Below are 56,414 nucleotides of genomic sequence, written 5' to 3'. Positions count from 1 at the left end.
CGGCCTCGAACCGTGGATGCCGGCGGTCGCCGCCGCCGCGGTCCTCGTCGTCGCGTTCGCCCTGCGCGCGCCGAAGGCGCTCGGCATCCGGCTCGTGCCCTGGTCGTTGCTGGTCTTCGCCGGCGGGTTGTTCCTCGCCGTCGGAGCCCTCGAGGCGCTCGGTATCGGTCGGATCACCTCGGTGCTCGCCGGGACCGGCGACGACCTTGCGTCGCTGTGGCAGCTCGCCGGGGTGGGCGCTCTCGTCGCGAACGGGATCAACAACCTGCCCGCCTACCTCGCGCTGGAATCGGTCGCGGGGTCTCCGGTGCGCCTGGCTGCGCTGTTGATCGGCGTCAATGCCGGGCCGATCGTCGCACCGTGGGCGTCGCTGGCGACGCTGCTGTGGCACGAGCGTCTCGTGGCCGCGGGCATCGAGATGCGCTGGAGCAGGTTCATCGTGCTCGGCGCCGTGATCGCGCCGCTCATCCTGCTGCTCGCGGTCCTCCCGCTCGCCCTGTGAGTCGTCAGTCCTCGTAGGTACGCGACCACGCTTTTGCGCGGTTCGACGAACCACACGGCGAGGCCCGCGCGCATGCCGTACGGCGCGCCCGTGTACAGCGTCGAGATGCGGTCGACGTAGGGAAGGGCGTCGTCGCCGTCGATGCGCTCCACGGCCTCGCCGCGCACGAACGCCATCGAATACGGGTTGTCGGCACCCGTGACCGAGATCGCGACGCGCGGGTCGCGGCGGAGGTTGCGATCCTTGAGGGTGTCGACCTCGGTGAAGATCATGAGCCGATCGCCGTCGACCCCCACCCACAGCGGGATGGCGTGCGGCGAACCGTCTTCCATGAGGGTGGACAGGTGTGCGACGGCGGTGGTCTCGAAGAAGGGCTTGGCAGCGGTCCAGGCGGTCATGACGGGGTCAACCTCCGCACCACCGTGAGGAATTCCCGCGCTCAGGAGGGCGAGGGCGCGCGAACCTGCTCGTTCGGCACCTCGCGGAAGACCATCTCCGCGCGGGGGGTGTTCTCGCGCGGCGTGAACTCGTCGGGCTCGGGGATGACGTACAGACCACGTCCGGAGTTGGCGTTGTAGGTCAGCGCGTGCAGCCAGGCCGGGCTCAACTGCGGGGTTCGACTGCCGTGGTACTTGAACACGAGCGAGACGTTCGGGTGGATGTACACCGTCGTGCGCCCTCCCCCGGTGCTGATGTCGTCCTTCCAGGTGAAGGGGAACGACTCCCCTCGGCGCACCTTCGCCATGATCACAGCTTGGAGATGCGCGAGAAGGCGGTCCTCGAAGTCGACTTTGACGTCGCCGTCGTAAATGAACTTGCCCATCATGACCCCCGGGCGATCGTCGCCCCGGTGCGCGTATCTCCACGTGAGAATCCGAACGCGAATGGCCGGGGGTCCGTCGCTGTCTCTGCGTGCACTGTCTCCCACGCGGCCCCCGTACGCAAACCCCCTTGCCGCCCCGTCGCTACCGGGATAGCCGATCGCGTGATCCGGCCTTCGACCGGGGATGCCGACGGATCAGTCCCCGCGCGATATACGCAGGATCACCCGGTCGCCGGGTTTGCGCTGGAGGCGTCGCACGAGCGCTTCGAGGCCGAGGATCGCACGGAACTGCAGCCCGTATTTGCGTCGGAGGGCCGCATGGGCGCGAGCGTCGTCTGTCGCCGGCCCCGCGACGCGGGCGCGGGCGTCGACCGTGATCGCATCCGGATCGACCGCGCCCATGCGACTGCAGGGGCGCAGGGTGACCCGGGGATCGTTGCGCAGACGCTTGACCTTGCCCGTCGAGCGTTCGCTCGTGACGACGAGTTCGTCGCCGTCTCGGGCGATCCATACCGGTACGGCTACCAGGGCGCCGTTCTTGCGGTAGGTGCCGAGGGAGACGAAGGGCGATGAGGCGATCTCGCGCCAGTGGGTGTCAGGGACCGTCATGGCTTCACGCTAGCGCCGTCCGGCCGACCTCCTCGGGGGTTGCGGGCGCACCTGGGGTGGAGGCCGGTTTACGAAGACTCCGTATGGGAGCGCTTCCATACGCGCTCCGCGGACCCGTACGCTCGCGGTCATGGGGAGCTATGACGTCCCACAGGTGGGGCCTGTGGTCGTGTCGCTGGAGACGTACCGGTTCGGGTTGACCAACGAATCGTTGACGACCTTGACGTCGGTCCGTCGGGCCGATGGCAGGGCGTTGGACGTCGTCGACGAGGAGCGCGTGGCGCAGTACCTCGAAAGCATCGACGTGATCTGAGGCTTCCGGTTGTGCGCGGCCTATGCCGAACCTCAACGTCGGCGCAAGGAAAGCGCAACAGTGCCACAAGAGCGGCGGATTCGTGTCCCCCTTTCGGTGGACATGGGTTAGCGTCGTCTCGTTCCCGCCGCCAGGCACTCCGCAGCCCCCCTTACTGGCGGCGGGAACAACCACTCCCTCGGTTCTTCTCGTGAACCCGGCGATGCGGGGATCAGTTCGTCGACGAGGACGCGCCCACGCCGCGCCGCCACCCGCCTTCGCGTATCGGGCCCGCTTCATCGCCGGTGTCTCGTGATCGGCCCCGGTCTCCGCGTGCTCGCGCCGGTCTCCGCGTGCTCGCGCCGGGACGTCGCCGCGGCGAGAAGGGGCCGAGCTGCACGTGTTCAATGGCGCAGGGTTGTCTCGCGCCGGCCGCCCCTCCCCCGCGTTCGATCGCCGGGGAGCCCGGTGTCGAACCACTCGGGACCCCGCTGTCGATCCCGGCCGGACCGGCCTGGCGGGTTGATCGCCACGCGCGAGCGCGATTTCAGCCGACGGGCGCGTCTGCGCTGACGCATCGGACGACCGCCATCGAGGCGCGCCGCCCGGGCATACGAAAAAACCCCCGGCGAGCCGGGGGTTTCATTCGGTGCGCGATACTGGGATCGAACCAGTGACCTCTTCCGTGTCAGGGAAGCGCGCTACCGCTGCGCCAATCGCGCCTATACAGGCTGTTCTATTGTGAGGCGAGGTGGCGACGGGATTCGAACCCGTGTAAACGGCTTTGCAGGCCGGTGCCTAGCCGCTCGGCCACGCCACCGTGATGTGGTTCGACCCACGTGTCGTGATCTGTCTGCCAGCCATGCTGACGACAGTTCCCTCCACTCGAGCGGATGACGAGACTCGAACTCGCGACCCCAACCTTGGCAAGGTTGTGCGCTACCAACTGCGCTACATCCGCATTTCGTTCCCGGGGCTTGCCCCGAGCACTCGTAAGACATTACCCGATCTGGGCGCGGGCGCAAAACGAGGTGCGCCCCGCGCGTGTCTTTCGGATTGGTCGGAAGCACCGTCCGGCATCCGGTACGATCGTTGAGTCCCGTTCGGGATGCGGGCGATTGGCGCAGTTGGTAGCGCGCTTCCTTCACACGGAAGAGGTCATCAGTTCGAGTCTGGTATCGCCCACCACAGAAGGCCCTCGGTTCGCCGGGGGCCTTCGTCGTTCCCGGTGCCACGGTGTTGCGTTCGCAGCCGCCCGCCGAGGAGGCGCCTCCACCTGGTGGCGCCCGCATGGTCTCGACGTCACCCTCGATGGGGAACGTTCTCGGTTCTCCCCGCGCTCAGCAACACGATCAGGCCAGCAGGCACACAAACGATCGCGTCGAGCTCGCGGTAGCCGCGGGCGGCGCAACGACGGATGCCATGTCCGACACGTCGCGTTCGGGCGTCGGTGCCGCGGTGTGTCGGGGCGCCTACCCGCCGTCGCGCCCGACCCGGCGCGACGTGCGCCGGCCTGTCGCCGTCGGCACCCGTCGGGGCTGCGGCCCAGGCCGCACCTGCCCACGCCGTGAGCACAACGGCGGATGCCGCGTCCGACGCGCCGTGTTCGAGCGTGGGTGCTGTGGCGTGTCACTGTGACGACCCGCCGTTGTGCGCGATCCAGTCGACCCGCCGCGGACCAGGTCTATCTGAGGTGTCGAATCGTCACCGCTCGAGGATGCGACCACCCTCGATGAGGTCGCGGGGCGATGGGATCCGGAAAGGCACAGGGCCTCCGAGACAACCGGGTTCGCGCCGCGGTGTCGCGCACGGACGCCGACCACGCGGTCCTTCGATCGGGCCGTCGGTCAGCCGCGGGTCCACCCGTACCGGGCCGAGAGTGCCGCCGCCACGGCATCGAACCGCTTGCGATCCAGAGCCGCGGCCTCGCGCCGCATACCCGCGTCGTGCACCAGGTACACCTGTTCCACATCCACCCACGAGGGTCGACGCTGCGGGTCCCACTCCCCCGTGCCGAGAGGCAGGTACTGCCGGTCGCCGTCGTGCGGCTTGCTGGTCAGGCGCACGGCGTAGGAGCGGGTGGCATCCGCTCGACCGACGATGAGCACGGGACGGTCCTTCCCTCGCCCGTCGCGCTCCTCGTACGGGACCCACGTCCAGACGATCTCACCCCCGTCGGGTGCATCGTCGCGCTCGGGGGCGTACGACAACGTCAGACGCCGCGGAGGATCGACCTCGACGGTCTCGGTCACCGACGGCGCGTCAGGGCGCGAGGTGGGCCGTGTGGGCGCCGGAGAGGGGCGCGAGGGGCGGGTGGAGGGCGTCGTGGCCGCACCGGAGCGGAAGAGGCCCAGCAACGCCGACAGCACGCGAGAGGTCGTTCCCATACGGCCCACCCTAGACACGCGGAACGGGGCGCCACCGACGAATCGGCGACGCCCCGTTCGGGGTGAGCGGTGTCAGCCGCGCACGTCGGAGAGCACGTAGCCCTCCTCGCCGTGCACGACGGTGTCGATACCGGCGATCTCGTCCTCGTTCTTCACGCGGAAGCCGATCGTCTTCTCGATCGCGAAACCGATGACGAAGGCCAGCACGAACGAGTACACCAGCACCGCGAGGGCGGCGATCGCCTGGACGATCAGCTGGTTGAACGAGCCGCTCTCGATGAGACCGGTGCCCCGGGCGAAGATGCCCAGATACAGCGTTCCCAGCAGACCGCCGACCAGGTGGATGCCGACCACGTCGAGCGAGTCGTCGAAGCCGAGCTTGAACTTCAGCTCGATCGCGAGGGCGCAGACGGCACCGGCGAGGAGGCCGAGCACGATGGCCCAGATCGGGTCCAGAGCGGCGCAGGCGGGGGTGATCGCGACCAGACCCGCGACGGCACCGGAGGCGGCGCCGACCGAGGTGGGCTTGCCGTCCTTGATCTTCTCGACGATCAGCCAGGCCAGGAGGGCTGCGGCGGGAGCGGCGATGGTGTTGACGAAGGCGAGAGCCGCGGTGCCGTCGGCAGCGAGCTCCGAACCGGCGTTGAAGCCGAACCAGCCGAACCACAGCAGACCCGCGCCGAGGAGCACGAACGGCGGGTTGTGGGGGACGTGAGCGCCCTTCTGGAACCCGACGCGCTTGCCGAGCACGAGCGCGAGGGCGAGGGCGGCGGCACCGGCGTTGATGTGCACCGCGGTTCCACCGGCGAAGTCGATCGCCCCGACGCCGAAGACGTCCTGCATACCGTGGGTGATCCAGCCGCCGTACGAGAACGAGGCGTCATCGGCCAGGCCGAAGTTGAAGACCCAGCTGGCGACCGGGAAGTAGACCACGGTGGCCCAGATGCCGGCGAAGATCATCCATGCGCCGAACTTGGCGCGGTCGGCGATGGCACCCGAGACCAGGGCGACGGTGATGATGGCGAAGGTGGCCTGGAAGGCGACGAACGCGAGCGGCGGGTACGCCGCGCCTTCGGGCGTTTCGAGGACGCCGGCGAGGCTGAAGTTGCTGGGGTCGATCGCCCACGGGAACTGGGTGGTTCCCTCTTCGGTGGTCGGGAACGCGATCGAGTAGCCGTAGAGCACCCACAGGACCCCCATGAGGCCCATGGCGCCGAAGCTCATCATCATCATGCTGATGACGCTCTTGGCCTTGACGAGACCGCCGTAGAAGAACGCGAGTCCTGGCGTCATGAGCAGCACGAGTGCCGCTGCTATCAGGATGAATGCGGTGTTGCCTTGATCCATCTCGGAGGGAACCTCTCTGCAGGGACGCAGGTGTAGCGTCGGGTCCCCTCAGTGTTCACAGTCGCGGTTACCATCGCCGTTCGTCCCGTGTTTCGCGAAGGTTACAGCCTCGGCTCTCCGGTAAACATCGCGTTTCGTGCCCATGAGAGGCACTGATGAACCGGCCTCAGGAGTGAGTCAGCGCGACCAGGCGCGAGACCGCGCGAAGGTACTTCTTGCGGTATCCGCCCGCCAGCATCTCGTCGCTGAAGACGGTGTTCAGTGCCACGCCCGTGGCGCGGATCGGGATCTGCGCGTCGTACGCGCGGTCGACGAAGGCGACCAGGCGAAGGGCGGCCGACTGATCGTGCAGCACCTGCACGTCGCGCAGCCCGATGACCCCCACACCGTCGATGAGGCGGATGAAGCGCGACGGATGCACACGGGCCAGGTGCCCGACGAGGTCGGCGAACGCGTCATCGGATGCCACGCTCCCCGCCGAGGCGGTCTCCAGCGCTGCGCGGTAGTCGTCGTCGGAGAGCACCTTGGCCTCTCCGTCGATCGCGCGCTGGCGGAAGTCGGTGCCGTCGATGCGGATGGTGCGGAAGCTGTCGGCCATCGACTGGATCTCGCGGAGGAAGTCCTGCGCCGCGAAGCGTCCCTCCCCCAGGGCGTTCGGCGGAGTGTTCGAGGTCGCTGCGAGTCGGGTTCCGGATGCCACGAGCTCGCCGAGCAGTCGCGTCATGACCATCGTGTCGCCGGGGTCGTCGAGCTCGAATTCGTCGATGCACAGCAGATCGGATCCGCGGAACAGCTCGACGGCCTTGGCGTAGCCGAGCACGCCCACCAGGGCGGTGTACTCGATGAACGAGCCGAAGTACTTCCGACGTGCGGGCATGGCGTGGTAGATCGCGGCGAGCAGGTGGGTCTTGCCGACGCCGAAGCCGCCGTCCAGGTACACGCCCGGCTTGACCGGCGGGGTCTTCTCGGCGCGGCGGAAGAAGCCGCCCTTCTTCGCGGGGGCGGACTGCTTCGCGGCGAAGGCCTGCAGCAGCTCTTTCGCCTCCTGCTGCGAGGGGTAGGCGTCATCCGCCCGGTACGACTCGAAGGTCGCACCGTCGAACTGCGGCGGGGGCACCAGCGCGCTGACCATCTCGGCGCCCGAGACCGCGGGCTCGCGATCGGTGAGGTGGATGAGGCCGGTCGTCGCGGGGGTAGAGGTCATGGCCGTCCTGAGTCCAAGTCTTACGGGGAGGGTGCGTGCCCCTTGCCGCGGATCTAGGGTCGAAGGTGCGGTGTCCACCCTATGCCGCCGCATCCGCCGTACCGACCGAGGAGACACCGTGACCGTCGAGATCGACACCACCTCCCCCAAATTCGCCGAGTACTCCGAGCCCGGACGGCTCGTCACCGGCGAGTGGCTGCAGGAGCGCCTCGGGGCGCCGGGGCTCGTCGTGGTGGAATCCGACGAAGACGTGCTGCTGTACGAGACCGGCCACATCCCGGGAGCGGTCAAGGTCGACTGGCACACCGAGCTCAACGACCCCGTCGTGCGCGACTACGTCGACGGTGCGGGCTTCGCGAAGCTCCTGAGCGCCAAGGGCATCTCGCGCGACGACACGGTCGTCATCTACGGCGACAAGAACAACTGGTGGGCCGCGTACGCCCTCTGGGTGTTCTCGCTGTTCGGCCACGAGGACGTGCGCCTGCTCGACGGCGGCCGCGACAAGTGGATCTCCGAGGGACGCCCGCTCACGACCGACAAGACCGTCGTCGAGCCCACCGACTACCCCGTCGTCGAGCGTGACGACTCCGTGCTGCGCGCCTACAAGGACGACGTGCTCGCGCACCTCGGCAACCCCCTCATCGACGTGCGCTCCCCCGAGGAGTACTCCGGCGAGCGCACCACCGCCCCGGCCTACCCCGAAGAGGGGGCGCTGCGCGCAGGCCACATCCCGAGCGCGCAGAGCGTGCCGTGGGGCAAGGCGGTCGCGGAGGACGGCGGCTTCAAGTCGCGTGCCGAATTGGAGGCCATCTACCGCGACGGCGCGGGCCTCGCCGACGGCGACAAGATCGTCGCGTACTGCCGCATCGGCGAGCGTTCGAGCCACACGTGGTTCGTGCTGAAGCATCTGCTCGGCTTCGACGACGTGCGCAACTACGACGGGTCGTGGACCGAGTGGGGCAGCGCGGTGCGCGTTCCGATCGTCGCCGGGGCGGAGCCGGGAGAGGTCCCCGGACGCTGAGCCCGGCCGCGGTGGGCGTGGGAGGATGACGGAGATGTCCGATAACGCCCTCCCCGCCCGCCTCGCCGAGATCCGCGAGGAATTCCTGGAGCTCGACGAGCCCGACCGTCTGCAGCTGCTGCTGGAGTTCTCGCAGGAGCTGCCCGAGGTGCCCGCGGAGTACGCGGACCACCCCGAGCTCGCCGAGCGCGTCGCGGAGTGCCAGTCGCCGGTGTACATCATCGTCACCGTCGACGACGACGACCGTGTCGCGATGCACGCGACGGCGCCCGCCGAGGCGCCGACCACCCGCGGTTTCGCCAGCATCCTGGCGCAGGGACTGACCGGGTTGAGCGCCGACGAGATGCTCGCCGTCCCTGACGACTTCCCGCAGAGCATCGGGCTCACCCGCGCGGTGAGCCCGCTGCGCATCGCCGGTATGACCGGCATGCTCATGCGCGCGAAGCGTCAGGTGCGCGCCAAGCGCGGCGCCTGATCCGCGGGGTCACCGCAGCCGGTCCCGGCCATCGCGCCGGGTTGCCGGCATCCGGGATCACTCCTCGCGGGTGAGACCCCGCTCGCGCAGCCAGTCCGCGATGGCGTCGGACCAGCGCGTCTCGTCGTAGTTCCACAGCTTGGTGTGGCGGGCGGTGGTGAAGGTCTCCATCGTCACGAGGTCGGGCCGCGCTGCCGCGAGCGCGTACGAGGCGTCCGAGGGGACGAAACCGTCGTCGTCGCTGTGGAGGATGAGCACGGGATGCCGCAGGTCGCGCGCGCGGGCGACGACGTCGAGCCGGTCGAGGGGGATCGGTTCGTCGGCACCGAGCACGGCGGCTCCCCAGTTGGAGCGGATCGTGCTCTGCGCCAGCGCGATCACCGGTTCGGGAAGCCGCATCATGCGTCCTTGGAACGCCAGAACCGTGCGCCAGTCCACGACCGGCGAGTCGAGCACGAGCCCGGCGATCACGTCGCCGTGCGGGGACTCGAGGGCCGCCTGCAGGGCGAGCGCTCCCCCCATCGACCAGCCCATGAGGACGATACGGCGCGCGCCGTGGCGTCGGGCGTAGCCGATCGCGGCATCCAGGTCGCGCCATTCCGTGGCGCCGAGGCCGTAGGTGCCCGACGGGCTCCGGGGAGCGTCGCCGTCGTTGCGGTACGACACGACGAGGCTCGTGATGCCGAGACCGTGGAAGACCGGAACGGCGCGCAGCGTCTCGGCGCGGGTCGTGCCTCGACCGTGCACCTGGACCACCCAGACGTCGGTGTCCTCCGACGCGGGGAACTCCCACGCGGGACACGCGCCCACCCCGGTCTCGATGTCGACCTCGTGGAACGGCAGGTGCAGCTGCCCGGGCTGGTCGAAGTACCAGCCGCTGAATGCGGCCTCGGGGGCGAGATCGCCGTCGGCGGCGACGTGGGTGAGCAGCTTGCGGGTGACGCTCGCCTCGTCGCTGCCCACGATGGCGCCGAGGCGCAGATACTCGGCCGAGCCGACGGTGAAGAGCCCGTAGCGGCCCGGCAGTGCGGTGTCGGGGGTCCGCGCGAGGGTGATGGTCTGCGCGGCGGCGTCGAGGCGCAGGATGCGGGTGTCGGGGCGGCGGCCGGCCGGGCGCACGACGGTGCGTGCGACGCGCAGCGAAACGGCACCCAGAGCGCCCGCCGAGGCGGTCAGGGCGAAGGCCAGGGAGGAGAGGGCGATGCGGAAAGCGGTGATGCGGCGCCGCGATGCGCGGGGACCCGCGGCGCGCCTGGGAGCGTTCATCGAGGCCTCACTCTAGTCTGCTGCCGTGAGGGAACATCGCCCGACGGAGGCCGCCGGACCGTTCGCGCGTGCCGCCGAGGAGGTGCGCGCCACGACGTTCCGCGACGACCTCGTGGTGCGGGAGATCCCTTCGCCCGCGGGCCTGGCGCCCTTCTCGCTCGCCCTTGCCGGCGACGTGCGCCCCGAGGAGCACGCCACCGACTCGCCCTTCGGCACCGGTCGCTTCATCCTCCTGCACGACCCCGAGGAGCCCGAGCCCTGGGGCGGGGCCTGGCGCATCGTGTGCTTCGCCCAGGCGCCGCTCGAGCCCGAGATCGGCGTCGACCCGCTGCTCGCCGAGGTCGCCTGGTCATGGCTCATCGATGCCCTGGACTCGCGCGGGGCCGACCGCCACTCCGAGTCGGGCACCGCCACCAAGACCCTCTCTACCGGTTTCGGCGCTCTCGCCGCGCAGGGCGAGGGGTCGCAAATCGAACTTCGCGCGTCATGGTCGCCGCGCGGTCCCTTCCGCCCGCACCTCGAGGCGTGGGCGGAGCTCGTGTGCATGCTCGCCGGTCTCCCCCCGGGGTCGGAGGGCGTTGCCGTGTTCGGAGCCCGGAGGCCCACGCGTGGTTGAGTACATCGTCATCGAGGATGCCGCGGGGTTCCACGCCGCGTGCGAGGCGCTGGCCGCCGGGACGGGGCCGGTCGCGGTCGACGTCGAGCGCGCCTCGGGGTTCCGCTATTCGCAGCGCGCCTACCTCATCCAGGTCTTCCGTCGTGAGGCCGGGGTCTTCCTCTTCGACCCCACGACCATCGAGGACTTCACGCCGCTGCAGACGGCGATCGGCGACGCCGAGTGGGTGTTCCACGCCGCCAGTCAGGACCTCCCGTCGCTCCGGGAGCGCGGGCTCGAGCCCCCGGTGATCTTCGACACCGAACTGGGCTCGCGCCTGCTCGGGCACGAGCGGGTGGGCTTGGGGGCCGTGGTCGAGCAGACTCTCGGCATCACCCTCGCAAAGGCGCACTCGGCGGCCGACTGGTCGACGCGTCCGCTGCCGGCATCCTGGCTCGAATACGCCGCCCTCGACGTCGAGCACCTCATCGACGTGCGCGACGTACTCGTCGCCGAGTTGGAGGAGCAGGAGAAGACGGAGTTCGCGCGGCAGGAATTCCAGGCGGTGCTCGACCGGCAGCCCAAGCCCGTGCGGGAGGACCCGTGGCGCCGCCTCAGCGGCCTGCACACGGTGCGCGGACGCCGCTCGCTCGCCGTCGCCCGGTCGCTGTGGCAGGCCCGTGAGGACTTCGCCCGTGAGCAGGATGTCGCCCCCGGTCGGCTGGTCCCCGACCGTGCCCTGGTGGCCGCGGTTCTCGCCGACCCGGCGAGCAAGCAGGCGCTGGCGGGGGTCAAGGAGTTCAACGGGCGCGCGAGTCGCTCGCAGTTGGACCGATGGTGGAACGCGATCGTCGAGGGCCGCGAGACCGCGGACCTCCCGGCCGACCGGGTCCCCAGCGACACGCTGCCACCGCCCCGCGCGTGGGCCGACCGCAACCCGGACGCCGACCGGCGTCTCAAGGCTGCGCGGCCCGCCGTCGAGGCGCGGGCGGAAGAGCTGCGGATGCCGACCGAGAACCTGCTCACCCCGGAGACGCTGCGTCGTCTGGCGTGGGCGCCGCCCGCCGAGGTCACCGTCCAGAGCGTCGGAGCAGCTCTCGCCGAACTCGGCGCGCGCCCCTGGCAGATTGATCAGACCGCACAGGTGATCGCGGATAGCTTTGTAGCTTCCCTCAACACGGCCGAGGACGCTCCCCCCACCGATTCGTAGGTTCGGACAACCGATTCTCCGCGGTCGGGGTGGCTTCCTAGGCTGGGGTCATCCCAAACTATGGAGGCAGAGTGGCCGAGATGACGGACGTCTTCTTCGTCGACGGAATGCGCACCCCCTTCGGGCGCGCCGGCGAGAAGGGCATGTACTGGAACACCCGCGCCGACGACCTGGTGGTCAGGGCGATCATCGGGTTGATGGAGCGCAACGGCGACGTGCCGAAGAACCGGATCGACGACGTGGCGATCGCCGCGACGTCGCAGACCGGTGATCAGGGACTCACGCTGGGCCGTACGGCGGCGATCCTGGCGGGACTCCCGATGACCGTGCCGGGCCTGGCGATCGAGCGCATGTGCGCCGGCGCCATGACGAGCGTCACGACCATGGGCGCCTCGATCGGCGTCGGCATGTACGACCTCGCCCTCGCGGGCGGTGTCGAGCACATGGGTCGCCACCCCATCGGCGGCAACGTCGACCCCAACCCCCGCTTCGTGGCCGAGAAGCTGGTCGACCCGGGCGCGCTGAACATGGGCGTCACCGCCGAGCGCATCCACGACCGCTTCCCCCACCTGACCAAGGGGCGCGCCGACCGCTTCGGCGCGGCCAGCCAGCACAAGGTGCAGGCCGCGTACGAGGCCGGCAAGATCCAGCCCGACCTGGTGCCCGTCGCGGTGAAGGATGCCGACGGCGCGTGGGGCCTCGCGACCGAGGACGAGGGGCGCCGCCCCGAGACCACCGTCGAGGGTCTCGCGACGCTCAAGACGCCGTTCCGTCCGCACGGCCGCGTCACCGCCGGTACCTCGTCGCCCCTCACGGACGGCGCGACCATCAGCCTGCTCGCCGGAGCCGACGCGGTGAAGGAGTTCGGCCTCGCTCCCAAGATGCGGATGGTCTCGTTCGCCTTCGCGGGCGTCGAGCCCGAGATCATGGGCATCGGCCCGATCCCCTCGACCGAGAAGGCGCTGAAGAAGGCCGGTCTCACGATCGACGACATCGGCCTGTTCGAGCTGAACGAGGCATTCGCGATCCAGGTGATCTCGCTGCTCGACCACTTCGGCATCGCCGACGACGACCCTCGCGTGAATCCCTGGGGCGGCGCGATCGCGCTGGGCCACCCGCTCGCGGCATCCGGAGTCCGCCTGATGATCCAGCTCGCGGCGCAGTTCGCCGAGCGTCCCGACGTGCGCTACGGCCTCACCGCCATGTGCGTGGGCCTCGGCCAGGGCGGCTCGGTCATCTGGGAGAACCCGTTCTTCGACGGAAAGAAGAAGCGCAAGTGACCGACTACGCATCCATCGACTTCTCGCCCCTCGACGCCCTCACCGGCGACGAGGTGGTGACCCACTCCCCCGTCCGCGACGTGCGCCTGCCCTCGGGCAACGTGCTCGCGCTGATCACGCTCGACAACGGCCGTGATCACACGCGTCCCAACACGCTGGGGCCGGCGACCCTCGCCGAGCTCGGGCGCACGCTCGAGACGCTGAAGGAGCGTGCCGCGAAGGGCGAGATCCACGCGGTCGCGATCACCGGCAAGCAGTACATCCTCGCCGCCGGCGCCGACCTGTCCGACGTCGCGAAGCTGCCCTCGAAGGACGTCGCCCGCCTCATCGCGCAGCGCGGCCACCAGGTGATCGGGTCGCTTTCCGACCTCGGCGTCCCGTCGTTCGCGTTCGTCAACGGCCTCGCCCTGGGCGGCGGTCTCGAGATCGCGCTGAACTCGACCTACCGGACGGTCGACGCCTCGGCCGCGGCCGTCGCGCTGCCCGAGGTGTTCCTCGGCATCATCCCCGGCTGGGGCGGGGCCTACCTGCTGCCGAACCTCATCGGCATCGAGAACGCCCTCGAGGTCGTCATCTCGAACCCGCTCAAGCAGAACCGCATGCTCAAGCCGCAGCAGGCCTTCGACCTCGGGATCATGGATGCCATCTTCCCGGCGGCCTCCTACCTCGAGGACTCGCTACGCTGGGCCGACGGCGTGCTCACCGGTCGGGTCCGCGTCGAGCGAAAGAACGAGCCGGGCAAGCTCGAGCGCCTGACCAAGTGGCCCATCGCGATCAAGATGGCCCGCGGCATGCTCGAGTCCAGGATCGGCACCGTGCCCCGCTCCCCCTACGTCGCACTCGACCTGCTCGACAAGGCCAAGAGCGGTACGAAGGCCGAGGGTTTCGCGCGCGAGGACGAGGCCCTGGCCGACCTCATCACGGGCGATCAGTTCGCGGCATCCATGTACGCCTTCGACCTCGTGCAGAAGCGCGCCAAGCGTCCGGTCGGGGCCCCCGACAAGGCGCTCGCGAAGAAGGTCACCAAGGTCGGCGTCATCGGTGCGGGCCTGATGGCGTCGCAGTTCGCCCTGCTGTTCGTGCGGAAGCTGCGCGTGCCCGTCATCATCACCGACCTCGACCAGGGCCGCGTCGACAAGGGTGTGGCATCCATCCGCGAGGAGATCGGCAAGCTCGAGACGAAGGGCCGCCTCGACGGCGACACCGCGAACCAGCTCCGCGCCCTCGTGCACGGAACGACGGACCGCGGCGAGTTCGCCGACTGCGACTTCGTCATCGAGGCCGTGTTCGAGGAAGTGGGCGTCAAGCAGGAGGTCTTCTCCGCCATGGAGAAGATCGTCGCCGACGACGCGATCCTCGCCACCAACACCTCGTCGCTCTCGGTCGCCGAGATCGGTTCGGTGCTGCAGAACCCCGAGCGCCTGGTGGGCTTCCACTTCTTCAACCCCGTCGCGGTCATGCCGCTCATCGAGGTCGTGAAGACGGATGCCACGAGCGACGCCGCGCTGTCGACGGCCTTCGTGGTCGCGAAGGGTCTCGGCAAGAACGCCGTGCTCACCGCCGACGCCCCCGGGTTCGTCGTCAACCGCCTCCTGGCCAAGGTCATGGGAGAGGCCGCGCGCGCGGTGTACGAGGGAACGCCGATCACCGTCGTCGAGAAGGCGTTCGCGCCCCTCGGGCTGCCGATGGGGCCGTTCCAGCTCATCGACCTCGTCGGCTGGAAGGTCGCCGCCCACGTGCAGGACACGATGGCGCACGCGTTCCCCGAGCGGTTCTTCTCGTCGGAGAACTTCCACGAGCTCGCAGCTATCCCCGAGGTCGTCGAGAAGGACAAGGGCGGTCGCGTGACCGGCTGGACTAAGGCCGCGCAGAAGGTGCTCGTCACCGGCAAGACCCCGGTCGCGCCCGAGACCATCCTCGCCCGCGTGCAGGACGGCCTCGCGCAGGAGATCAAGATCATGCTGGAGCGGGGCGTGGTCCCCGAGGTGCAGGACATCGACCTCTGCCTCATCCTCGGCGCCGGGTGGCCCTTCATCGACGGGGGCGCTTCGCCCTACCTCGATCGCGAGGGAGCCTCGCAGCGCGCCTTCGGCGACACGTTCCACCACCCGCCCATCCGCGGCATCGGGGCCTGAGGGTCCTCTCTCACGACGGCGCCGTCCCCGAGGGGGCGGCGCCGCCGTCGTCGATGCGGGGCTGGCGTCGCCCGGGCAGAGGAGATCGTTCGAGGGCAGGGCCGGGCTGGTCGGTGCGGGCCTGTTCCGGCGTGATCGCCTGTGGCGGCGCGGTGGGCGCGGTACGACGAAGGGGCCGGGATGACGGCATCCCGGCCCCTTCGTCCGTGCATCACGGTCGCGACTTCTCCCACTCCTCGATCGTGGGGATCGAGCCGGTGGGCGTCTGGCGGGCCATCGGCACGCGGGTGCCGAGCACCTGGGCCACGACGTCGTGGGCGATCTTGGACGCCGTGAGGCCGGCATCCTCGAGGATCTGCTCGCGGGTGGCGTGATCGATGAATTCATCGGGGATGCCGAGCTCGTCGACAGCCGTGTCGACACCGGCCTCGCGCAGCACCTGGCGCACGCGCGTTCCGACGCCCCCGACGCGGATGCCGTCTTCGATCGTGATCACGAGACGGTGCTCGCGAGCGAGATCGACGATCGACGGCTGCACGGGGATGGCCCAGCGCGGATCGATGACGGTGGCGCCGATCCCCTGGGCACGCAGGCGCTCGGCGACCTCGAGTGCGAGGTGAACCATCGGCCCGATACCGACGAGGAGGACGTCTTCGCTCGAGCCGCGGCTGAGCACGTCGACGCCGTCGTGCAGACGCTCGATCGCCTCGACGTCGTCGTTGACCTTGCCCTTGGGGTAGCGCACCACGGTCGGCGCGTCTTCGACGGCGGTGGCCTCGCGGAACACCTCGCGCAGGCGGGCCGCATCACGCGGAGCCGCGATCCGGATGCCGGGCACCAGCTGCAGCATCGCCAGGTCCCAGATGCCGTGGTGGCTCGGGCCGTCGGGACCGGTGACGCCGGCGCGGTCGAGGACGAAGGTCACGCCCGCCTTGTGCAGCGCGACATCCATCATCACCTGATCGAACGCGCGGTTCATGAACGTGGCGTAGATGGCGACGACGGGGTGCAACCCGCCGAAGGCGAGGCCCGCGGCCGAGGCGACGGCGTGCTGCTCGGCGATGCCGACGTCGTAGACGCGCTCCGGGAAGCGTTCGGCGAACTGCTGCAGACCGGTGGGACGCAGCATGGCGGCGGTCATGGCGATGACGTCGTCGCGCTCGGAGCCCACCTTCACGAGCTCCTCCGCGAAGACGTCGGTCCACTGCGGGCCACCGCCCGATCCGAGGGCCTCGCCCGTGATCGGGTCGATCTTGCCGACGGCGTGGAACTGGTCGGCCTCGTCGCTCATCGCGGGAGCGTATCCGCTGCCCTTGTCGGTGATCGCGTGCACGATGACCGGCGCCCCGTAGGACTTCGCCAGCTCGAGGGTCTCGATGAGCGACTCGAAGTCATGCCCGTCGATCGGCCCGAGGTACTTGATGTCGAGGTTGCTGTAGAGCGCCTCGTTGTTGGTGAAACGCGAGAGGAAGCCGTGGGTGCCACCGCGCACACCGCGGTACACGGCACGGGCCGCCGGGCCCAGCCGGCGGAACAGGGTGTCGGAGCCGCGGTGCAGGGTGCGGTAGGCCTCGTTCGTGCGCACGCGGTTGAGGTAGCGCGCCATGCCGCCGATGGTGGGGGCGTAGGAACGGCCGTTGTCGTTGACGACGATCACGAGGTTGCGGTCGTTGTCGTCGCTGATGTTGTTCAGCGCCTCCCACGTCATCCCGCCCGTGAGGGCACCGTCGCCCACGACGGCGACGACGTGGCGGTCGCGGCGACCGGTGCGGCTGAACGCGCGCGACACACCGTCGGCCCAGCTGAGGGAGCTCGAGGCGTGCGACGACTCCACGACGTCGTGCTCGCTCTCGGAACGCTGCGGGTAGCCGGCGAGGCCGCCGCGCGAGCGGAGCTTCTCGAAGTCCTGACGACCGGTGAGGATCTTGTGCACGTAGGACTGGTGCCCGGTGTCGAAGATGATGGGGTCGGCGGGGGAATCGAAGACCTTGTGGAGGGCGATCGTCAGCTCGACGACGCCGAGGTTCGGACCGAGGTGCCCGCCGGTGCGGGCGACGTTCTCGACGAGGAAGGACCGCACCTCGGCCGCGAGCTGACGCAGCTCGTCGGGGGTCAGGTCATCGAGATCACGGGGGCCGTGGATGCCGGGTAGGAGAGCCATGAGACTCCTCTCGTGCGGGGCGCGCAGGGGTCTGCGCGTCTGTCGATTCTAGTCTCCGGGGGTGCGGAGGGCCCGGCAACGGCTTGCCGATCGGAGCCGAGTAGTGTTCGCTCCCCCGCCCGCGGAGCGCTCGCGGGAGAGCCTCGGAAACGACAGGTGCCCCGGGAGCGCGAGGCTCCCGGGGCACCTGACGTCGGTCGCTCAGACGAGCGAACGCAGCACGTACTGCAGGATGCCGCCGTTGCGGTAGTAGTCGGCCTCACCGGGGGTGTCGATGCGGACCACGGCGTCGAACGTGATGGTCTGCTTGCCCTCGGGCGAGAATTCGCTCGGCTCGGCGGTGACCTTCACGGTCTTGGGCGTGACGCCCTCGTTGAGCTGCTCGATGCCCTCGATCGAGACGATCTCGGTGCCGTCCAGGCCCAGCGACTTCCAGCTCTCGCCGGCCGGGAACTGCAGCGGGACGACGCCCATGCCGATGAGGTTCGAGCGGTGGATGCGCTCGAAGCTCTCGGTGATGACCGCCTTCACGCCGAGGAGGTTCGTGCCCTTCGCCGCCCAGTCGCGCGACGAGCCCGAGCCGTACTCCTTGCCGCCGAAGATCACCAGCGGGGTGCCCTGCGCCTGGTAGTTCTGGCTCGCGTCGTAGATGAACGACTGCGGTCCGCCGGGCTGGGTGAAGTCACGGGTGTAGCCGCCCTCGACGACCGTGCCGTCGTTGACCGCCGCCGTGAGCTCGTTCTTCAGGCGGATGTTGGCGAACGTGCCGCGGATCATGACCTCGTGGTTTCCACGGCGCGAGCCGTAGGAGTTGAAGTCCTTCTGCGCGACGCCGTGCTCGGTCAGGTACTGCGCGGCGGGGGTGCCCGCCTTGATGTTGCCGGCCGGGCTGATGTGGTCGGTCGTGACCGAGTCGCCGAGGGTCGCCATCACGCGCGCACCGGTGATGTCGCTGACCGGCGAGGGCTCCATCGACATGCCGTCGAAGTAGGGCGCCTTGCGCACGTAGGTCGAGTCGGCATCCCATTCGAAGACGGGGCCGGTGGGCGTGGGCAGGTTCTTCCAGCGCTCGTCGCCCTCGAAGACGGTGGCGTACTGCTGGATGAACTGCTCGCGCGAGATGGACGCGTCGATGATGGTCTGCACCTGGTCGGGCGCGGGCCAGATGTCCTTCAGGAAGACGTCGTCGCCGTTCTGGTCCTTGCCGAGGGCGTCGGTCTCGAAGTCGAAGTTCATCGACCCGGCGAGGGCGTAGGCGACGACCAGCGGCGGGGAGGCCAGGTAGTTCATCTTCACGTCGGGGCTGATGCGGCCCTCGAAGTTGCGGTTTCCCGAGAGGACCGCCGTGACGGCGAGGTCGTTCTCGTTGATCGCCTCGGAGACCTCCTCGATGAGGGGGCCCGAGTTGCCGATGCAGATCGTGCAGCCGTAGCCGACGGTGTAGAAGTCGAGGCCCTCGAGCGCCTTGTCGAGACCGGACTTCTCGTAGTAGTCGGTGACGACCTTCGACCCGGGTCCGAGCGTCGTCTTGACCCACGGCTTGCGCTTCAGGCCCTTGTCGACGGCGTTCTTGGCGAGCAGACCCGCCGCGATCATGACCGAGGGGTTGGAGGTGTTGGTGCACGAGGTGATCGCCGCGAGGGTGACCGCGCCGTTGTCGAGCAGGTAGGACTGACCGTCGGGCGTGGTGACCTTGACGGGGTTCGACGCGTTCGCGGGGTGCCCCGACGAGATGAGCACCTCGGTCTCGGTGACCTCCTCGTGCTCCTCGCCGGGAACCGAGCCCGGGTCGGATGCCGGGAACGTGCCGTCGACCTCGAGGTCGACGATCGAGTCGGAGACCGACGAGCCGGCGTAGTTGAGGATGTCCTTCTCGAACTGGTTCTTGGCCTCGGACAGCAGAATGCGGTCCTGGGGACGCTTCGGACCGGCGATCGAGGGCACGACGGTCGAGAGGTCGAGCTCCATGAACTCGCTGAAGACGAGCTCGCGGGCCGGGTCGTGCCAGAGCTTCTGCTCCTTGGCGTACGCCTCGACGAGGGCGACGGTCTGCTCGTCACGGCCGGTCAGGCGCAGGTAGTCGAGCGTGACGTCGTCGATCGGGAACATCGCGGCGGTCGAGCCGAACTCGGGGCTCATGTTGCCGATGGTGGCGCGGTTGGCCAGGGGCACGGACGCGACGCCCTCGCCGTAGAACTCGACGAACTTGCCGACCACGCCGTGCTGGCGCAGCATGTCGGTGATCGTGAGCACCACGTCGGTCGCGGTGACGCCCGCGGGGATCTCGCCGCTGAGCTTGAAGCCGACCACGCGCGGGATGAGCATCGACACGGGCTGGCCGAGCATCGCGGCCTCGGCCTCGATGCCGCCGACGCCCCAGCCGAGCACGCCGAGGCCGTTGACCATGGTGGTGTGCGAGTCGGTGCCGACGCAGGTGTCGGGGTAGGCGCGGAGCACGCCGTCGACCGAGCGGTCGTAGATGACCTTGGCCAGGTGCTCGATGTTGACCTGGTGGACGATGCCCGTGCCCGGGGGCACGACCTTGAAGTCGTCGAACGCCGTCTGGCCCCAGCGGAGGAACTGGTACCGCTCGCCGTTGCGCTCGTACTCGATCTCGACGTTGCGCTCGAGGGCGTTCTCGCTGCCGAACAGATCGGCGATGACCGAGTGGTCGATGACCATCTCGGCGGGCGAGAGCGGGTTGATCTTGTTGGGGTCGCCGCCGAGGGCGGTCACGGCCTCGCGCATGGTGGCGAGGTCGACGATGCAGGGCACACCGGTGAAGTCCTGCATGACCACGCGGGCCGGGGTGAACTGGATCTCGGTGTCGGGGTCGGCCGTGGGGACCCACGAGCCGAGCGCCTCGATCTGCTCCTTGGTGACGTTGGCGCCGTCCTCCGTGCGGAGGAGGTTCTCGAGCAGCACCTTCAAGCTGAAGGGGAGCTTCTCGTGACCGGCGACCGTGTCGATCCGGAAGATCTCGTAGTCGGTGCTGCCGACCGTCAGGGTGCTCTTTGCACCGAAGCTGTCAACCGTGGACACGATCGTCTCCTTCGTCGGCGAATGCGCAGGCGTCGGCCCGCATTTCTCCATCTTCCCCGCGCTGCGCGGCCGATGCCAGGAAGGTCGGCCTAACCGATCGGGGGGACGGATTTATCTTGATGTCAAGATAATATCAGGACTCTCGGCGTGGGGAGAGAGAACGCACCACGAGCCACGTCACGGCCAGCATCGGTGCGAACAGGGGCAGGCCCATCACGATCTTCAGCGTGCCGAGCGCGGTGACGTCACCCGCGAAGTAGAGCGGGAGCTGGACGGCCAGGCGCGCCGCGAAGAGCCCCGCCCAGGCGACCGAGAGCCACGTGTATGCCCGCTTCTTGCGGCGATCCGCCCGCCAGCGCGTGCCCTCGCCCAGGAGATACCCCGCGGCCAGGCCGATCAGGGGCCAGCCCACGAGCGCCGAGACGAGGAACGCCGTGCCGTAGGCGCCGTTGGTGAAGAAGCCCAGCACGAAGTTGTCCTGGCCGCGGCCCGTGACCAGGGCCAGCACGGCGGCTCCGACCGTGGCCAGAAGGCCGCCGATGGCCGCGCTCGGGGGCGACTTCGCCACCAGTCGGGCGACGGTGAACACCACGGCGAGACCGACGGACACGCCGAGGCTCAGGAGCAGATTGCCCTGTCGCGTCTCGGGGTCGATCGTGACGGTGAAGAGCACGACGAACGCGAGCGACGGCAAAACCGACTCCAGGATGCCGCGCCACCCGCCCATCGCGGACCACACCGCGGCCCCCGTGCTGCCGTGCGCAGCGGGGTCGAGGCCGGCGCGGCGGGCGGCGTCGCCCAGGGCGGCTCCCACGCTCTCCGCCGCGGACGGCGGCTCCAACGGGACGCGGTCGGCGTCGGACGCCGGGCGGGAGGACTCCTCGCTCATGCCGTTCCGGGGCTCGACGGCATCCGGAGGGGGATGAGGTCGCGCGGCGGCATGGGCGACGAACCGCGGACGACCACGATCGAGCGGAAGAGGTCTTCGACGGCGGCGGCGGCCTCGACGTCGCTCGTCGCCGCTCCCCCGACCACGCCGCGCAGGAACCAGCGCGGTCCGTCGACGCCCACGAAGCGCGCGAGACGCTTTCCTGCGCCGTCCGGCCCCGCCATGACGGGGACTTCGGCGAGGAGCTCGGGACCCAGGGGGCCTTCGCGCTCCTCGACGCGTCCACCCTGCTGCTTCACCTGCTGACGGATCTGCTCGCGGGTCTCCTCCCACAGTCCGCTGGTGCGCGGAGCGGCGAAGGGCTGAACCTGCAGCGTGGAGTCGGCGTAGTCGAGTCCGACCGCGACGATGCGCTTGGTCTGCTCCTCGACCTCGAGACGCAGGTTCAGTCCTTCCCGCGGGAGGATCTTGATGCCGCCCAGGTCGATGTAGGGGCGTACGGGGTTGGCCTCGGCCTCGTCGAACGGTCCGGCGCTGTCGCGGTCGAGCGGTGCGCTCTTGGCGGGGGGCGCGAGGTCGGTCCCGGGCTCTTCGGCCTCGGGTGTGGTCTGAGACGCGTCGGTCATCGGGTGCTCCCTTGCAGGCTCTGGTATCCGCTCGATCCGAAGCCGCCTTCGCCGCGCACGCTGTCGGGGAGTTCGTCGACGGGGACGAAGCGCACGGGTGGGACGGGCATCACGATGAGCTGGGCGATGCGGTCTCCGACCGCGATGTCGTAGGCCTCTTCGAGGTCGGTGTTCAGCAGTGCGACCTTGATCTCGCCGCGGTAGCCGGCGTCGATCGTGCCGGGCGCGTTGACGATGGTGATCCCGTGCTTGGCCGCCAGTCCGCTGCGCGGCACCACGAAGGCGGCGAAGCCCTCGGGCAGTGCGATGCGGACGCCGGTGCCGACGAGAGCGCGCCGCCCGGGTTCGAGTCGGACCGCCTCCGCGGAGGTCAGGTCGGCGCCGGCGTCGCCGGGGTGGGCGAAGACCGGGGGCTCGGATGCGACAATTGGGACGTCCACCGTTTCGGTCACCCCATGAGGGTAATGCAGAAGAGGGGGTGCGGCATCCGCACCGCAGCCGACTACCGAGAGCGTCTCAGCCCGTCGCTGTGGGCGCTCGTCGCCGCCGCCGTGTGCGGCCCGATGGCCGCCGTCGTCTTCTCGCCGCTCGACACGACGCTGGCGCTGTTCATCGGTCTCGTCGTGTCGGTGGCGATCGTCGTGGGGCTCCTCGCGATCTCACCCGTCGTCGAGGTCCGAGATGGTGAACTGCGCGCCGGTCGCGCGCACATCCCCGTGGAATTCCTGGGTGTTCCCGCCGGCGTCGTCGCCGAGGAAGCCCGTACGGCCCGTGGGAGTGGTCTCGACCATCGGGCCTGGCATGTCATCCGGGGCGGGATCGACGGCATCGTCACGGTTCCCGTGACCGATCCCGACGATCCGACCCCGTCGTGGGTGGTGTCCACCCGCACGCCGGATCGCCTGGTCGCGGCGATCCAGCGTGCTCAGGTCAGGCTGCGCACTCCAGGCAGATGAAGCCGGGGCCGCTCTCCTCCGCGATCTGGGAGCGGTGCTTCACGAGGAAGCAGTTCATGCAGGTGAACTCGTCTTCCTGCGGGGGCAGGACGACGACATCGAGCTCGATGTCGGAGAGGTCGGCGCCGGGCAGTTCGAAGCCTGAGGGGTTGTCGGCATCCTCGTTGTCGATCGACCCCGACGCCTTGTCGGGCACGCGCTCCTTGAGGGCCTCGATCGACTCGCTGTCGTCCTCGGTCTTGCGCGGTGCGTCGTAATCGGTTGCCATGCGTGCGGGTCTCTACTTCCGGTTTTCGTGGTGCTGTGCCCCATCGGGTGCCCGATCGGGCGGCCATAGTTTGCATGACGCGTCTGCGATAAGCAAATGCTCGCGAGCGCGCCTGCGTGTCGGGCGAGACGGGAAACTCGCGGCGCGCCCCGGATATTCCCGGAACCGGGCGACGCGCGTGTCAGCATGGGCGCTGACCGCAGATCGGAGGGGTGTTTCGCATGGAACAGCTCAAAGTCATCGGAACCGAAGATGACGTCCTCGTCGTGGCGACGCAATCGGGCGAACGTTTCGCTCTCGCGCTCGACGAGGTGCTGCGCGCCGAGGCGCGCCGCGCGCGTCGCGATCGTGAGGACGACGACCGCGCCCCGCGCCCCAGCCCCCGCGAGATCCAGGCCCACATCCGTGCCGGTCTCTCGGCGCGCGAGGTGGCGACGCTGCTGAACGCCCGCGTCGAAGACGTGGAGCGTTTCGAGGGGCCGGTGCTCGCCGAGCGCGAGCACGTCGTCGCTCAGGCTCTCGCGGTCCCCGTGCTGCTGGGCGGTGCCCTCGAGCACGACTCCCCCATCACCTTCGGTGCGGCGGTCCGCGCGAAGCTCACCGAGGCCGGCGCCTCGGCGGAGCGGTGGACCAGCTGGAAGGAGGGCTCCGGCTGGATGGTCAAACTGGAGTTCACCGCGAACGGGATCGAGCACGACGCGCGCTGGGGCTTCGAGCCGCGTCGCAGCAGCCTCTCCCCCCAGAACGCCGATGCGATCCAGCTCTCGCGCCAGGGATCGCTGCCCGAGGGTCTCATCCCGCGCCTGCGCGCTCTCGACACCGTGTCGAAGGACGACTCCCGCTTCGACAGCGGGGCATTCGGACCCCGACGCCTTGACATCGACGACGAGCCCGGGGTCGAAGCGACCGGCCCGGTGGCCCCGGCGGTCCAGGCGGCCGCGATCAAGCGCTCCCCCGACGCCCCGGTGACCTCGTCGGAGACCGCCGACCTGCTCGAGGCGCTCCGTCGGCGTCGCGGACAGCGTGAACCGCTGCCCGGTGCGTCCGAGATCGAGCCCGAGCCGCGGCCCGCGAGCCCGCCCGTGGCCCTGTTCGACGCCGTCGAACCCGGATACCCCGAAGACGGCGTCGACGAGACCGCCGAGCCGGAGCGTCCGCAGCCCGACACGGCGAGGCGCGCCAAGGGGCGCCCGTCGATGCCCTCGTGGGACGAGATCGTCTTCGGGGCGCGCACCGACGAGAGCTGACGGCGCCAGCCGCTGCGCTTCTCGCATCCCGATCGAGGGCCGCGGGTTGTGCACCGTCGATCCTCGCGTGGGCCGACCGGGAGATCAGGCGAATGCCCCCAGGCGCAGCAGGGGCACCGTGCGCTCCTCGTCGGTGAGCGAACCGTGCTGACCGACCATCCGCTGTGCTCGCTTGTCGGCCTCGCGATCGTCGTAGTAGGCGAAGCGCCCCCGCGCAGCCACCACCACGTCGCCGATGCGCTCGCGCACCTCCTCGTCCACCGGGCCGAACAGGCCCGCGCCGACGGTCTCCTCGCGCGTCAGCACCCAGGCGCGTGCGGCCTCGGCGTGCTTCCAGCGTGCGGCCACGGCATCCGCGTGCCCCTCGGTCGCGTAGAGGTGCAGCATGCGCGGCTCACCCCCGATGAGGGCGACCTCGTCGAGCAGGGGATCGCCGTCTTGCAGCAGGACGTGTTTGCGGGCGGGCACGTCGACCATGCCGTGATCCGCCGTGACGACCACGCCGGTACGGGGGTCGATGGCCTCGGAGAGACGACGGGCGGAGGCGTCGAGGTGTTCGAGGGCATCGGTCCAGCGGTCCGACTCCCACCCGTCGCGATGCCCGGCGGTGTCGAGCTCGGGTGCGTACAGGTAGGTGATCGATCCGGGATGCCGCGCCGCGAGCGCCGCGGCCAGGTGCACGCGCTCGTCGAGGTCGTCGGAGGAGAAGAACGCCGCTCCGCGCAGCGTGGCCTCGGTGAACCCGGTGCCGGTGTAGCTGGCCCGGGAGACGACGAAGGCGTCGCGCCCCGATGCCACGTGGCTCTCGAGCAGCGGGGTGCGCCGCTGCCACGTGTGGGGATCGAGTCCGTCGGTCTCCCAGCCGTGGAGCTGGTTCGGCGCCGAGGTCGTTCCGGGGATGCGCACGCGGTATCCCACGATGCCGTGGGCGCCGGGAGCGGAGCCCGTGAGCAGACTGGTCAACGCCGCCGCGGTCGTCGACGGGAACACGGTGCGCGCCACGTCGCGTCGCCCGCCGGCCGCCGCGAGGAACCGCGCGTGCCCGCGGCGCGCCGAGAGGTTGTGGGCGCCGAGGCCGTCGACGAGGAACACGATCGCGCTCTGTGCGGGGGCGAACCAGTCCGACGAGCCCGTCAACGCGGCGATGGACTGCTCCACCACACCGGTGAGGCTCCGGGAGCGCGGCGGGTCCGCCGGTAGGCTGAGTGACATCGGAGCAAGTCTTCCACACGGCTCCCGACCCCGTCCCGACCGGACGCCCGCCCGACCCGAGGCCGTTGATATGCCCGATTCCCGTTCCTCCTCCCCCGTGACCGAGCGCATCGAAGACGTCGATGTCTCGGTCGAGATGCAGGGGTCGTTCCTCGAGTACGCCTACTCGGTGATCTACTCGCGCGCGCTTCCCGACGCCCGCGACGGCCTCAAGCCCGTGCAGCGGCGCATCCTGTTCCAGATGGCCGAGATGGGCCTGCGTCCCGACCGCGGACACGTCAAGAGCGCCCGCGTGGTGGGCGAGGTGATGGGAAAGCTCCACCCGCACGGGGACGCACCCATCTACGACGCCCTCGTGCGTCTCGCGCAGCACTTCTCGCTGCGTGTGCCGCTGGTCGACGGCCACGGCAACTTCGGCTCCCTCGACGACGGCCCGGCGGCTCCGCGCTACACCGAGGCGCGCCTCGCTCCCCCGGCCCTCGCCCTCACCGAGAACCTCGACGAAGACGTCGTCGACTTCATCCCGAACTACGACGGGCAGTTCCAGCAGCCCGAGGTGCTGCCGGCGGCGTTCCCCAACCTCCTCGTGAACGGCGCCACCGGCATCGCGGTCGGCATGGCCACCAACATGGCCCCGCACAACCTCATCGAGGTGGTCTCGGCGGCGACCCATCTGCTTCAGAACCCGGATGCCACGGTCGAAGAGCTCATGGAGTTCGTCCCCGGCCCCGACCTCCCCTCGGGGGGCATCATCGTCGGCCTCGACGGCATCAAGGACGCCTACACCAACGGCCGCGGCACCTTCCGGACGCGGGCCAAGGCGTCGATCGAATCCCTCGGACCGCGGCGAACGGGCATCGTCATCACCGAGCTGCCCTACCTCGTCGGGCCCGAGCGCGTGATCGAGAAGATCAAAGACGCCGTGCAGGCGAAGAAGCTCGCGGGCATCGCCGACGTGACCGACCTGACCGACCGCAACAACGGTCTGCGCCTGGTCATCGGGATCAAGACCGGGTTCGATGCCCGGGCGGTGCTGGATCAGCTCTACCGGCTGACGCCCCTCGAGGACTCGTTCGGCATCAACAACGTGGCGCTCGTGGACGGGCAGCCCCAGACGCTCGGACTCCGCGAGATGCTGCGGGTCTACATCGACCACCGCATCCGCGTCGTCACCCGGCGCAGCGAGTACCGTCTCGCCCGAAAGCGGGAACGCCTTCACCTCGTCGAGGGCTTGCTCATCGCCATCCTCGACATCGATGAGGTCATCCAGGTCATCCGTTCCTCCGACGACGGGGAGCAGGCGCGAACCAAGCTGCAGGAGGTCTTCGACCTCTCGCACCCCCAGGCCGAGTACATCCTCGAGCTGCGCCTGCGGCGCCTGACGAAGTTCTCGCGGATCGAACTCGAGGCAGAGCGCGACCAGTTGAACGCCGAGATCGCGGAGCTGGTCGAGCTGCTGGGCAGCGAGACGCTCCTGCGCCAGCAGGTGGCGAGAGAACTGGATGCCGCGGCCGAGGCCTATGGAACGCCCCGTCGCACGATGCTGCTCAACGGCGGTCCCGTCCAGCCGCGCTCCGCGCGCGCCGCGGCCGCGGCCGACCTGCAGATCGCCGACGCCCCCTGCCGGGTGTACCTGTCGGCGACGGGACGCATGGTGAGGGCCGAGCTCGTGGCGGACGCCCCCGGCGGGGGCGTGGTCCCGCCCGCGCGACGCTCGAAGCACGACGCCATCCGCTCGGCGGTCGACACGACCACACGAGGCGACATCGGGGCGGTGACCTCGGCGGGGCGCCTTGTGCGCTTCTCGCCCGTCGACCTGCCCTCCGTCCCCGCCAACTCGGTGCACCTGGCGGCCGGGACGAAGGTCGAGCAGTACCTCGCCCTCGCCAAGGGCGAGACCGTCGTCGGCATCGTTCCCCTGACCGGCACGGCCACGATCGCCCTCGGCACCGCACAGGGTGTCGTCAAGCGCGTCGCCGCGTCGGAGCTCGGGACGAAGGACGAGATCGAGATCATCTCGCTCCGCGACGGCGACCGGGTCGTCGGAGCCGCCCTGGCCGGAGACAACGCCGAGCTGGTGTTCGTCGCGAGCGATGCGCAACTGCTGCGGTTCGACGCCTCGTCGGTGCGGCCGCAGGGCCGATCGGCCGGGGGCATGGCCGGCATCCGGCTCTCCGACGGCGCCCATGTGATCTCCTTCGCGGTCGTCGGCGCGTCGGCCTTCGATGCGGTCGTGGTCACCGTCGCGGGCTCGTCGGCGGCGCTGCCCGGGACGGACTCGGGTTCGGCCAAGGTGTCGGCCTTCACCGAGTTCCCCGCGAAGGGGCGAGCGACGGGGGGCGTGCGGGCCCAGCGGTTGCTGCGCGGCGAGGACGCCCTCACCCTGGCATGGGTCGGCACGGAGCCCCGCGCGGTCGGCACGGACGGCTCGGTCCGCGCGCTGCCGGAGCCGGGGGCCAAGCGCGACGCCTCGGGCCAGCCCCTCGACGCCGCCATCGGCGCGATCGGAACCGTCGTCCGCTGAGTCGAGGAGGGCGGAAGCCCTCGGGTCGTCGAATCAGACGTCGATGCGTTCGCGCGCCAGGCGGTCGCTGGAGTCGATGATGAACTCGCGGCGGGGAGCGACGTCGCTGCCCATGAGCAGGTCGAAGACGGATGCCGCGGCCTCCATGTCCTGCACGCGCACGCGGCGCAGCATGCGACCGCCGCGATCCATGGTCGTCGTCGCGAGCTGATCGGCATCCATCTCGCCGAGACCCTTGTACCGCTGCACCGGCTCCTGCCACCGCTTGTTGGAGCGCTTGAGCTTCGTCAGCAGCTGGTGCAGCTCCTGCTCGCTGTAGGTGTAGATGGTCTCGTTCGGCTTGGTGCCGGGGTTCATCACGATCACGCGGTGCAGGGGCGGAACGGCCGCGAACACGCGCCCCTCTTCCACCAGTGGCCGCATGTAGCGGAAGAACAGCGTCAGCAGCAGCGTGCGGATGTGAGCCCCGTCGACATCGGCGTCGCTCATCAGGATGATCTTGCCGTAGCGGGCCGCGTCGAGGTCGAAGGAGCGGCCCGAGCCGGCGCCGATCACCTGGATGATCGAGGCGCACTCGGCGTTGGACAGCATGTCGCTGATCGAGGCCTTCTGGGTATTCAGAATCTTGCCGCGGATGGGCAGGAGCGCCTGGTACTCGCTGTTGCGCGCGAGCTTGGCGGTCCCGAGCGCCGAGTCCCCCTCGACGATGAACAGCTCGGAGTCGTTCACGTCGTTCGAGCGGCAGTCCACCAGCTTCGCCGGCAGGGAGGAGGACTCGAGGGCGTTCTTGCGCCGTTGGGTCTCTTTGTGGGTGCGCGCCGAGATGCGCGCCTTCATCTCCGAGACGACCTTCTCGAGCAGCTGAGCGGTCTGAGCCTTGTCGTCGCGCTTGGGCGAGGCGAAGCGCGCGGCGAGCTCCTTCTGCACGACGGTCGCCACGATCTGGCGCACTGCGGGGGTGCCGAGCACCTCTTTCGTCTGACCCTCGAACTGCGGCTCGGGCAGGCGCACGGTCAGCACCGCCGAGAGCCCGGCGAGGATGTCGTCCTTCTCGATCTTGTCGTTGCCCACCTTGAGCTTGCGCGCGTTCTGGTCGACCTGGGTGCGCAGCACCTTCATCAGGCCCTGCTCGAAGCCCTGCTGGTGCGTGCCGCCCTTGGGGGTGGCGATGATGTTCACGAACGAGCGCGTGGTGGTGTCGTACCCGGTGCCCCATCGCACCGCGATGTCGACCTCGCAGGTGCGCTCGACCTCGGTGGGGATCATCGATCCGCCCGGCTGCAGCACCGGCACGGTCTCGGTGAAGGTGCCGGTGCCGGTGAGACGCCAGGTGTCGGTGACGGCCGCGTCGGGGGCGAGGAAATCGGCGAATTCGGAGATCCCGCCATCGAAGCGGTAGCTCGTCTCGATGCGCTCGTCGCCGCGGTCGTCGAGCACGACGATCTCGAGTCCCGGCACGAGGAAGGCCGTCTGACGCACGCGCTGCACGAGCTCGTCGTGGCCGAAGGCGGCATCCTTCGTGAAGATCTGCCGATCGGCCCAGTAGCGGATGCGCGTGCCCGTGACCCCGCGCGGCGCCTTGCCGATGACGCGGAGCTCGCTGCTGCGGTCGAAGGGGGTGAAGGGCGAATCGGGACCGTCGCCGGCGAAGAGGCCCGGTTCGCCGCGGTGGAACGACATCGCGTAGGTCTTCCCCGCTCGGTCGACCTCGACGTCGAGGCGCTCCGAGAGGGCGTTCACGACCGACGCGCCGACACCGTGCAGACCACCGGATGCCGCGTACGAGCCGCCACCGAACTTTCCACCGGCGTGGAGCTTGGTGAAGACGACCTCGACTCCGGTGAGACCGGTGCGGGGTTCGACGTCGACGGGGATGCCGCGGGCGCGGTCGCGCACCTCGACACTGCCGTCGGCGTGCAGCACGATGTCGATGCGGGAGCCGTGGCCGCCCAACGCCTCGTCGACGGAGTTGTCGATGATCTCCCAGAGGCAGTGCATGAGACCACGGGAGTCGGTGGAGCCGATGTACATGCCCGGGCGCTTCCGCACGGCTTCGAGGCCCTCGAGGACCTGCAGGTGGTGGGCGGAGTACTCGGAGGTCACATCCCGAGCGTAATCGGGGCCACCGACATCCCCTGCCAGACACACAGGGGGCTCGGGTCACCGTACGCGCACAGCGAAATGTGATCAAGCCGCGGCATAGGGGAAACATCCGCGTGGTTGTATATGGAGACTCGCCCACGACCACTTGAGGAGGGCACCCGAGATGACCACCACGACTGCACCCGAAGCGTCCGTTCTCGATCACCGCCTGACGGCGGCGGATCGCTGCGACTCCTGCGGCGCACAGGCCTACATCGCCGCCGAGGTCAACGGCAGCGAACTGCTGTTCTGCGCGCACCACGGCCGCAAGTACGAAGAGAAGCTCCGCAGCGTCGCCACCTCCTGGCACGACGAGACGGCGCGCCTCACCGCCGCCGACTGAGACACCCCGCCGAACGGGCCTCGCGCCGCTCCTCCGGAGCGGTTCGGGGCCCGTTCCGCGTTCGCCCCCCGGGGTCAGTCCCCGATGTAGCGCCGGGGAAGAGCGGGGGCGACACGGAGAGCGATCTCCTCCCCGATCGTGTCGACGAGTTCGGCCAGGTCGGTGGCGCTGCACAGGGCCCCGCGCCCGAAGAGCACGATCTCATCACCCGGTGCCGCGTCCGGCCAGGGGGCCACCGCCGTGGAGGTGGTGCCGATGGCCTCGACGCGCCGCGGCCCCGCGGGGGTGCCGACGTCGAAGCGTCCCGACAGGGTGCTGGGGAGCCCGTGGAGGCTACCGACATCGAGGTGGGCACCGGCGGCGTCGATTGCGGTGACCGTCGCGATGAGCGAGGCGATGGGCTCGATACCCAGCTCGGCCTCCCCCGGCCCTCCCGCGGGACGGATGCCGTACGAGAACGCCCCGACGCGCACGAGATCCTCACGGAACTCCCCGCGGGCGAAACCGGCGGCGCTGGCCGCGAGGTGCGAGAAGCGCGGGTCGAGACCGGCCGCCCGGGCGGCATCGCGCGCCGCGAGGAAGATCCGCCGGGCGTCGTCGTCGTCGGCGTCCGAGGCCTCGGAGATGTGCGACCACACGCCCTCGAACACGATGCGTCCCTCTCGCACGAGGCCGCTCGCGACCTCCAGCGCGTCGTCCCAGCGCTCGGGACGGATGCCGTTGCGGTGCAGTCCCGTGTCGATCTTGAGGTGCACGCGGGCGGGAGTCGGCAGGTCGAGTGTCGCGAGGTCGTGCAGCAGGGCCTCGTCGCCCACGCCGAGGTCGAGGTGCGCGGCGGCGCCGGCGGTCAGGTCGTCGGCGCCGCCGATGAGCCAGACGAAGATCCGGGCGTCAGGACCGACCACCCGGCGGACGGCGGTCCCCGTCGCGACGTCGAACGCGCCGAACCAGCGCACGCCCTCGGCCCAGGCGCGCCGGACGACGGCCTCGAGGCCGTGCGCGTAGGCGTCGTCCTTCACGACGAGCATGTGCGCGGCGGGCGCGACGGCCGCGCGCACCCGCTGGAGGTTCGCAGCGAAGGCGTCGAGGTCGACGAGGTAGAAGGCACTCACGGGCTCACCCTCCGGTCGGCACGCGCCCCCACGGTGGCGACGATCTCGGCCGCCGTGAGGCCCGTGGCATCCGTCCATTCCTGCAGGGAGGGGTGGGACTGCGCCGGATCGCCGAAGAACACGACCTCGGCGCCGCGCGCGATCGCGGCGTCGCCGATGTCGACGACGCTCACGTCCATCGCGACCCGACCGACGATGCGGTGGCGGCGGCCGTCGATCGCCACCGTCGCGCTGTTGCCCAGCGCGCGGACGACACCCTGGGCGTAGCCGCCGGTCACGAGGGCGACGGCGGTGTCGTGGGGGGCGCGGTGGGTGTAGCCGTACGAGACGCCCTCTCCCCGCAGGAGCGGCTTCGTGCCCAGGGCTCGACCGCGCAGCGACATCACCGGGCGCGCGTGGGTCCCGGGCAGGCCGAAGAGGACGGCGGCGTCGAGAGACGCGGCATCCATCTCGAGATCCGACAGCACGGATGCCACCCACGCGGCACCGTGCCCCCAGGCATCGGCGGCGAGCACGACGTCGGCACCGCCTCCGAGCCCCGCGGCGAGGGCGAGGGGGGCGTTCTCCCGCAGCGCGGATTCCGAGACGAGGGCCACGGGAGACACTCCCCCGGCCCCGGGCGTGCGGGCAGGGAGCGTGGAGGTCACCCCTTTAGACTAACGGGGTCCGTCATCCCCGACCCCGGAGCGTGCATGCCATCCCAGGGCTTCTCCCCCGTCACCCGTCTGCGCTACCTCGCCGGACGTGCCCGCCGCATCGACGTCGGTTCGGTGGTCGAGCGAGCCAAGGAGGCCTCGGCCCAGCACGGCAAGGCGCTGCCTCTCGTGGTCGCCGACATGCTGTTCCAGGCCGGTGTGAAGAACGTCGGCTTCCAGGACTACATCGACTACGACTTCGCGATCCTCACCCCCGCCGAGCGCGCGACGTACATGACGCACCCGGTGTCGAACCAGATCTCGCAGAAGTACGACCACCCCGACTACCGCGGCATCTTCCAAGACAAGGTGGCCTTCGACCGCCGCTTCAGCGACTTCCTCCGCCGCGACTGGATGGTGGTAGATGCCGACAACGCCGACGAGCTGCGCGCGTTCACCGAGCGTCTGGGCACGGTCGTCACGAAGGAGCCCGTCGGCCAGGCCGGCACCGGAGTGCACCGCTACCACGCGGCCGAGGTCGAGGACTGGAGCGCCTTCCATCGCGGACTGCTCGAGCGCGGGGAGATCCTCGTCGAGGAGGTCATCCGCCAGCACGACGACCTCGCCGCGGTCTGCCCCGGCACCGTGAACACCACGCGCGTCACCGCCTTCTTCGACGGCGAGAAGACGCACATCCTCGCGATGGCGCAGAAGTTCGGCCGCGGTGCCGTGAGCGACCAGATGACCTTCGGCGGCTTCTACACGATGCTCGACGAGGACGGCCACGCCCTCGGCGCCGGCTACGACTCCCACGGGCACGTGCACGAGCTGCACCCCGACTCGGGCGTGCGCATCGCCGACTTCCAGCTGCCGATGATCGACAAGGTCAAGGCGTTCGTCGACCAGGTCGCCCGCGTCGTCCCGCAGGTGCAGTACGTCGGCTGGGACATCGTGGTGGGCCCCGACGGCCCCGTGCTCGTCGAGGGCAACTGGGGCGCGGGCGTCTACGAGAACAAGCCCAGCGTGACCGGCATCCGCACCGGCCACAAGCCGCGCTATCAGGCGGCCATCGGGTTCTGATCCCGGATGCCGAGAGGCCCGCTCCCGTGGGGGGCGGGCCTCTCGGCATCGTGCGGGAGTGTCCTGGGCTCGTCTAGGGGCCGGTGGCGTCGACGGGGCGGTGGGGAGGACCCTGAGCTCGTCGAAGGGTCCGGAGGCTTCGACAGGCTCAGCCACCTGGGTGGGGAGGGTCCTGGGCTCGTCGGAGGGCCCGGTGGCTTCGACAGGCTCAGCCACCTGGGTGGGGAGGATCCTGGGCTCGTCGAAGGGTCCGGGCGTGCCGCACGTCGTGGCATCCGCACAGCGGTAAGGCCCGCCCCGAGAACGGGACGGGCCTTACCGAGCAGCGATGTCAGCTGTGGCGGACGATGCCCAGCGGAGTGGACTCGTGCCCCTGGCCGAGCGGGTTGTCCTTCAGGATCGCGACGAGACGCTTCTCGCCGGCCTTGTCCATCGTGGAGCCGAGGATGTTGCCGCCGAGGTCGTTGATGTCGACCACGGCCACCTGCAGATCGCCGCCGAGCAGCGACTTCAGGCGTGCAGCCACCTCGCGCGGACGCTCGGGTCCGAGCACCACCGCCTGGTTGTACGGGGGGATGGTGCCCTTGGTGGGACCGTCGATCGCGCGCGCCTTGTCTCCCGCGATGCGGTAGAAGTCGCCCTTGCGGCCGAGCGCCTTGGTGACGGCCGAGATCGCCGCCGCGAGCAGGATGCGCGGGGTGCCGCACTCCCGAAGTGCCATCTCCATCGTCTCGGGCATGCCCAAGCCGATGCCGTACGGCGTGCGGGTGACGTACTTCGACAGGAAGAGAGCGAGCTTGCGGGGCTTGATCGTGTCGAGCTTGAACGATCGGCCCTGAGTGATCGCGACGATCTTCTCGGTGACGAACAGCAGGTCGCCCGGCTGAACGGCATCCTTCGCGTACTCGAGGATGAACGCGTCGAGGTCGTCGCCCGGCATGACGACCCGCGTGCGGATCGGGATGCGGGCGTACGACGTGCCCTCGACGGAGACGGTGAGCGCCTTGCCGGCGTTGGCCTCGCCGCTCATTCGAGGTAGTCCCGGAGCGACTGCGAGCGGCTGGGGTGACGCAGCTTGGCCATAGTCTTCGACTCGATCTGACGGATGCGCTCGCGCGTGACGCCGAACGTGTCGCCGATCTGGTCGAGGGTCTTCGGCTGGCCGTCGCCGAGGCCGAAGCGCATGCGGATCACGCCCGCCTCGCGCTCGCTGAGCGAGTCGAGGAGCGACTCGAGCTGGCGCTGCAGCATCGTGAAGCCGACCGCGTCGGCCGGGACGACCGCCTCGGTGTCTTCGATGAGGTCACCGAACTCGCTGTCGCCGTCTTCACCGAGCGGCGTGTGCAGCGAGATGGGCTCGCGCCCGTACTTCTGCACCTCGATGACCTTCTCGGGGGTCATGTCGAGCTCGCGGCTCAGCTCCTCGGGGGTGGGTTCACGACCGAGGTCCTGCAGCATCTGGCGCTGCACACGAGCGAGCTTGTTGATGACCTCGACCATGTGCACCGGGATGCGGATGGTGCGGGCCTGGTCGGCCATGGCGCGCGTGATGGCCTGACGGATCCACCAGGTCGCGTAGGTCGAGAACTTGAAGCCCTTGGTGTAGTCGAACTTCTCGACCGCACGGATCAGGCCCAGGTTTCCCTCCTGGATGAGGTCGAGGAACTGCATGCCGCGACCGGTGTAGCGCTTGGCCAGCGAGACGACGAGGCGCAGGTTGGCTCCGAGCAGGTGGCTCTTGGCGCGCTGGCCGTCGCGGGCGACCCACTGCAGGTCGAGACCCAGCTGGCTGGTCTTCTCGGCCGCCGACATGTTCGACAGCTTCTCTTCGGCGAAGAGGCCCGCCTCGATGCGCATCGCGAGCTCGACCTCTTCGGCCGCGTTGAGCAGCGGGACCTTGCCGATCTGCTTCAGGTAGTCCTTGACCGGGTCGGCGGTGGCGCCGGTGATCTGCGCGGAGTAGACGGGGACGTCGTCTTCGTCGCTGGAGGAGATGACGATCGCGCCGGTGGGAAGAGCCTCGGCGGGCGCCGCCGGGGTCTCGTCGTCATCGTCGTCGTCGGTCTTCTTGGCGCCGGTCTTGGCGGAGTCGTCGGACTCCTCCGTGTCGTCGCTGTCGTCGACGTCGATCTCGACATCGGCCTCGTCGTCGACGTCCTCTTCGTCTTCGAGGTCGTCGTCCTTCTTCGCCTTGGTCTTGGCCTTGGCGGGCGTCGCCTTGGCCTTGGCGGGGGCCTTCTTGGCGGGAGCCTTCTTCGCGGTCGTCGTCGTCGACGCCGTCACGGTCTCCTCGGAGTTCTCGAGCTCGGTGTCCTTCGCACCCCGGGAGCGGGTCTTGGTTGTCGTGCCTGCCACGTTTCGCCTTTCACCGGGAACGTACGTTGCACGGCCACCGGTCGTTCTCGGACACTAGTAAGACCCTTGTCAAGTACCGAGCCGAGGAGCGTGACTCCTGGACCGGATGACAACGGGTCAGGTTCTTCATTGTCTCACATCCCCAGACCGGGACTTGACGCGGACCGGGGATCTATGCGTAGACAACGCCCCGCCACGCCGCCGCATTCCCTCCGGATCCCGCGCCTGTCGGCATCCGTGATCGTCGACGCCGTGCGGCCGCCGCGGGGACGGACTCAGCCGAGCTTTCCGCGACGGTCGTCGTCGCCGGGACGGGTGGCGAGGAAGCGCTCCAGCTCGGCGGCGAGCTCGTCGGCGCTCGGGAGATCGCCCGTATGGATGATGGGCGTCGCGTGGGTGGAGCCTGCCATGTAGGAGTCGTAGCGCTCCTCGAGTCCCTCGAGCATGCGCGTGAGCTCCTCGCTGCCCTCGACCTGCTCGGTGACCTTGCCGATGAACTCGCGGTTCTCCTCGCGGAGCATCTCTCCGGAGAACACCAGCCCCGTCGCGACGGTCAGGCTGTCGAGAGCGGCCAGCGCGGCCGCAGGATACTCGGTGTCGCCGAGGTAGTGCGGGACGAGCAGCGCGAAGCCGGCCACCTTGGCGCCGGCTTCCGCGAAGCGGTACTCGAGGAGGTGACCCGCGGTCGAGGGGACCTGCGTGTGCGGGCGCCAGACCGAGTGGGCCTCGGCGAGCTCGGGTCGCGTTCCGCTCACCGTCGTGCCGATGGGACGGGTGTGCGGGACGGGCATGGGGATCGCGTGCACCCAGGTGACGGACGCCACCTGCAGGCCGGCCGAGAGCTCGAGCACGGTCTCGGCGAAGGTCTCCCAGAGGAAGTCGGGCTCGTATCCCGCCAGCATCAGGAACGGGTGCCCGAGCGAGTCGTGGGCGAGCGACAGCTCGAGCCGCGCCGGTCGGTAGTCGGTGAGGTGGTCCTCCACGAAGGTGATGACCGGCCGCCGCGCGCGGTAGTCGAGCAGCACGTCGTTGTCGAAGACGAAGACGGGGTTGGGCTGCAGGTCGTCGCGGAAGTACTCGACCAGTCGGGTGACGGCCCCGCCGGCGTCGGTGAACCCCGTGAGGGCGATCACGAGCGGCAGGCCCGACGGCACGGGCGGCGCCGCGGGGGCGCGGTCGTACAGCGGGGCGGAGGAGGGCATGCATCCACTCTACGAGCGCTCCCGGATGCCCGGTCGCGGTGCGTCCCGCTGCTAGCGAACACGCACGAACCTAGGATGGATCCCATGCCGTTCCCCTCTGTGGCGTACACCGACGCCCCCGTCCTCGAATCCGATGCCGACGCGATCCTGCTGATCGTCCCCACCACCGCGGAGGGAGCGTCCGACCCCGTCGGTTGGGATGGATTGCACGCGGCACTGGCCGCGGTCGGGTTCACGGGGGCCGCGGGCTCCTTCCAGCGCGTGCACGTACCGGGCGTGACCAAGCCCCTCGCCGTGGTCGGTGCCGGTTCCGACGCGACCGAGGCGTCCGTCCGGGATGCCGCGGGCGCCGGCCTCCGCCAGCTCACCGGCTTCGCGCACGTCGCGGTCGAGTCGCTGGTCGCGGCGCCGTGGCGTCCGATCGCCGAGGGGGCCGCTCTCGGGGGCTACCGCTTCGCCGACTACAAGAAGAAGTCCGCGAAGGCGCGGGCCGAACGCGTGAGCGTCTCGACGAGCGAGGCTCCGACCGAGGCCGACGTCGCCGCGGTCGCCGCGATCTCCGGAGCCGTCGCCCTCGTGAAGGACCTGGTGACCACGCCGGCCGAGTGGCTGGGGCCGGCGGACTTCGCCGACGCCGCCGTCGCGGCCGTGAAAGACCTGCCCGTCGACGTCGAGGTGCTCGATGAGGCCGCGCTGCGCGACGGCGGCTACGGCGGCATCCTCGGCGTCGGCCAGGGGTCGGACCGCCCGCCCCGTATGGTTCGGCTGGAGTACGCGCCCGCCGGTGCCGAGCGCCACGTCGCCCTGGTGGGCAAGGGCATCACCTTCGACACGGGCGGACTGTCGCTCAAGCCGCCGGCATCGATGGTGGGGATGAAGTACGACATGTGCGGCGCCGCCACGGTGCTGGCCGTGCTGAAGGCCGCCGCCGAGATGGCGCTGCCCGTCAAGGTCAGCGCCTGGCTCTGCATCGCCGACAACATGCCGTCGGGCCGGGCCACCCGCCCCGGCGATGTGCTGCGCACGCTCGACGGCACGACCGTCGAGGTGTTGAACACCGACGCCGAAGGACGCCTGGTGCTCGCCGACGGCCTTGCCGCGGCCAGCCGCGAGAACCCTGACCTGATCGTCGACGTCGCGACCCTCACCGGCGCCATCACCGTCGCCCTCGGCAACCGCCACACCGGTGTCATGGGAGACGACGCGGCGGTGGCGTCGTACCTGGAGGCCGCGGGCCGCGTCGCGGAGCTGGCGTGGCAGCTGCCCCTGCCCGACCACATGGTCGACGACCTCGACTCCCCCATCGCCGACCTCCAGAACGCGAAGATCGGCGACCCCGCCGGCGGTTCGCTGTTCGCGGGGCTCTTCCTGCGCCACTTCGTCGGCCGGGTGTCCGACGACGCCGATGCCGCTCGCATCCCCTGGGTGCACCTCGACATCGCGGGCGTGGGCATGAACAAGTCCGCACCGTTCGGATACACCGACAAGGGCGTGACCGGTGCGACCGTGCGCTCGCTGGTGGAGCTGCTCGCGACGGACGGCGCGCGGTGACCGAGTACACCGCGGACGTCGTCGTCCTCGGTGGCGGCAGCGGCGGTTATGCCGCCGCGCTGCGACTCGCCGAGCTCGGAAAGGACATCGTCCTCGTCGAGAAGGACAAGCTGGGCGGCACCTGCTTGCACCGGGGGTGTATTCCGACGAAGGCGCTCCTGCACGCCGGCGAGGTCGCCGACGCCGCGCGCGGGGCGTCCGACATCGGTGTCGATGTGACGTTCTCGGGGATCGATCCGGCGCGCGTGCGCGCGTATCGCGAGGGGATCGTCGCCAAGAAGTTCAAGGGCCTCGAAGGGCTCATCTCGGCGCGCGGCATCCGCGTCGTCGCCGGGGCGGGCTCGTTGGAGGCGGGACCCGCCGTCCGCGTGGGCGACGACGTGTACCGCGGTACGGACGTCATCCTCGCGACGGGTTCGTACAGCCGCAGCCTCCCCGGCCTGGAGATCGGCGGCCGCGTGCTGACGAGCGAGCAGGCCCTCGATCTCGATGTCATCCCCGAGCGCGTCGTCGTCCTCGGCGGCGGCGTCATCGGCGTGGAGTTCGCCAGCGTGTGGCGCTCGTTCGGCGTCGAGGTCACGATCGTCGAGGCGCTCCCCCATCTGCTGCCCGCCGAGGACGTCTCGTCGAGCAAGGCTCTGGAGCGGGCCTTCCGCAAGCGCGGCATCGCCTTCCAACTGGGTCGGCGATTCACCTCGCTGTCGTCGGACGACGACAGCGTCACGGTGACCCTCGACGACGGAAGCGAGCTGGCGGCCGACTACGTCCTGGTGGCCGTGGGCCGGGGCCCCGTGACCTCCGGTCTCGGGTACGAGGAGGCCGGGGTCGTGCTCGACCGCGGTTTCGTGCAGACCGACTCCCGTCTGCGCACCGCCGCGGCGCACGTGTGGGCCGTGGGAGACATCGTGCCCGGTCTGCAGCTCGCCCATCGCGGGTTCCAGCAGGGGATCTTCGTCGCCGAGGAGATCGCGGGACTCTCGCCCGTGCTCGTCCCCGACGTCGACGTGCCGCGCGTGGCCTATTCGCATCCCGAGGTGGCGTCCGTCGGACTCACCGAGGCCCAGGCTCAGGATCGTTACGGATCCGAGGCCGTCCGCGCGTACGAGTACAACCTGGCCGGCAACGGTCGCAGCGAGATCATCGGCACCTCGGGCATCGTGAAGATCGTGCGTCGCGTCGACGGCCCCGTCGTCGGTGCCCACCTGGTGGGCGATCGCGTGGGAGAGCTGATCTCGGAGGCTCAGCTCGCCGTCGGTTGGGAAGCGCATCCCGAAGACATCGCGCCGTTCGTCCACGCGCACCCCACCCAGAGCGAGGCGCTCGGCGAGGCCTTCCTGGCGCTCGCGGGCAAGCCGCTGCACGCACTCTGACCGACAACCGGTCACTAAGCTAGATACCGCATCCGGTACGAAGGAGACATATCCATGAGCACATCCGTCGTCCTCCCCGCTCTCGGCGAGAGCGTCACCGAGGGAACGGTCACCCGCTGGCTGAAGCAGGTCGGTGACACCGTCCAGGAGGACGAGGGGCTGTTGGAGATCTCGACCGACAAGGTCGACACCGAGATCCCGTCCCCCGTCTCGGGCGTGATCGAAGAGATCCTCGTCCAGGAGGACGAGACCGTCGAGGTCGGCGCCGTCCTCGCCAAGATCGGCGACGGCTCCAGTGCCTCGTCCACGGACGACGCCCCTCAGGCCGCTCCGGCCGAGCAGGAATCGGCTCCGGCCGAGCAGGCCGCTCCGGCAGAGTCCGCCCCGGCAGAACAGCCCGCTCCCTCCGCGTCGTCGGCTCCCGCCTCTTCCGGCGACTCGACCGAGGTGGTCCTGCCCGAGCTCGGCGAGAGCGTCACCGAGGGCACCGTCACCCGCTGGCTCAAGGCCGTCGGCGACGACGTCGCGGTCGACGAGCCGCTGCTCGAGATCTCCACCGACAAGGTCGACACCGAGATCCCTTCGCCGGTCGCCGGCACGCTGCAGGAGATCCTCGTGCAGGAGGACGAGACCGTCAACGTCGGTGCCGCCCTCGCGCGCATCGGCAGCGGTGCCGCCGCTCCCGCGCAGGAGGAGGCCCCCGCGGCGCCCGCCGCCGAGGAGAAGCCGGCTGAGCAGCCCGCTCCCGCCGCGGAGGAGAAGCCGGCTGAGCAGCCCGCGCCCGCCGCGGAGGAGAAGCCCGCCGAGCAGCCCGCTCCCGCCGCCGAGAAGCCGGCCGCGCCGGCTCCCGCCGCCTCGTCCAACGACGACGTCACCTACGTCACCCCCCTCGTGCGTCGCCTCGCACAGCAGCAGGGCGTCGACCTGAAGTCGGTCACGGGCAGCGGCGTCGGTGGACGCATCCGCAAGGAAGACGTGCTCAAGGCAGCCGAAGCCGCGAAGTCGGCGTCCGCGGCGCCCGCCCCGGCTGCGGCCCCGGCCGCCGCGCCCGCCGCGCCGGTCGAGGTCTCCCCGCTGCGCGGAACGACCCAGAAAATGTCGCGTCTGCGCAAGGTCATCGCCGAGCGCGCGGTCGCCTCGATGCAGGCGACGGCTCAGCTCACCACCGTGGTCGAGGTCGACGTGACCAAGGTCGCCGCCCTGCGCGACCGCTTCAAGGGCGAGTTCCAGCAGAAGACGGGCGACAAGCTGTCGTTCCTCCCCTTCTTCGCGATCGCCGCCATCGAGGCGCTCAAGACCTACCCGATCATCAACTCCACGGTCGAGGGCGACGAGATCGTCTACCCCGCCCAGGAGAACGTGGCGATCGCGGTCGACACCGAGCGTGGCCTGCTCACCCCCGTCGTCAAGGACGCGGGCGAGAAGAACATCGCCCAGCTGGCCCGTGAGATCGCCGACCTGGCCGCTCGCACGCGCGACAACAAGCTGAAGCCCGACGAGCTCGCGGGCGGCACGTTCACGCTGACCAACACCGGTTCGCGCGGCGCGCTGTTCGACACGCCCATCGTGTTCCTGCCCCAGTCCGCGATCCTCGGCCTCGGTGCCGTGGTGAAGAAGCCGGGCGTCGTCTCGGTCGACGGAAAGGATGCCATCTCGGTGCGCTCCTACGTCTACCTGGCTCTGTCGTACGACCACCGCATCATCGACGGTGCCGACGCGGCCCGCTTCCTCGGTGCCGTCAAGGCACGCCTCGAGGCGGCGCAGTTCGAGGGCGACCTCGGCATCTGACACCGCTGACCGCCGGCTCATGATGGCTGGTCCGTGATCGTTTCGACGGCGCGGACCAGCCATCGGTCTTTCTGGCGGACGAGGGTCACGTACTGCGCGGTCATCGTGTCCGCGACGCGGACCACGGCGACGCCCCCGAAGTCCTCGACCAGGGCGATGTCGGCGTGCTCGGCATCGGGCAGCAGGGGCTCCCGTGCGAATGCGGAGCCTTCGTCGAACGCGCTCCGGCACGTCGGGTCGTCTTCGCAGAGGGAGATCTCGGCGAAGACGCGGCGCGCGATCGCGGTGACGTCGTCGGAGAGGGGGACGCGATCGTCCACGGGCCGGGGCGACGTCGCGGAGGGCTGCGGTGCGACGGACGCGGACGGGGGCACGATCCGTGACACGGCGGGAGACGCGGATGCCACGGGAGCGGGCCCACCCGCTCCGGGCAGCAAGACGGATGCGAACACGGCGACGGCCGCGACGACACTCACTCCGATGGCGATCGCGCAGAGTCGGGGCGACGTCTTCCATCCCTCCCGGAGGCCGCCCGCGCTCTGCCGTATCGCGCCGACGAGGTCGCCGTCGATGAGGCCGAGCAGACCACCCGCGGTGTCGGCCCGGTGATCTTCTCCCGGGTCGTCGACGACCACCGGAGCCAGCGGACCGAGAACGAGCGGCGTCGGCTCGGCGAGGGCGAACAGGCGCCTCTCCACGGCATCCCACTCGCGCGGAGGACGGGTTGCCACCGCCTCCCCCGCTCGATCGACGAGCTCGCGCGTCGCCGGCTCGGGGATGAGCGCGGCCAGCCGTCGGAGGCCGTCGGCGGTCGCCGCAACAACGTCCGGAGCATCGTGCTCCTCGACGACGACGGGGCGGCCCTCCGCCGTCAGCCACCACGCCGCTCCCGTGGACCGGGCGGCCGCCCGGCATCCGCGCAGAAGGCCGACGGCGGCGGTGACGACCTCGCCGGGGGTCAGGACGGTCGCGCTGGCGCTCCGACGACGCAAATAATCGACGAACGGTTCGACGGGAGTCAGCGCGGAGGAGGTGCTCATCCCCCGATGGTGCGCGCCCGGGAGAGGGGCGCGCGGGGCGCCGGGTCGTGATTGGGGATGATCGCCGCGACCGAGGCGCTGGGGAGGAACGGTTCGCGGCGAAGATAGAATCGTCCTCATGGCCGCTCGCACCACCACGCCCGAGAAGCGTCCGGGCTTCTTCTCGCAGCTCAAAACGCTTTACACCTTCACGCAGAAGGAGTACCGCTGGCTGCCCTTCCTCCTCGCGGGCATCGTCCTGGTGGGCATCGCCCTCGGTGTGCTCGTCGGCTTCCTCATCCCGCCGCTGGCGGTGTGGAGCATCATCCTGTGGGGTGTCACGGGTCTTCTCGCCGGCATCCTGGCCGGAATGATCACCATGACGCGCCTGTCGACCACGGCGATGTACAAGAAGATCGACGGCATGCCCGGGGCCACCGGTCACGTGCTGTCGTCGTCGCTCGGTCGCAACTGGCAGGCCTCTGAGGCCCCCATCGGCGTGAACCCGCGCACCCAGGAGGCGCTGTACCGCGCGATCGGTCGCGGCGGGGTCGTGCTGATCGGTGAGGGTAACCGCAGCCGCCTCACCCGCCTGGTCGGCGAGGAGCGCTCCCGCGTGCTCCGCGTCGCCGCGGGCGTGCCGGTCACCGTCCTCTACGTCGGTCACGGCGAAGACGAGGTTCCCATCGCGAAGCTCGCCTCGACCATCAAGGCGTTGCCGAAGAAGGTCGACCGCGCCACGATGGCCGCCGTCATCAAGCGCGTCTCGTCGGTCTCGCAGGGGCTGTCGTCGCTGCCGATCCCGAAGGGCGTCGATCCGACGAAGATGCGCGCTCCGCGCCCGCGCTGATCCCACGAGGAAGGCCCCCGCTCAGCGGGGGCCTTTCTCGTGTAATCGGTGCCTACGTCACGTGCGGACGAGGACGGTTGCGACCGCCTTGTCGTGCAGCCCGCGTTGGTCGGCGTCCCACACGACGGCGGGGATGATCAGAGCCAACAGGATCGTCCGGACGATCGGGCGCCAGAGCCCCACCCAGCCCCCGGATGCGAGTTCGAGGCGCATCCCCATCAGGCGGTGTCCGGGGCTCCCGCCGATCAGCGGGATGAAGAGGATCTGCACCGCGAAGAAGATGAGGTTCGTGGCGATGGGATTCGCGAACGGCACTCCGGTCACGGGATCGGGACTCGAGAAGAACGCGAATCCGATGAGTCCGGCGCTGGCGACGTCGATCAGCAGGGCTGCGATGCGGCGCCCCGGACGGGCGATGGAGCCGCGACCCTCGCGGGGAAGGCCGAGCCGCTGGCCCGGGTACGCGTTCTCGGCGGGGACGGTCACGGCATCCAGCGTAATCGGCCCGCCGTAACATCCCGGAAACATGCGAGATATGACCGGGACACCGGTTCTGTATAGGGTCGAGGAGGCTGGCCGAGGCCGGCATGATCCCGAATGTTCTACCTCTGGAGTCTTCATGTTCAAAGATTCGTCCGAGGTGCTGAAGTTCATCCAGGACGAGGACGTCAAGTTCCTCGACATCCGTTTCACGGATCTTCCTGGTGTGCAGCAGCACTTCAACATCCCCGCCTCGACCGTCGACGAGGAGTTCTTCACCGTCGGACAGCTGTTCGATGGCTCGTCGATCCGCGGGTTCGCGAACATCCACGAGTCGGACATGCAGCTGATCCCCGACGTGACCACCGCGTACGTCGACCAGTTCCGCGAGGCGAAGACCCTCGTCATGGTCTTCGACATCTACAACCCGCGCAACGGTGAGATCTACGCCAAGGACCCGCGTCAGGTCGCCAAGAAGGCCGAGAAGTACCTCGCCTCCACCGGTATCGCCGACACCGCGTTCTTCGCCCCCGAGGCCGAGTTCTACATCTTCGACGACGTGCGTTACGAAGTGAAGCAGAACTCGAGCTTCTACTCGGTCGACTCCGAGGAAGGCGCCTGGAACACGGGCCGCGAGGAAGAGGGCGGGAACCTCGCCAACAAGACCCCCTACAAGGGCGGCTACTTCCCCGTCTCCCCCGTCGACAAGACGGCGGACCTCCGCGACGACATCACCCTCAAGCTGATCGAGGCGGGCTTCGCCCTCGAGCGCTCGCACCACGAGGTCGGCACCGGTGGTCAGCAGGAGATCAACTACCGCTTCGACACGATGCTGCACGCGGCCGACGACATCCTGAAGTTCAAGTACATCGTCAAGAACACGTGCGAGCAGTGGGGCAAGGTCGCGACCTTCATGCCCAAGCCGCTCTTCGGTGACAACGGTTCGGGCATGCACACCCACCAGTCGCTCTGGAACGACGGCAAGCCGCTGTTCTACGACGAGACCGGCTACGGCGGGCTCTCGGACATCGCCCGCTGGTACATCGGTGGTCTGCTGGCGCACGCCCCCGCGGTGCTCGCCTTCACCAACCCGACCCTCAACAGCTACCACCGTCTGGTGAAGGGCTTCGAGGCGCCGGTCAACCTGGTGTACTCGGCCGGTAACCGCTCGGCTGCCATCCGCATCCCGATCACGGGCACCAACCCCAAGGCCAAGCGCATCGAGTTCCGCGCCCCCGACGCCTCGGGCAACCCGTACCTCGCGTTCGCGGCCCAGCTGATGGCCGGCATCGACGGCATCAAGAACCGCATCGAGCCGCACGAGCCCGTCGACAAGGACCTCTACGAGCTCCCCGCCGAAGAGGCCAAGAACATCCCGCAGGTTCCGAACTCGCTCCTCGACTCGCTCGAGGCCCTGCGCGCCGACCACGAGTTCCTGCTCGCCGGTGGCGTCTTCACGCAGGAGCTCATCGACACCTGGATCGAGTACAAGATCGAGAACGAGATCCAGCCGATCGCCCAGCGCCCGCACCCCTTCGAGTACGAGCTGTACTTCGGGGTCTGATCGCCCGATCGCCACGTCGACGCCCGTCCCCGCCGTTTCGCGGGGGCGGGCGTCGTCGTTTCCAAAGCCGACGGATGCCGTGTCCCGGCGCGTCAGCCGGTGGTCCGCGCCGCGCGCTTCTGCTCCTGGAACACCCGGATCGCCTCGTACCTTTCGGCGGAGCGGGCCTGGCGCTTCGCGGCCTCGACCTCTCGCACCTTCGGTGGCGCGTTCGTCACGAGATCGTCGAGGAGATGACGGACGGATGCCGTGATCTCGGCGACCGCGCGATCGAAGACATCCTGATTGGCGCGCGACGGCGTCGTCGTGCCCACGATCTTGCGGACGAACTGGAGCGCGGCGTCGTGGCACTCGGCATCCGTCGCCGGGGGCGTGAAGTTGTGCAGGGGGACGATGTTGCGGCACATGCCCGACAGGGTAGGCCTCTCGCACGCCCCGCGCGAGGTCACCGCGTTCGTCGAGCCGGGATCTCGGGCCATCGGCGCAGCAGACGCGCGGCGAGGGCGGCGCCATAGACGATGAAGAGTATGGACACCGGGCCTCCGACACCGACGACGACCACGGCGGGCATACTGCGGCGACCGGAGCCCAGGGTGTCGGTCCAGCGCAGGTCTCCCGCGGCGATCTGCGCGAGAGCGGAGAGGGCGAAGGCGGCGATGACCGCCCCCATCACCAGGGCCGTGGCGACCATCAGAACCGCCCGCGCACGCCCAAGGCGCATGAGGCTCGTGTCGAGGTTCTCGATCCAACGTCTCCGCGGGGATGTCACGACGACTCCGCCACGGCGCGCCGCACCCGCTCGCCGAGAACGAGCGCGCGTCGACCGGGGCCGGTCGGGTTCCGCAGCTGCTGCACTCCCCCATCGAATCACGCCGACGACCGCGCGTCGCGCCGGTCCATCGCACGAAGACACCGGCTTCCCGGCATCCGCACAGGTGCCCTTCCGCCGCGATGTCGGTGGGTCACGCCAGGATGGAGGGATGCCGGACTCTCCCTACGCTTCGCGTCCGTGGTCGACCTCGTATGCCGAGGGCGTGCCGCTCGAGATCGACGAGCCCTCGCAGACGCTGCCCGAGATGCTCGCCGCCTCAGTCGCGAGATACGGCAAGAAGACCGCGCTCGAGTTCTTCGGCGCGCCCACGACGTACCAGGAGCTCGGCCGGCAGGTCGCGCGCGCGGCGGAGGGGCTGCGCCGACTGGGCGTGCGTGCGGGCGACCGAGTGGCGCTCGTGCTGCCGAACTCGCCGCAGCACGTCGTCGCCTTCTACGCGGCCCTGCGGCTCGGGGCCATCGTCATCGAGCACAACCCGCTCTACACGCCGCGGGAGCTCCGGCACCAGTTCGAGGACCACGGCGCGCGATTCGCGATCGTGTGGGACAAGCTCGCCGACACGGTCGCCGAGTTCCCCTCCGACCTGGCCCTCGAGCACATCGTCAGCATCGACATCACCGAAGCGCTGCCCCTGGGGAAGCGTCTCGCGCTCCGGCTGCCGGTGGCGAAGGCGCGGCAGTCGCGTGCCCAGCTCACCGCGACGTCCACGTCGAAGCGCCCGATCGCGTGGAAGCAGTTGCTCACGCACGGCTCGCTCTCGCGCAAGCACGCCGGACCGGCGCTCGACGACATCGCCCTGCTGCAGTACACGAGCGGAACGACCGGAAGCCCCAAGGGGGCGGTGCTGACGCATGCGAATCTGCGCGCCAACGCCATGCAGGGGCGTGCCTGGGTGCCCGGGCTCCACGACGGCGAAGAGACGTTCTACGGGGTTCTGCCGCTCTTCCACGCCTACGGCCTGACGCTGTGCCTCACGTTCGCGATGAGCATCGGTGCGAAGCTCGTGCTGTTCCCGAAGTACGACCTCGACCTCGTCGTGGCCGCGTCGAAGAAGAGCCCCCCGACCTTCCTCCCCGCCGTACCGCCCATCTACGATCAGCTCGCTCGCGCTGCGGCCCGTGGCACGATCGACCTCACGAGCGTGCGCTTCGCCATCTCGGGCGCGATGAGCCTGCCCGTCGCGACGGTCGACCGCTGGGAGGCGGCCACCGGCGGCCTGCTCGTGGAGGGCTACGGCATGACCGAGTCGTCACCGGTGGCGCTGGGCAACCCGATCGGTCCCTCGCGACGCCCCGGCACGGTCGGCGTGCCGTTCCCGAGCACGGAGATCCGGGTGGTCGACCCCGACGACCCGACCGTCGACCTCCCCCTGGGCGAGCCCGGAGAGCTCCTCCTGCGCGGTCCGCAGGTGTTCCAGGGGTACTGGAATCGGCCGTCCGACACGGCGGCCACGCTCCTCGACGGCGGATGGCTGCGCACGGGCGACATCGCCTCGGTCTCCCCCGACGGCTTCGTGACCATCGTCGACCGGCTGAAGGAGATCATCATCACCGGCGGCTTCAACGTCTCGCCGAGCGAGGTCGAAGACGTACTCACCTCCCACCCCGACATCGCGGGGGCGGCCGTGGTCGCGCTGCCCAAGTCGAGCGGAGGCGAAGACGTCGCCGCGGCGATCGTCCTGCGCGAGGGCGTCCAGGTCGAACCCGACGCCATCCGCGATTTCTGCAAGGCGCGTCTGGCGGCCTACAAGGTGCCGCGCCGCGTGGTCGTGGTCGACGATCTCCCGCGCTCCCTCATCGGCAAGGTGCAGCGGCGCGAGGTGCGCGAGCGTCTGATGTCGTGAGCGCGTGATGTCGTGAGCCCGCGGTGGCAATGGATGCCGACGGCCCGGCCGGGACGACATCCGCGGCGCGCGAGCGCTCCACGCGCTGAGCACGCCGGCAGCGACGGCGATCGGGGCCCGGCCGCCGTGGCATCCATCGCCTGACGGATGCCGACGGCCCCGCCGGGACGGCGGGGGCTCAGCCGTAGAAGAGCTTGTCGAACACGCGCCGGGCGCGTCGCGTCGCGCCGAGGTAGTCTTCCTCGACCTGCGTGGCGGAGCGCGGCGGGTATTCGAGGATGCGACCGATCCCGTCGAGGCGCCCCCGATCCACCGGGAGGATGTCGCTGGTCTGCCCCGACAACAGGGTGTTGGCGGAGCGCAGGCGGGACGCCAGGTGCCAGGCGGCGGCGAGCTTGTCGCTCGCGTCGCGGTCGACGAGCCCGGCGGCGGTCGCTGCGTCGAGCGCCCCCAGCGTCGACGTCGTGCGCATGTCGGGCACCGCCCGCGCGTGCTGCAGCTGCAGCAGCTGCACGAGCCACTCGACGTCGCTCAGGGATCCGGGTCCTAGCTTGAGGTGCCGTGCGGGATCGGCGCCCTGCGGAAGCCGTTCGTTCTCGACGCGCGCTTTGATGCGGCGGATCTCGCGTAGACCGTTCTGATCGGCCGACACCGGGTAGCGCACCTCGTCGGCGAGCTCCATGAACGAACGGATGAGCTTGACGCTGCCCGCGACGCCGCGTGCGCGCAGCAGCGCCTGCGCCTCCCACGACAGCGACCACCGGCGGTAGTACTCGGCGTACGCCTCGATCGAGCGCGCGAGCGGGCCGCTTCGTCCTTCCGGGCGTAGCTCCGCATCGAGATCGAGAGGGAGGCGGTGGTCCTCCGACTGCTCGCGCAGGCCCGCCACGATCTTCAGCGCCAGCTGACTCGCCCGCTGAGGGTCGACGCCGTTCGCCCGATAGACGTACATCACATCGGCATCCGACCCGAAACCGAGCTCGCGGCCACCGAAACGCCCCATGGCGATGACGGCGAAATCGAGGTCGTCGTCTTCGGGCGGCACGACGACGCGACGAACCGCGCGCAGCGTCGCCTGGATCGTCACCTCGGTGATGGTGGAGAGCGCGTCGGAGAGCTCCTCGAGAGAGACGGTGCCCAAGACCGCGGCCATGGCCACCCGCAGCATCTCGCGACGGCGCAGCGCCCGCACCGAGCGCATCGCGTCGTCGATGTTCTGCCACCGCGTCTGGATCGCGCGCGCTTCGTCTTCGAGCGCCTTACCCGAGCGGGGCCGCAACAGCGCGTCGTCGTCGAGCCAGGCGACCGACTCCGGGATCCACTCCATGAGCTCGCCGATGTAACGGGACCCCGAGAGCACCCGGGTGAGGCTCTCCGCGGCGCCCGCGGAGTCGCGCAGCATCCGCAGGAACCACGGGGTGTTGCCCAACCTCTCGCTGATGCGACGGAACACCAGCAGGCCGTAGTCGGGATCGACTCCGTCGGCGAACCACCGGATCATGATCGGCATCAGGTGCCGCTGAATGGTCGCCTTGCGGCTCAGACCACTCGTGAGAGCGGCGATGTGCCGCAGAGCTCCGGCGGGGTCGCGGAAACCGATGGCCGCGAGGCGGTCGCGCGCCTGCTCGGTCGACAGTGTGCGTTCGCCCTCGGGCAGAGCGGCGACGGCCGAGAGCAGCGGGCGGTAGAAGAGGCGCACGTGGATGTCGCGCACCTCGCGCTTGATGCCCTCCCACACCGCCTGGACCCCGGATGCCGACTCCGCCAGCCGCGACGCACGGGCGAGCACGCGCAGGTCGTCGTCCTTCTCGGGCAGCAGGGCCGTGCGACGGAGCCCGCGCAGCTGGAGGCGATGCTCGAGCAGACGGAGGAGTCGGTAGTCGCGCCCGAAGGCCTCGGCCTCGCTGCGGCCGATGTATCCTTCGGCGACGAGCGCGTCGAGCGCCTCGAGCGTTCCGCGCTGGCGGATGCGTTCGTCGGTGAGTCCGTGCACGAGCTGCAGCAGCTGCACGGTGAACTCGACATCGCGGATGCCGCCGGGCCCGAGTTTGAGCTGACGGTTCACCTCCGCAGCGGGGATGTGATCGGTGACGCGTTCGCGCATGCTCTGCACGCCCTCGACGAAGTTCTCGCGCGCCGCGCTGTGCCAGACCAGCGGTTGCACCGCCGCGACGTACTCGGCGCCGAGCGTGGGGTCGCCCGCGATCGCGCGCGCCTTCAGCAGTGCCTGGAACTCCCAGCTCTTCGCCCAGCGCGCGTAGTACTGCTGGTGCGAGGCGAGGCTGCGCACCAGCGCGCCCTGCTTGCCCTCGGGGCGCAGGTTCGGGTCGACCTCCCACAGCGGCGGCTCGATCTCGGGCCCCGCGATCCCGCGCATCGTCTGCACCGCGAGCCGCGTGCCGATGTCGATCGCGCGCGCCTCGCTCACCACTTCCTCGTCGGCTGAACCGCCGACGAAGATCACGTCGACGTCGCTGACGTAGTTCAGCTCGCGCGCGCCGGTCTTGCCCATCGCGATGATGGCGAACCGGGTCGCCGCGACCTGCTCACGCGGAAACGCACCGGGACCGGCTCCCGAGACGCGCGAGCGCGCGACGCTGAGAGAGGCTTCCAGTGCCGCTCCGGCGAGGTCGGCGAGCGATGACGAGACGACGTCGATCGCGGCGGCCGGGTCGTCCTGACCGAGGTCGTAGGCGGCGATGCGGGCGAGCAGACGCCGGTACCTCACGCGCAGGGCGACCCAGGCGGCATCCGTCGCATCCGCCGCGAAGCCGTCGTCGTCGCCGACGGATGCCAGCAGTTCGGCCCGCATCGTCGGCTCATCCGGCAGCGTCAGGCCCGCGCCCGACAGGTGCGCGATCTCGTCGGGATGCCGGAGGTAGAACTCGGCGAAACCGTCGGAGGCCCCCACGATGTCCCACAGGGCCCGCCATGCTCCGGGGTCGGCGGCCGCCGTGCGTACCGCCGCGACGTCGCGGCGCGCGACCTGGAGGATCGCTCTCAGCGCGCGGTCGGGGTCGGCCACGCGCTGCGCGAGCTGCATGGCATCCGCCCGATCGACGCCGACCGACTCCTCGAGCTCACCGAGCAGGGTGTCTGCCTCGGTGAGCTGCGAGAAGCCGGTGCGGGCGAGGGCGGTGAGCGCGGTGGAGCGGTCGCCCGAGGTCATCGGCGGTCCGTCAGAGCGCTTCGAGGTTGCTCGCCAGCTCGAACGGCGTCACCTGCGCGCGGTACTGGTTCCACTCGCGACGCTTGTTGAGCAGAACGTACTTGAAGACGGTCTCCCCCAGCGTCTCGGCGACGAGCTCGGACTCCTCGAGGTATTCGAGGGCGTGGTCGAGGCTCGACGGAAGCGGCGCGTACCCGAGGGCACGGCGCTCGGTGTCGCTGAGCGACCACACGTTGTCTTCGGCCTCGGCGGGGAGCTCGTACTCCTCCTCGATGCCCTTGAGGCCGGCCGCGAGCATGAGCGCGTACGACAGGTAGGGGTTGGCGGCGGAGTCGAGCGCGCGGTACTCGACCCGCGTCGACTGGCCCTTGTTCGGCTTGTACAGCGGCACGCGCACGAGAGCCGAGCGGTTGTTGTGACCCCAGCAGATGAAGCTGGGGGCCTCGTCGCCGCCCCACAGGCGCTTGTACGAGTTGACGAACTGGTTCGTGACCGCCGAGATCTCGTTCGCGTGGCGCAGCAGGCCCGCGATGAAGTGGCGCCCAACCTTCGACAGCTGGTACTGCGCGCCCTCTTCGTAGAACGCGTTCATGTCGCCCTCGAACAGCGACAGGTGCGTGTGCATACCGCTGCCGGGCTGGCCGCTGATGGGCTTGGGCATGAAGGTGGCGTAGACGCCCTGCTCGATCGCGACCTCCTTCACCACCGTGCGGAAGGTCATGATGTTGTCGGCCGTGGTGAGGGCGTCGGCGTAGCGCAGGTCGATCTCGTTCTGACCGGGCCCGCCCTCGTGGTGGCTGAACTCGACCGAGATGCCGAGGTCTTCGAGCATGCGCACCGAGCGACGGCGGAAGTCGTGCGCGGTGCCACCCGGGACGTTGTCGAAGTAGCCGGCCGAGTCGACGGGCTGGGGGCGTCCGTCGGCGCCGAGCTGCGACGACTTCAGCAGGTAGAACTCGATCTCGGGGTGCGTGTAGAACGTGAAGCCCGCGTCGGCCGCCTTGGCCAGCGTGCGCTTGAGCACGTGGCGGGGATCGGCGACCGCGGGCTGCCCGTCGGGCGTGGTGATGTCGCAGAACATGCGCGCCGTCGGGTCGATCTCGCCGCGCCACGGCAGGATCTGGAACGTCGTGGGGTCGGGGTGGGCGAGCAGGTCGGACTCGTAGGAGCGCGTGAGGCCCTCGATCGCCGAGCCGTCGAAGCCCAGTCCCTCGGTGAAGGCGCCCTCGACCTCGGCGGGGGCGATCGCCACCGACTTGAGCGTGCCCACCACGTCGGTGAACCAGAGGCGCACGAACTTGACGCCGCGCTCCTCGATCGTGCGCAGGACGAAATCGCGCTGCTTGTCCATCGTCATCCTTCGTTTCGGGGGAGGTCGGTGCGTCGGGCCGGGGACTCAGTCGTCCTGGGCCTCTTCGTCGGCCCACTGCTTGGCGCGCTGCTTGAGCAGCTGCGGCGCGTTGGCCGCCTCTTCGGCGGTGTCGAACGGGCCGGCGCGGTCGATCGCGGGCGACTCGTACCCCTTCTCGACCTGGCCGGTCTCGAGGTTGTACCAGTACTTCTCGTTGTCGTCGCTCACGATGGCTCCTCACGTGCGTCTCGCGGATCGGCGCGGAACCGCCGGTGCTCTCCCGATCCTACTGATGCCGACCCCGGGGCTGGATAGGCTGAGGGGTATGGCAACGAATGCGTCTCGTGCGGTCGGAGTGGACATCGGCGGAACCGGCATCAAGGCGGGAATCGTCGATCTCGACGCCGGGGAGCTCGTCAGCGACCGGGTGAAGGTCGCCACTCCCGAGGGCGCGGAGCCCGCCGACGTGCTCGCCGCGGTCACGCAGGTGCTCGAGACGCTCGAAGCCCCGGCAGACCTGCCGCTGGGCGTGGCGTTCCCCGCGATCGTCAAGGGCGGACGCACGCTGTCGGCGGCGAACGTGTCGAAGACGTGGATCGGGTTCGAGGCCGAGAAGTTCTTCGAGCACGGGCTGTCGCGCGACATCCACTTCGCCAACGACGCCGATGTCGCGGGCATCGCCGAGGTGCGATACGGAGCGGCGAAGGGCATCGACGGCCTCGTCATCCTCACCACGCTCGGCACGGGTATCGGGTCGGCCATGATCTACGACGGCGTCCTCGTTCCGAACAGCGAACTGGGTCACCTCCAGCGCGCCGGACACAAGAAGGATGCCGAGCACTTCGCGGCCTACTCCGCGATGGAGCGCGAAGAGCTGTCGTGGGAGAAGTGGGCCGAGCGTCTGCAGTGGTACTACGACTACGTCGAGTTCCTCTTCAGTCCCGACCTGATCGTCGTCGGCGGTGGCGTCTCGAAGCACTCCGAGAAGTTCCTCCCGCTCCTGAAACTCCGCGCACCGATCGTCCCCGCGAAGCACCGCAACAACGCCGGGATCATCGGCGCCGCATCCCTCGCCGTGCCCGTGCCCGAGGCGCTGCCCGCCGTCAAGTGAGGCGCGGGGCGGGTGGCATCCTGTCGCTCGTGGGGATCGGTGTTGCGGCTCACCGCGAGTGATCACGCCGCGTCGACCTGACGCACGCTGACGGCGTTACGCCACACCACGGGCGCCCAGTGGCCGCCCTCGCAGGGCACCTCGAGCATGACGACGCGGTCGTTGCCCCCGGTGGCCCACGCGGCCTCGCGCGTTGCGGCGCGATTGGGCCACGTGACCCAGGCCCACACCGCGCGCTTCTGCGCGTACCACTCGATGGGGCGCGCTCCCCAGGTCTCGGGCTGAAGCGTGCAGGGGGCGATGGATGCCAGCACCCGCGCGACCATCTCGTCGCTGACTCTGGTCGACCCCATGCACCGGACCCCTTCCCCGGCCGTGATCGAGTGTAGAACATATGTCCGACACTCGTCGGTGAGTCGGCGCGATGCGGGCTGGGCGGCGGAGGAATGGCTCCTCCGACCACCGGCTCCGGCTCCGGCCCGGGCGCCTGAGGCGAGATCACGACGGCCCCGCCGTGCTCGGTGGAGCGGGCGGGGTCGTCGTCGTCCGCCGAGCGGGAGGTGCGAATGGGCCGGCCTGTACGCCGGGTTCTGTCCGGGGGCCCTTCGACAAGCTCAGGGCCCCGTGGACGGTCATCTCTCTCGGCGACACGTTGCCGTGCCGCTCCAGCGGCCTACCCGGGGACTCGGCGAGCCGCGTCGTCATCCCCTGTCTGGCCTTGCTCCGGACGAGGTTTACCTCGCGGGTCGTGTCACCACGACCCCGGTGGTCTCTTACACCACCCTTTCACCCTTACCCGCGCCGTAAGCGCGGGCGGTCTGCTCTCTGTGGCACTGTCTCGCGGATTGCTCCGGGTGGGCGTTACCCACCGTCCTGCCCTGTGGAGCCCGGACGTTCCTCGGCACGGGCGAACCCGTGACGCGACCGTCCAGCCGACCCATTCGCACCGTCGAGTCTACGCGGGCCGGTCAGCCCTTCTCGGCCGTCTCACCGATCCGCAGGTCGAGGGGGAAGTCGATGGGGAACGTCCCGAACAGCAGCCGACCGGCGGATGCCGCGGACTCCCGCACCGCCGCCGCCACCGCGTCGGCGTGCTCGAGGGGGGTGTGCACGACGATCTCGTCGTGGAGGAAGAACGCCAGATGCGGCGATCGCGCGAACATCGGCCCCGAGGCGGACGCCGCGCGAGCGGCATCCACCGGGGGGAAGGCGGCGAGACGCGCGCGCAGGTCGGCGAGCCACGCCAGGGCCCATTCAGCGGCCGTGCCCTGCACGACGAAGTTGCGTGTGAAACGACCGCGGTCGCGGGCGGAGCGCCGGGCACGGGTCTCGTCGGCACCGGATGCCGTGGCGTCACTGGCGAGGGACTGCAGCTGCTGCCAGGCGTCACCGGCGGCGGGTGAGGTGCGCCCGAGCCAGGTGTGGACCACTCCCCCGTTCTCGCCGGTGCGGGCCGCGTCGTCGACGAGCTGCATCGCGCGCGGGAAGGTGCGGCGAAGGCGCGGCAGCAAGCGGCCGCTCTCGCCGGTCGTCGCGCCGTACATCGCGCCGAGCATCGCGAGCTTGGCCTCGGCGCGGCTGCCGACCGCCCCGCGTTCGACGATGCCGGCGTAGAGGTCGCGTCCGGATGCCGCTTCGGCCAGCGCCGTGTCACGGGCCATCGCCGCGAGCACCCGGGGCTCGAGCTGGGCCACGTCGGCGGTGACGAGGGTCCAGCCCGGGTCGGCACGCACGGCCGTGCGGAGTGACCGCGGGATCTGCAGCGCCCCGCCGCCCGACGACGCCCAGCGTCCCGTCACGACCCCGGCGGGCACGTAGACGGGGCGGAAGCGGTCGTCGTGCACCCACTCCTGCATCCACGCCCATCCGTTGGCCGTGTACAGCCGCATGAGCTTCTTGTACGCGATGAGCGGAGCGACGACCGGGTGATCGTGCTCGGCGAGCTCCCATCGACTCGTCGAGGTCACCTGCAGCCCCGCCCGGTGCAGCGACCGCAGCAGCCGCGGCTGCGAGTCGAGCGACGCCGTCGGATCGTGGAGCGCCTCGCGGACGGCGGCGGCGGTCTGCTCGATGCGAGCGGGCAGTCCCCCGCCCCGGCGAGTTCCGAGCTGACGCTCGAGCATCTCCTCGTGCGCTGTCCGGCTCCACGGGACGCCCGCCGCGTGCAGTTCCGCGGCGACGAGCGCTCCCGCCGATTCCGCGGCGCACAGGAGCCGCAGCGCTCCCGGTGCCGACGACGAGGCGATGGCCGCGAGCTGTCGGCGGTACTCCGCCACGGCGGCGTCGAGGGAGTCGGGAAGGCCGGTCGAGGCGTCGCCGAGGTCGAAGAGCGTGTCGCCGGTCGCGGGCGCCGCACTGCCGGCATCCCACTCCCGATGGGAGCGGAGCCCGTGATCGTCGACCACGCCCTCGGCGTCGCGCAGGATGCCGTGCACGAGGCGCAGATCCCATGCCCGGGCGACGCGCGCTCCCGCCTTCAGCACGCCGGGGTAGATCGAGGCGGTGTCGGCCCACACCCAACGGACCTCACCCCGCGCCTCGCGATC

Annotated in this window: 48 protein-coding genes, 4 tRNA genes, 1 other RNA gene and 1 pseudogene (2 of these 54 cut by a window edge); 21 read left to right on the top strand and 33 right to left on the bottom strand. The window is 70.0% G+C overall.

All coding sequences use genetic code 11. From position 1 onward, the window contains the following. On the top strand, nucleotides 1-502 hold the 3' portion of the coding sequence (locus Q0818_RS06390; RefSeq protein WP_298872853.1) for an SLC13 family permease. Its footprint begins 650 nt before the window's first position; 502 of the gene's 1,152 nt are visible here — the last part of the coding sequence; the start codon falls outside the window, past its left edge; its stop codon occupies nucleotides 500-502. A 143-nt stretch (nucleotides 503-645) separates the two neighbouring features. Here Q0818_RS06390 and Q0818_RS06385 read toward each other — a convergent pair. From Q0818_RS06385 to Q0818_RS06375, 3 genes and pseudogenes are all read right to left on the bottom strand, one after another. Next, nucleotides 646-834: pseudogene (locus Q0818_RS06385) on the bottom strand (pyridoxamine 5'-phosphate oxidase family protein); the annotation flags it as partial. A 107-nt stretch (nucleotides 835-941) separates the two neighbouring features. Then, nucleotides 942-1,328 (bottom strand): ATP-dependent DNA ligase, encoded by a 387-nt coding sequence (locus Q0818_RS06380; RefSeq protein ID WP_366943116.1) that lies wholly within the window; start codon nucleotides 1,326-1,328, stop codon nucleotides 942-944. Nucleotides 1,329-1,520: 192 nt separating this feature from the next. Beyond that, nucleotides 1,521-1,934 carry a PPOX class F420-dependent oxidoreductase gene (locus tag Q0818_RS06375; protein ID WP_298872851.1) on the bottom strand — a complete coding sequence of 138 codons (414 nt, stop codon included), beginning with the start codon at nucleotides 1,932-1,934 and terminating at the stop codon, nucleotides 1,521-1,523. Between the two features lie 130 nt (nucleotides 1,935-2,064). On the opposite strand from Q0818_RS06375, the gene Q0818_RS06370 reads away from it, so the two are divergent. Then, nucleotides 2,065-2,247 carry a hypothetical protein gene (locus tag Q0818_RS06370; RefSeq protein ID WP_298872848.1) on the top strand — a complete coding sequence of 61 codons (183 nt, stop codon included), beginning with the start codon at nucleotides 2,065-2,067 and terminating at the stop codon, nucleotides 2,245-2,247. Nucleotides 2,248-2,876: 629 nt separating this feature from the next. Here Q0818_RS06370 and Q0818_RS06365 read toward each other — a convergent pair. The 3 genes from Q0818_RS06365 to Q0818_RS06355 all read right to left on the bottom strand — a co-directional run bounded on the left by Q0818_RS06365 (nucleotide 2,877) and on the right by Q0818_RS06355 (nucleotide 3,187). Beyond that, nucleotides 2,877-2,948, bottom strand: a tRNA-Val gene (locus tag Q0818_RS06365). 27 nt (nucleotides 2,949-2,975) lie between these two features. Further along, nucleotides 2,976-3,046 (bottom strand) — tRNA-Cys (locus tag Q0818_RS06360). Nucleotides 3,047-3,114: 68 nt separating this feature from the next. Beyond that, nucleotides 3,115-3,187, bottom strand: a tRNA-Gly gene (locus tag Q0818_RS06355). 151 nt (nucleotides 3,188-3,338) lie between these two features. On the opposite strand from Q0818_RS06355, the gene Q0818_RS06350 reads away from it, so the two are divergent. Further along, a tRNA-Val gene (locus Q0818_RS06350) sits at nucleotides 3,339-3,414 on the top strand. Nucleotides 3,415-4,073: 659 nt separating this feature from the next. On the opposite strand, the gene Q0818_RS06345 is transcribed toward Q0818_RS06350, so the two are convergent. From Q0818_RS06345 to zapE, 3 genes are all read right to left on the bottom strand, one after another. Further along, complete coding sequence (locus Q0818_RS06345; protein ID WP_298872845.1) at nucleotides 4,074-4,613, bottom strand: type II toxin-antitoxin system PemK/MazF family toxin; 540 nt, start codon at nucleotides 4,611-4,613, stop codon at nucleotides 4,074-4,076. 72 nt (nucleotides 4,614-4,685) lie between these two features. Beyond that, entirely contained in the window at nucleotides 4,686-5,960 is a 1,275-nt protein-coding gene (locus Q0818_RS06340; RefSeq protein ID WP_298872842.1) for an ammonium transporter, read from the bottom strand. Nucleotides 5,961-6,126: 166 nt separating this feature from the next. After that, complete coding sequence (zapE, locus tag Q0818_RS06335; protein WP_298872839.1) at nucleotides 6,127-7,164, bottom strand: cell division protein ZapE; 1,038 nt, start codon at nucleotides 7,162-7,164, stop codon at nucleotides 6,127-6,129. Between the two features lie 118 nt (nucleotides 7,165-7,282). Here zapE and Q0818_RS06330 point away from each other — a divergent pair, with 118 nt between their 5' ends. Both Q0818_RS06330 and Q0818_RS06325 read left to right on the top strand, forming a co-directional pair. After that, entirely contained in the window at nucleotides 7,283-8,185 is a 903-nt protein-coding gene (locus tag Q0818_RS06330) for a sulfurtransferase (RefSeq protein WP_298872837.1), read from the top strand. Between the two features lie 34 nt (nucleotides 8,186-8,219). Then, on the top strand, nucleotides 8,220-8,660 hold the full coding sequence (locus tag Q0818_RS06325) for a SufE family protein (protein WP_298872835.1): 441 nt from the start codon (nucleotides 8,220-8,222) through the stop codon (nucleotides 8,658-8,660). Nucleotides 8,661-8,717: 57 nt separating this feature from the next. Here the strand turns inward: Q0818_RS06325 and Q0818_RS06320 are convergent, their stop codons facing one another. Then, nucleotides 8,718-9,926 (bottom strand): alpha/beta fold hydrolase, encoded by a 1,209-nt coding sequence (locus Q0818_RS06320; RefSeq protein ID WP_298872833.1) that lies wholly within the window; start codon nucleotides 9,924-9,926, stop codon nucleotides 8,718-8,720. Between the two features lie 25 nt (nucleotides 9,927-9,951). Here Q0818_RS06320 and Q0818_RS06315 point away from each other — a divergent pair, with 25 nt between their 5' ends. The 4 genes from Q0818_RS06315 to Q0818_RS06300 all read left to right on the top strand — a co-directional run bounded on the left by Q0818_RS06315 (nucleotide 9,952) and on the right by Q0818_RS06300 (nucleotide 15,146). Further along, nucleotides 9,952-10,542: a DUF3000 domain-containing protein gene (locus tag Q0818_RS06315; protein WP_298872831.1), complete on the top strand. Its 591-nt coding sequence runs from the start codon at nucleotides 9,952-9,954 to the stop codon at nucleotides 10,540-10,542. Beyond that, a complete protein-coding gene (locus tag Q0818_RS06310; RefSeq protein ID WP_298872830.1) occupies nucleotides 10,535-11,731 on the top strand; it encodes a ribonuclease D in 1,197 nt (398 codons plus the stop codon). Before Q0818_RS06315 ends, Q0818_RS06310 begins: the two co-directional genes overlap by 8 nt. 71 nt (nucleotides 11,732-11,802) lie before the next feature. Next, nucleotides 11,803-13,011, top strand: coding sequence for a thiolase family protein (locus Q0818_RS06305; protein ID WP_298872828.1), 1,209 nt, complete (start codon nucleotides 11,803-11,805; stop codon nucleotides 13,009-13,011). Continuing rightward, entirely contained in the window at nucleotides 13,008-15,146 is a 2,139-nt protein-coding gene (locus tag Q0818_RS06300; RefSeq protein ID WP_298872826.1) for a 3-hydroxyacyl-CoA dehydrogenase NAD-binding domain-containing protein, read from the top strand. The genes Q0818_RS06305 and Q0818_RS06300 overlap by 4 nt, the downstream gene beginning before the upstream one ends. Nucleotides 15,147-15,357: 211 nt before the next feature. Here Q0818_RS06300 and dxs read toward each other — a convergent pair whose 3' ends face one another. The 5 genes from dxs to dut all read right to left on the bottom strand — a co-directional run bounded on the left by dxs (nucleotide 15,358) and on the right by dut (nucleotide 22,316). Then, complete coding sequence (gene dxs / locus Q0818_RS06295; protein WP_298872825.1) at nucleotides 15,358-17,307, bottom strand: 1-deoxy-D-xylulose-5-phosphate synthase; 1,950 nt, start codon at nucleotides 17,305-17,307, stop codon at nucleotides 15,358-15,360. A gap of 201 nt (nucleotides 17,308-17,508) precedes the next feature. Next, nucleotides 17,509-20,349: an aconitate hydratase AcnA gene (gene acnA / locus Q0818_RS06290; RefSeq protein ID WP_298872824.1), complete on the bottom strand. Its 2,841-nt coding sequence runs from the start codon at nucleotides 20,347-20,349 to the stop codon at nucleotides 17,509-17,511. 133 nt (nucleotides 20,350-20,482) lie between these two features. Beyond that, nucleotides 20,483-21,238 carry a DUF3159 domain-containing protein gene (locus Q0818_RS06285; RefSeq protein ID WP_298872822.1) on the bottom strand — a complete coding sequence of 252 codons (756 nt, stop codon included), beginning with the start codon at nucleotides 21,236-21,238 and terminating at the stop codon, nucleotides 20,483-20,485. Continuing rightward, on the bottom strand, nucleotides 21,235-21,864 hold the full coding sequence (locus Q0818_RS06280; RefSeq protein ID WP_298872820.1) for a DUF3710 domain-containing protein: 630 nt from the start codon (nucleotides 21,862-21,864) through the stop codon (nucleotides 21,235-21,237). The genes Q0818_RS06285 and Q0818_RS06280 overlap by 4 nt, the downstream gene beginning before the upstream one ends. Then, nucleotides 21,861-22,316, bottom strand: coding sequence for a dUTP diphosphatase (dut, locus tag Q0818_RS06275; RefSeq protein WP_298872819.1), 456 nt, complete (start codon nucleotides 22,314-22,316; stop codon nucleotides 21,861-21,863). Before dut ends, Q0818_RS06280 begins: the two co-directional genes overlap by 4 nt. A gap of 12 nt (nucleotides 22,317-22,328) precedes the next feature. Here dut and Q0818_RS06270 point away from each other — a divergent pair, with 12 nt between their 5' ends. Continuing rightward, nucleotides 22,329-22,820 (top strand): DUF3093 domain-containing protein, encoded by a 492-nt coding sequence (locus tag Q0818_RS06270; protein ID WP_298873147.1) that lies wholly within the window; start codon nucleotides 22,329-22,331, stop codon nucleotides 22,818-22,820. On the opposite strand, the gene Q0818_RS06265 is transcribed toward Q0818_RS06270, so the two are convergent. Then, on the bottom strand, nucleotides 22,795-23,088 hold the full coding sequence (locus Q0818_RS06265) for a DUF4193 domain-containing protein (protein WP_056231545.1): 294 nt from the start codon (nucleotides 23,086-23,088) through the stop codon (nucleotides 22,795-22,797). The two genes, Q0818_RS06270 and Q0818_RS06265, sit on opposite strands and share 26 nt — an antisense overlap. Nucleotides 23,089-23,309: 221 nt before the next feature. Between Q0818_RS06265 and sepH the strand changes: the two genes are divergently transcribed. Next, a complete protein-coding gene (gene sepH / locus Q0818_RS06260; protein ID WP_298872817.1) occupies nucleotides 23,310-24,335 on the top strand; it encodes a septation protein SepH in 1,026 nt (341 codons plus the stop codon). Nucleotides 24,336-24,419: 84 nt separating this feature from the next. Here sepH and Q0818_RS06255 read toward each other — a convergent pair whose 3' ends face one another. Further along, nucleotides 24,420-25,547 (bottom strand): alkaline phosphatase family protein, encoded by a 1,128-nt coding sequence (locus Q0818_RS06255; protein WP_298872815.1) that lies wholly within the window; start codon nucleotides 25,545-25,547, stop codon nucleotides 24,420-24,422. A gap of 70 nt (nucleotides 25,548-25,617) precedes the next feature. Between Q0818_RS06255 and Q0818_RS06250 the strand changes: the two genes are divergently transcribed. Next, complete coding sequence (locus Q0818_RS06250) at nucleotides 25,618-28,071, top strand: DNA topoisomerase IV subunit A (RefSeq protein ID WP_298872813.1); 2,454 nt, start codon at nucleotides 25,618-25,620, stop codon at nucleotides 28,069-28,071. Between the two features lie 33 nt (nucleotides 28,072-28,104). On the opposite strand, the gene Q0818_RS06245 is transcribed toward Q0818_RS06250, so the two are convergent. Next, nucleotides 28,105-30,174: a DNA topoisomerase IV subunit B gene (locus Q0818_RS06245; protein ID WP_298872810.1), complete on the bottom strand. Its 2,070-nt coding sequence runs from the start codon at nucleotides 30,172-30,174 to the stop codon at nucleotides 28,105-28,107. A gap of 163 nt (nucleotides 30,175-30,337) precedes the next feature. Between Q0818_RS06245 and Q0818_RS06240 the strand changes: the two genes are divergently transcribed. Continuing rightward, on the top strand, nucleotides 30,338-30,556 hold the full coding sequence (locus Q0818_RS06240; protein WP_298872807.1) for a hypothetical protein: 219 nt from the start codon (nucleotides 30,338-30,340) through the stop codon (nucleotides 30,554-30,556). A 74-nt stretch (nucleotides 30,557-30,630) separates the two neighbouring features. Here Q0818_RS06240 and Q0818_RS06235 read toward each other — a convergent pair whose 3' ends face one another. Continuing rightward, nucleotides 30,631-31,668, bottom strand: coding sequence for an alanine racemase (locus Q0818_RS06235; protein WP_298872804.1), 1,038 nt, complete (start codon nucleotides 31,666-31,668; stop codon nucleotides 30,631-30,633). Continuing rightward, nucleotides 31,665-32,315 (bottom strand): alanine racemase C-terminal domain-containing protein, encoded by a 651-nt coding sequence (locus Q0818_RS06230; RefSeq protein ID WP_298872802.1) that lies wholly within the window; start codon nucleotides 32,313-32,315, stop codon nucleotides 31,665-31,667. Before Q0818_RS06230 ends, Q0818_RS06235 begins: the two co-directional genes overlap by 4 nt. 45 nt (nucleotides 32,316-32,360) lie before the next feature. Between Q0818_RS06230 and Q0818_RS06225 the strand changes: the two genes are divergently transcribed. Continuing rightward, a complete protein-coding gene (locus Q0818_RS06225; protein WP_298872800.1) occupies nucleotides 32,361-33,383 on the top strand; it encodes a sugar-transfer associated ATP-grasp domain-containing protein in 1,023 nt (340 codons plus the stop codon). Between the two features lie 331 nt (nucleotides 33,384-33,714). Here the strand turns inward: Q0818_RS06225 and Q0818_RS06220 are convergent, their stop codons facing one another. The 3 genes from Q0818_RS06220 to Q0818_RS06210 form a co-directional block, all read right to left on the bottom strand. Next, on the bottom strand, nucleotides 33,715-34,413 hold the full coding sequence (locus Q0818_RS06220) for a coenzyme F420-0:L-glutamate ligase (RefSeq protein ID WP_298872799.1): 699 nt from the start codon (nucleotides 34,411-34,413) through the stop codon (nucleotides 33,715-33,717). Next, nucleotides 34,410-35,738 carry an RNA polymerase sigma factor gene (locus tag Q0818_RS06215; RefSeq protein WP_298872798.1) on the bottom strand — a complete coding sequence of 443 codons (1,329 nt, stop codon included), beginning with the start codon at nucleotides 35,736-35,738 and terminating at the stop codon, nucleotides 34,410-34,412. Before Q0818_RS06215 ends, Q0818_RS06220 begins: the two co-directional genes overlap by 4 nt. Nucleotides 35,739-36,013: 275 nt before the next feature. Further along, nucleotides 36,014-36,940, bottom strand: coding sequence for a proteasome assembly chaperone family protein (locus tag Q0818_RS06210; protein WP_298872796.1), 927 nt, complete (start codon nucleotides 36,938-36,940; stop codon nucleotides 36,014-36,016). Between the two features lie 84 nt (nucleotides 36,941-37,024). Here Q0818_RS06210 and Q0818_RS06205 point away from each other — a divergent pair, with 84 nt between their 5' ends. Genes Q0818_RS06205 through sucB form a run of 3 tightly spaced genes read left to right on the top strand, consistent with a single transcriptional unit; the run spans nucleotide 37,025 to nucleotide 41,649 of the window. Next, nucleotides 37,025-38,491 carry a leucyl aminopeptidase gene (locus tag Q0818_RS06205; RefSeq protein WP_298872794.1) on the top strand — a complete coding sequence of 489 codons (1,467 nt, stop codon included), beginning with the start codon at nucleotides 37,025-37,027 and terminating at the stop codon, nucleotides 38,489-38,491. Beyond that, nucleotides 38,488-39,861: a dihydrolipoyl dehydrogenase gene (gene lpdA / locus Q0818_RS06200; protein ID WP_298872793.1), complete on the top strand. Its 1,374-nt coding sequence runs from the start codon at nucleotides 38,488-38,490 to the stop codon at nucleotides 39,859-39,861. The genes Q0818_RS06205 and lpdA overlap by 4 nt, the downstream gene beginning before the upstream one ends. 54 nt (nucleotides 39,862-39,915) lie before the next feature. Continuing rightward, complete coding sequence (sucB, locus tag Q0818_RS06195) at nucleotides 39,916-41,649, top strand: 2-oxoglutarate dehydrogenase, E2 component, dihydrolipoamide succinyltransferase (RefSeq protein WP_298872791.1); 1,734 nt, start codon at nucleotides 39,916-39,918, stop codon at nucleotides 41,647-41,649. A gap of 17 nt (nucleotides 41,650-41,666) precedes the next feature. Here the strand turns inward: sucB and Q0818_RS06190 are convergent, their stop codons facing one another. Continuing rightward, nucleotides 41,667-42,689, bottom strand: a complete 1,023-nt coding sequence (locus tag Q0818_RS06190; protein ID WP_298872789.1) for a hypothetical protein — start codon at nucleotides 42,687-42,689, stop codon at nucleotides 41,667-41,669. Between the two features lie 118 nt (nucleotides 42,690-42,807). Between Q0818_RS06190 and Q0818_RS06185 the strand changes: the two genes are divergently transcribed. Continuing rightward, nucleotides 42,808-43,518 carry a DUF4191 domain-containing protein gene (locus Q0818_RS06185; RefSeq protein ID WP_298872788.1) on the top strand — a complete coding sequence of 237 codons (711 nt, stop codon included), beginning with the start codon at nucleotides 42,808-42,810 and terminating at the stop codon, nucleotides 43,516-43,518. A 57-nt stretch (nucleotides 43,519-43,575) separates the two neighbouring features. Here the strand turns inward: Q0818_RS06185 and Q0818_RS06180 are convergent, their stop codons facing one another. Further along, entirely contained in the window at nucleotides 43,576-44,046 is a 471-nt protein-coding gene (locus Q0818_RS06180; RefSeq protein WP_298872786.1) for an RDD family protein, read from the bottom strand. A gap of 91 nt (nucleotides 44,047-44,137) precedes the next feature. Here Q0818_RS06180 and glnA (Q0818_RS06175) point away from each other — a divergent pair, with 91 nt between their 5' ends. Next, complete coding sequence (gene glnA / locus Q0818_RS06175; protein ID WP_298872784.1) at nucleotides 44,138-45,562, top strand: type I glutamate--ammonia ligase; 1,425 nt, start codon at nucleotides 44,138-44,140, stop codon at nucleotides 45,560-45,562. 92 nt (nucleotides 45,563-45,654) lie between these two features. Here the strand turns inward: glnA (Q0818_RS06175) and Q0818_RS06170 are convergent, their stop codons facing one another. Beyond that, complete coding sequence (locus Q0818_RS06170; RefSeq protein ID WP_298872781.1) at nucleotides 45,655-45,969, bottom strand: DUF2277 domain-containing protein; 315 nt, start codon at nucleotides 45,967-45,969, stop codon at nucleotides 45,655-45,657. A gap of 38 nt (nucleotides 45,970-46,007) precedes the next feature. Further along, nucleotides 46,008-46,331: a hypothetical protein gene (locus Q0818_RS06165; protein WP_298872778.1), complete on the bottom strand. Its 324-nt coding sequence runs from the start codon at nucleotides 46,329-46,331 to the stop codon at nucleotides 46,008-46,010. Between the two features lie 211 nt (nucleotides 46,332-46,542). Here Q0818_RS06165 and Q0818_RS06160 point away from each other — a divergent pair, with 211 nt between their 5' ends. Continuing rightward, nucleotides 46,543-48,237: a long-chain-fatty-acid--CoA ligase gene (locus Q0818_RS06160; RefSeq protein ID WP_298872773.1), complete on the top strand. Its 1,695-nt coding sequence runs from the start codon at nucleotides 46,543-46,545 to the stop codon at nucleotides 48,235-48,237. 178 nt (nucleotides 48,238-48,415) lie between these two features. Here Q0818_RS06160 and Q0818_RS06155 read toward each other — a convergent pair whose 3' ends face one another. The 3 genes from Q0818_RS06155 to Q0818_RS06145 are packed head-to-tail and all read right to left on the bottom strand — an operon-like array spanning nucleotide 48,416 to nucleotide 52,985. Then, nucleotides 48,416-51,406 carry a bifunctional [glutamine synthetase] adenylyltransferase/[glutamine synthetase]-adenylyl-L-tyrosine phosphorylase gene (locus Q0818_RS06155; protein WP_298872771.1) on the bottom strand — a complete coding sequence of 997 codons (2,991 nt, stop codon included), beginning with the start codon at nucleotides 51,404-51,406 and terminating at the stop codon, nucleotides 48,416-48,418. A 10-nt stretch (nucleotides 51,407-51,416) separates the two neighbouring features. After that, nucleotides 51,417-52,757: a type I glutamate--ammonia ligase gene (gene glnA, locus Q0818_RS06150; protein ID WP_076675636.1), complete on the bottom strand. Its 1,341-nt coding sequence runs from the start codon at nucleotides 52,755-52,757 to the stop codon at nucleotides 51,417-51,419. A 45-nt stretch (nucleotides 52,758-52,802) separates the two neighbouring features. Beyond that, nucleotides 52,803-52,985, bottom strand: a complete 183-nt coding sequence (locus Q0818_RS06145) for an SPOR domain-containing protein (protein ID WP_298872768.1) — start codon at nucleotides 52,983-52,985, stop codon at nucleotides 52,803-52,805. A gap of 97 nt (nucleotides 52,986-53,082) precedes the next feature. On the opposite strand from Q0818_RS06145, the gene ppgK reads away from it, so the two are divergent. Then, nucleotides 53,083-53,868, top strand: a complete 786-nt coding sequence (ppgK, locus tag Q0818_RS06140; RefSeq protein WP_298872765.1) for a polyphosphate--glucose phosphotransferase — start codon at nucleotides 53,083-53,085, stop codon at nucleotides 53,866-53,868. Nucleotides 53,869-53,930: 62 nt separating this feature from the next. Here the strand turns inward: ppgK and Q0818_RS06135 are convergent, their stop codons facing one another. From Q0818_RS06135 to Q0818_RS06125, 3 genes are all read right to left on the bottom strand, one after another. Continuing rightward, entirely contained in the window at nucleotides 53,931-54,221 is a 291-nt protein-coding gene (locus tag Q0818_RS06135) for a hypothetical protein (RefSeq protein ID WP_298872762.1), read from the bottom strand. A 210-nt stretch (nucleotides 54,222-54,431) separates the two neighbouring features. After that, an RNA gene (rnpB, locus tag Q0818_RS06130) (RNase P RNA component class A) lies at nucleotides 54,432-54,808 on the bottom strand. A gap of 28 nt (nucleotides 54,809-54,836) precedes the next feature. Further along, nucleotides 54,837-56,414: the 3' portion of a bifunctional 3'-5' exonuclease/DNA polymerase gene (locus Q0818_RS06125; protein ID WP_298872759.1), read on the bottom strand. It continues 120 nt past the right edge of the window; 1,578 of the gene's 1,698 nt are visible here — the last part of the coding sequence; the start codon falls outside the window, past its right edge; the stop codon is at nucleotides 54,837-54,839.

Origin of the sequence: uncultured Microbacterium sp. (genome assembly GCF_947489255.1) — a bacterium.
Classification (GTDB): Bacteria; Actinomycetota; Actinomycetes; order Actinomycetales; family Microbacteriaceae; genus Microbacterium; species Microbacterium phycohabitans.
Note: the sequence above shows the minus strand (reverse complement) of the source record. Positions and strands in the feature narration are given on the sequence as shown.

Coding starts and splice junctions, on each gene's coding strand:
- Q0818_RS06380 (WP_366943116.1), bottom strand. CDS start 1,328: ATGATGGGCAAGTTCATTTACGACGGCGACGTCAAAGTCGACTTCGAG.
- Q0818_RS06375 (WP_298872851.1), bottom strand. CDS start 1,934: ATGACGGTCCCTGACACCCACTGGCGCGAGATCGCCTCATCGCCCTTC.
- Q0818_RS06370 (WP_298872848.1), top strand. CDS start 2,065: ATGGGGAGCTATGACGTCCCACAGGTGGGGCCTGTGGTCGTGTCGCTG.
- Q0818_RS06345 (WP_298872845.1), bottom strand. CDS start 4,613: ATGGGAACGACCTCTCGCGTGCTGTCGGCGTTGCTGGGCCTCTTCCGC.
- Q0818_RS06340 (WP_298872842.1), bottom strand. CDS start 5,960: ATGGATCAAGGCAACACCGCATTCATCCTGATAGCAGCGGCACTCGTG.
- zapE (WP_298872839.1), bottom strand. CDS start 7,164: ATGACCTCTACCCCCGCGACGACCGGCCTCATCCACCTCACCGATCGC.
- Q0818_RS06325 (WP_298872835.1), top strand. CDS start 8,220: ATGTCCGATAACGCCCTCCCCGCCCGCCTCGCCGAGATCCGCGAGGAA.
- Q0818_RS06320 (WP_298872833.1), bottom strand. CDS start 9,926: ATGAACGCTCCCAGGCGCGCCGCGGGTCCCCGCGCATCGCGGCGCCGC.
- dxs (WP_298872825.1), bottom strand. CDS start 17,307: ATGGCTCTCCTACCCGGCATCCACGGCCCCCGTGATCTCGATGACCTG.
- Q0818_RS06285 (WP_298872822.1), bottom strand. CDS start 21,238: ATGAGCGAGGAGTCCTCCCGCCCGGCGTCCGACGCCGACCGCGTCCCG.
- Q0818_RS06280 (WP_298872820.1), bottom strand. CDS start 21,864: ATGACCGACGCGTCTCAGACCACACCCGAGGCCGAAGAGCCCGGGACC.
- Q0818_RS06270 (WP_298873147.1), top strand. CDS start 22,329: ATGCAGAAGAGGGGGTGCGGCATCCGCACCGCAGCCGACTACCGAGAG.
- Q0818_RS06265 (WP_056231545.1), bottom strand. CDS start 23,088: ATGGCAACCGATTACGACGCACCGCGCAAGACCGAGGACGACAGCGAG.
- sepH (WP_298872817.1), top strand. CDS start 23,310: ATGGAACAGCTCAAAGTCATCGGAACCGAAGATGACGTCCTCGTCGTG.
- Q0818_RS06255 (WP_298872815.1), bottom strand. CDS start 25,547: ATGTCACTCAGCCTACCGGCGGACCCGCCGCGCTCCCGGAGCCTCACC.
- Q0818_RS06250 (WP_298872813.1), top strand. CDS start 25,618: ATGCCCGATTCCCGTTCCTCCTCCCCCGTGACCGAGCGCATCGAAGAC.
- Q0818_RS06240 (WP_298872807.1), top strand. CDS start 30,338: ATGACCACCACGACTGCACCCGAAGCGTCCGTTCTCGATCACCGCCTG.
- Q0818_RS06225 (WP_298872800.1), top strand. CDS start 32,361: ATGCCATCCCAGGGCTTCTCCCCCGTCACCCGTCTGCGCTACCTCGCC.
- Q0818_RS06220 (WP_298872799.1), bottom strand. CDS start 34,413: ATGAGCGGCGAGGCCAACGCCGGCAAGGCGCTCACCGTCTCCGTCGAG.
- Q0818_RS06210 (WP_298872796.1), bottom strand. CDS start 36,940: ATGCCCTCCTCCGCCCCGCTGTACGACCGCGCCCCCGCGGCGCCGCCC.
- Q0818_RS06205 (WP_298872794.1), top strand. CDS start 37,025: ATGCCGTTCCCCTCTGTGGCGTACACCGACGCCCCCGTCCTCGAATCC.
- sucB (WP_298872791.1), top strand. CDS start 39,916: ATGAGCACATCCGTCGTCCTCCCCGCTCTCGGCGAGAGCGTCACCGAG.
- Q0818_RS06190 (WP_298872789.1), bottom strand. CDS start 42,689: ATGAGCACCTCCTCCGCGCTGACTCCCGTCGAACCGTTCGTCGATTAT.
- Q0818_RS06185 (WP_298872788.1), top strand. CDS start 42,808: ATGGCCGCTCGCACCACCACGCCCGAGAAGCGTCCGGGCTTCTTCTCG.
- Q0818_RS06180 (WP_298872786.1), bottom strand. CDS start 44,046: ATGTTTCCGGGATGTTACGGCGGGCCGATTACGCTGGATGCCGTGACC.
- glnA (WP_298872784.1), top strand. CDS start 44,138: ATGTTCAAAGATTCGTCCGAGGTGCTGAAGTTCATCCAGGACGAGGAC.
- Q0818_RS06170 (WP_298872781.1), bottom strand. CDS start 45,969: ATGTGCCGCAACATCGTCCCCCTGCACAACTTCACGCCCCCGGCGACG.
- Q0818_RS06160 (WP_298872773.1), top strand. CDS start 46,543: ATGCCGGACTCTCCCTACGCTTCGCGTCCGTGGTCGACCTCGTATGCC.
- Q0818_RS06155 (WP_298872771.1), bottom strand. CDS start 51,406: ATGACCTCGGGCGACCGCTCCACCGCGCTCACCGCCCTCGCCCGCACC.
- glnA (WP_076675636.1), bottom strand. CDS start 52,757: ATGGACAAGCAGCGCGATTTCGTCCTGCGCACGATCGAGGAGCGCGGC.
- ppgK (WP_298872765.1), top strand. CDS start 53,083: ATGGCAACGAATGCGTCTCGTGCGGTCGGAGTGGACATCGGCGGAACC.
- Q0818_RS06135 (WP_298872762.1), bottom strand. CDS start 54,221: ATGGGGTCGACCAGAGTCAGCGACGAGATGGTCGCGCGGGTGCTGGCA.